We start from the raw sequence: 55405 nt of genomic DNA on the forward strand, positions 1-55405 counted from the left end.
CCGTCTAACAAACCTGGGTCAGTTCACAGGCAGGGGCCCAAGTTCGTTGCGCCGCCACACGCGCAAACTTGGGTCCCGGCCTTCGCCGGGACGACGTACTAGCGTTGCCGAATCAATGGTCTCAACTGTCTGCAAACAGCCAGACATGCCCTAACGCAACGCACGCCTGCGCAGGGGCGACGGCTCATCTGTCGGCGGCCACCCCCGTCGTCGCAAACCGCTCCCGGTACAAGGTCGGCGCAATCCCCATCCGTTTCTGGAACGCGCGCCGCATCTGCGCCTCCCCATTGAAGCCCGCGCGCGCCGCCACCGTCTTGAGCGGCAGCCCCACGTCTGCCAGCAGCTGGCGCGCCCGTTCGAAGCGGCAGGCCGCGATGAATTCCTGGGTGCTCAGGCCTACCTCCTGCAGGAACAGGCGGGCGAAGTGGCGTTCGCTCATCATCGCCTTTTGCGCCAGCTGGGCCACGGACAGGCGCTCGTGCAGGTTATCGAGGATCCACTTCTGGATGGCGCGGATGCCGGGCCGCGCCGTGCGCTCGCTCAGCAGGTGGGCGCTGAACTGCGATTGCCCGCCGGGACGCTTCAGGTACACGACCATGTCGGTGGCCACCTGCAGCGCCAGCTCCTTGCCGAAATCCTCCTCGACGAGGGCCAGCGCCAGGTCGATGCCCGCCGTCACGCCGGCCGAGGTCCACAGATTCCCGGCACGCACGAAAATGGCGTCGGCATCGACGGCAATGTCCGGATGGTCGCGCTGCAGGCGCTCGGCCACGCTCCAGTGCGTCGTCGCGGCCTTGCCGTCGAGGACGCCGGCGGCGCCGAGGAAGAAGGCGCCCGAGCACAGGGCGGCCAGGCGCGGCAGGCGCGGCGCCGCGCGCGCCACCCAGTCGACGATGGCGCCGCCCTCGGCCAGCGCGCCGTGGATGTCGCGCGCGCCGACGACGATGGCCGTGTGCGGCAGCGCCAGCGGGTCCAGCGCCTTGGTCGCATGCAGGCTCATCAGGGTATCGGACGGCACGTGGCCCGTCCGCATGGCGGCGATGCGCACGTCGTAGCCGTCGGGCTTGCCGTCGCGGCGCAGGTGCACGTTGGCGTATTCGAAGACGGACATCGGCCCGATCGCTTCCATCGCCTTGAAGCCGGGATACACGATGATGTCGATGGCCGTCGCGGGACGGGGGGAGGTGGTTGCTGCTGACATATCCAGTCATTATCACACCAATTCCGGACATGGAGCGAAGCGCCCCTTGGCCGCGACCGGGCTTGTGCGGATAATGGCGGGATTGCACAACCAGTCAGGAAGATTCCACATGAAAACCAAGGCAGCGATTGCGTGGGCAGCGGGTAAGCCGCTGACGATCGAAGAAGTCGAACTCGAAGGTCCGAAGGCGGGCGAGGTGTTGATCGAGGTCAAGGCCACCGGCATCTGCCACACCGATTACTACACGCTGTCCGGCGCCGATCCGGAAGGCATCTTTCCGGCGATCCTGGGCCACGAGGGCGCCGGCGTCGTCGTCGACGTGGGCCCGGGCGTGACGAGCCTGCGCAAGGACGACCATGTGATCCCCCTGTACACGCCGGAATGCCGCCAGTGCAAATTCTGCCTGTCGCAGAAGACCAACCTGTGCCAGGCGATCCGCTCGACGCAGGGCCGCGGCCTGATGCCCGATGCGACTTCCCGTTTTTCGCTGGACGGCAAGCCGATCTACCACTACATGGGCACGTCGACCTTCTCGAACTACATCGTGGTGCCGGAAATCGCCGTGGCGAAGGTGCGCAGCGACGCGCCGTTCGACAAGATCTGCTACATCGGCTGCGGCGTGACCACCGGCATCGGCGCCGTGATCTTCACGGCCAAGGTGGAAGCGGGCGCCAACGTGGTCGTGTTCGGCCTGGGCGGCATCGGCCTGAACGTGATCCAGGCGGCCAGGATGGTCGGCGCCGACAAGATCATCGGCGTGGACATCAACCCGGAGCGCGAAGCCATGGCGCGCAAGTTCGGCATGACCCACTTCGTCAATCCGAAGGACGTCGGCAACGTGGTCGACGCGATCGTCCAGCTGACCGACGGCGGCGCCGACTACTCGTTCGAGTGCATCGGCAACACCACCACCATGCGCCAGGCGCTGGAGTGCTGCCACAAGGGCTGGGGCCAGTCGATCATCATCGGCGTGGCGGAAGCGGGCGCGGAAATCTCGACCCGTCCGTTCCAGCTGGTGACGGGCCGCGAATGGAAGGGTTCCGCATTCGGCGGCGCCCGCGGCCGCACCGACGTGCCGAAGATCGTCGACTGGTACATGGAAAACAAGATCAATATCGACGACCTGATCACCCACCATCTGCCGCTCGATCGCATCAACGAAGGCTTCGACCTGATGAAGTCGGGCGAATCGATCCGTTCCGTCGTGGTGTACTGATCCTTCTTGCGCGACCGGCCGCCCGGCCGGTCGCTCCGCTGCCGCCTGTATGCATGGCGGCAGTCCTTCCCCCGCTTCTTCCCCCGATTTTTCCGCCTGTTCCGCCGATCCCGCAGTTCGTCGCAGCCAGCTGGCCGCGCGAGTGACGCACGTCCATGATGGTCCTGTCCTTACAACCCACGACGCAGGAGGAACCCATGGTCCAGCAGACATCGAACGCGCGCCGCCGCGCCGCACCGCTCAACCGCATCCTGGCCGGCCTGTACCTGGGCCTGGCGCTGGTGGGGAGCACCCATGCGGCCCAAGCCGTCCAGCAGCCTGGCGCGGTGGACAGCTATGCGCTGGTCGGCGCGAACGAGCGCGGCATGACGATCACGGGCGAAGCCGACGACTGGCGCAGGCTGAAGGCGGTGCGCAAGCAGATGGGCGACCGGGAATTCCTGTGGGTGCGCGAGGGCGGCAAGGCCTGGGTGATCCAGGACGAGGCGACGCTGGCGAACGTGCGCGCGGCCTGGGAACCGGTCGAGCGCCTGGGCAAGCAGATGGATACGTATGGCCGGGAAATGGACCGCCACGGCAAGGCGATGGATGCGCTGGGCCGGGAAATGGACCGGACCGCCGGCAAGGTGCGGCCGGACGAGCGCCGCATCCGGGACATCGAACGGCGCATGTCCAGGGTCGGCCGCGAAATGGAGCAGGTGGGCCGCGACATGGCGCGTGCCGACGCCGGCGAGCGGGTGCGCCTGCAGGGCCGCATGGCCGAGCTGCAGGGCGACATGTCCCGGCTCGGCGCGGAGATCGGCGCCGCCGCGCAATCCGACGCCCAGCGCGACGCCGAACGGTCGATGCGCCAGGTCAGCCTGCGCATGGACGAGGCGGGCAAGCCGATGGACGAGCTCGGCAAACGGATGGGTGCGCTGGGCAAGCAGATGGACCAGGAAAGCAAGCGCGCCGACAAGGCGGTGCGCGCCCTGATCCGCGATGCCATGGCCAGGGGGCTGGCAATGCCTGCGCCGCAGGGCTGAGCGATTTTATTTTTCCATCGAAAGGGACATGCGGATCGTCGCAGGTCCCTTTTGTTTTTATCGTCCGATGGGGTCGGATTATATGCACATATTAAATGCGGATCCTTATCCGAAAACGTATACAAAAAAGCACACGATTGCACCAGTGTCGTGCAAATTCAAAATCGATCTTGTATAATCCGCGCCGGTAATTGAAAACGCCTTTTTCAATTATTTATAAAAATAGATTAACCACAGATCGGAATACCATGTTCAAGAAAATCGCAGCAGCAGCGGCACTGACCCTGCTGGCATCCTCCTCGTTCGCAGCAGCCCCGACCGCCTTCTACGCCGGTATCGACGGCGGTGCCACCAAGATCGACGACCTGGACACCAAGGGCAGCTTCGGCGGCTTCATCGGCTACGGCTTCAACCAGTACGTCGCCATCGAAGCCGGCTACCGCCAGCTGGGCAAGTACGACGTCGATTTCTACGGCGGCGCCTCGGTCGACCTGAAGGCCAAGCAGACCCACGTGTCGGTCCTGGGCTTCTACCCGCTGAACCCGCAGCTGGACATCTACGGCCGCCTGGGCTGGAACAAGCTGCGCGCCGAAGCATCGTACGGTAACTACTCGTACGGCGAAGACACCGACAAGGTCCTGTACGGTATCGGCCTGAACTACAACTTCACCCCGGCCATCTCGGGCCGTGTCGAAGTGCAGAAACCGGCAAGCGATACCACCAACTATAGCGTCGGCGTCGTCTTCAAGTTCTAAGCGCAGATTATCTCGCGATCATGCGCGCTTGAATCTCCGGATGGTGCGCAGGTGATTGCCGGATGCCGAATGCGGCATGTATTCCTCGATAAGGAAATACATGCCGCATTTTTTATTTTTAATTAATTTTTTAATTCGTGATAATTGGATAGAATTAATCGGCAATAAATATTGCCGCGTAATTCGAAGTATGAGAGCATGGCCGCCCGCACCTTGCGTGCTTGATAACCTTTTCCTGGAATTCCTGCGATGCGCCCAGTCCGCCTAGCACTTCTCCTCGCACTCCTCCCGACCTTCGCCGCCGCCCCGGCATCCGCCCAGGACGCCGCCCCCGCTTCCGCTGCGGCCGAGCGTCCGGCCACGTCGTTCCCGTACACGCCCGGCCTGGACGTGAACGCGATGGACCGCACGGCCGACCCGTGCGTCGACTTCTACCAGTACGCCTGCGGCGGCTGGATGAAGAACAACCCGATCCCGGCCGACCAGGCGCGCTGGTCCGTGTACGGCAAGCTGGCCCAGGAAAACCGCCGCTACCTGTGGGGCATCCTGGAAGACCTGTCCCAGCGCCAGGACGGCCGCAGCGCCAACCAGCAGAAGATCGGCGACTACTTCGGCGCCTGCATGGACGAGCGCACCATCGAGGCGCGCGGCGCCGCGCCGCTGAAACCGTATCTCGACCGCATCGCCGCGATCCGCTCGCAGCGCGACCTGCCGCAGGCGCTGGCCAGCCTGCACCTGGCGCTGGCCGACGGCGGCCTGTTCTTCGGCTTCTCGTCGAGCCAGGACTTCGCCGATTCCTCGAAGGTGATCGCGTTCGCCTTCGCCGGCGGCCTGGGCCTGCCGGACCGCGAGTCCTACTTCAAGACGGACGCCAAATCGAAGGAGGTGCGCGCCAAGTACGTGGCCCACATCGCCAACACCTTCAAGCTGCTGGGCGACGCCCCGGCCCAGGCGCAGAAGAACGCCGCGCGCGTGATGGCGATGGAGACGGCGCTGGCCAAGGCCTCGCTGTCGACCGTCGACAAGCGCGATCCGTACAAACTGTTCCACAAGGTCGATGCCAAGGGCTTGCAAGCGCTGACCCCGGGCTTCGACTGGAACGCCTACCTGGACGGCATCGGCCAGGGAGGCCAGGCCAGCTTCAACGTCACCGAGCCGGCCTTCTTCAAGGCGCTGGCCAAGCTGTGGAAGACGAGCGACATCGACGCCACCCGCACCTACCTGCGCTGGCACGTGGCGCGCAATATGTCCTCGCGCCTGTCGTCGAATTTCGACCAGGAGCACTTCGACTTCTACAGCAAGACGCTGCGCGGCGTGCAGCAGCAGCAACCGCGCTGGAAGCGCTGCGTGGCGCTGGTCGACCAGCAGCTGGGCGAGGCGCTGGGCCAGGAATTCGTCGGCCGCGCGTTCTCGCCGCAGTTGAAGGAAAAGGCGCTGCACATGACGCGCCAGATCGAGGAGGCGATGAAGAAGGACATCGACGAACTCGACTGGATGAGCGCCGAGACCAAGGCCAAGGCCCAGGAAAAGCTGGCCGCCATCGTCAACAAGATCGGCTATCCGGACAAGTGGCGCGATTATTCCAGCTATACCGTCAAGCCGGGCGACTTCGCCGGCAACGTCGAGCGCGGCAACCAGTTCGAGATGCGCCGCGACCTGGCCAAGATCGGCAAGCCGCTCGACCGCAGCGAATGGGGCATGACGCCGCCGACGGTGAACGCCTACTTCAATCCGCAGATGAACGACATCAACTTCCCGGCCGGCGTGCTGCAGCCGCCGCTGTTCGATCCGAAGATGGACGATGCGCCCAACTACGGCAACACGGGCGGCACCATCGGCCACGAGCTGACCCACGCCTTCGACGACGAAGGCCGCCAGTTCGACGCCAACGGGAATTTGAAGGACTGGTGGACCAGGAAGGACGCGAAAGCCTTCGAGGAACGGGCCCAGTGCATCGTCGACCAGTACGCCCAGTACACGGTGGTGGACGACATCAAGATCAACAGCAAGCTGACGCTGGGCGAGGACGTCGCCGACCTGGGCGGCCTGATCCTGGGCTGGATGGCGTGGCAGAACGAAATGGCCAGCATGCCGCAGAAGGCGCAGCCGGCACTGCGCGACGGCTTGACGCCGGAGCAGCGCTTCTTCGTCGGCAATGCGCAGTGGGCCTGCGAAAACGACCGTCCGGAAAACCTGCGTGTGAGCGCGCTGACGGATCCGCACTCGCCGGGACGCTACCGCGTGAATGGCCTGGTGGTGAACATGCCGCAGTTCCAGCAGGCGTTCCAGTGCAAGCCGGGGCAGCCGATGGTGAAGGAGAAGGCGAAGCAGTGCAGGGTGTGGTAATTCGGTGAACTACCGTCGTCCCTGCGAAGGCAGGGAGCCATACTGAACATCAGAATTCGGTAACCAGGAAAGACTGTTGGATGTTCCAACGTACTGACTTCGGTGAATCAGCATGGGTCCCTGCCTTCGCAGGGACGACGTCGATCGGCGTCAGTGACGATTCATGCGATCGCTGCGCCGCGCCTGCATGTGCACCAGGTTCGCCTCGAACGAGCGCATCTCCAGCCCGATCGGCGCCAGGTCCAGCGCCGCGTGGCGCAGCATCGGGAACAGCTGGGTTTCCTCGTCGCGCATGTGGTTCAGCACGGCGTCGATCAGCTCGCGCAGCAGCGGCGCGGCGCGCGCGTCGTCCAGCGCCATGCCGCTCAAGGCGGCCAGCACGTCGTCGACGTCCAGGCTTTCCTCTTCCAGGTGGGCGACCAGGTTCGGCGCGACGCGCCGCACGGCCGGGTAGAACACGGTTTCCTTCAGCCGTTCCAGGTTGTGCACGGCCTGCACCAGCTGGGTGGCGGCTTGTTTCCTGGCGCCCTCGCTATGGTCGTTCAGGTAGTGGTCGGCGAGCTTGCGCACCAGGTTGTGGTCGCGCAGCAAAGTCTTGACCGGGTGCTCGTCCGAAAACGCGTCTTGCGTCATCCGGCGAGTCGGATCGGTGTTCGTGGGCATGGGATTCTCCAGGGAATGTGGCCGGCACATCCGCGATATGCCGCCAATCCATGCTACTCCCAGCGCCGAGGCCGCTTCTGTTAGTTCGGTGACGGAAGTGCCGACCCCGGCCAAAATATCCGCCGCCATACAACAAAAAACGCCGCACGTGGCGGCGTTCCTGCGAGACCGGCGATCTCAGTGCTGCGAGATGCTGCCGCGCCAGCCGCCCGTTTCCTTGCCGCGCGCTTCGAGCATGTCCTTGAACTTCTGCAGGTTGCCGCGCGTTTCCAGGCGGACGGCGCCGAAGGCGTCGCCGATCTGTTCCAGCGCGCCTTCCGGCTGGTAATCCATCTGCAGGACCACCCGCGTGACGTTGTCGGCGATCTTGTGGAAGGTCACCACGCCGCCGTTCGGCACGCCGCTGGTGCTGCGCCAGGCGATGCGCTCGTCCGGGATCTGCTCGGTGATTTCGACGTCCCATTCCTTGTCTTCGCCGGCGACGTTTGCTTTCCAGTGCAAATGCTTGTCGTCCAGCTGGCGGATTTCCTTCACGCTGGCCATGAACTGCGGGAAGTCCTCGAACTGGGTCCATTGGTTGTACGCGGTACGCACCGGCACATTGACCTCGATGGCTTCGATGATGCCCGAGTCCATGCCCGACGCCTTGTTCTTGAATTTTTTCGACAGCATCATGCCGCCGACGGCCAGAGCGGCCACGGTCACTACGCGATTCAGCATGCTTTTCTCCTGTTGGTGGATCTGCACCTAAATTACGTCAATTGTCTTTTTCATGTCGCCACCATGCCTTATTTTCCGCGTTGGAATAATTTATTGAACACGCACGCGGCTGTTGCGATACTGTATAGATAAACAGTAAAATTGCTCCCGGGTGCCTGTTGCGCGCCGCCCCCGACGGTATAATGGCCAGATGAATCTCCTCGACAACCTGAATCCCGAACAGCTTGCGGCCGTCACGCTGCCGTCCCAGAGTGCCCTGATCCTGGCCGGTGCCGGATCCGGCAAGACCCGCGTCCTGACGACCCGCATCGCCTGGCTGATCCAGACGGGACAGGTGTCCCCGGCTGGCATCATGGCCGTGACGTTCACTAACAAGGCGGCCAAGGAAATGCTGGCCCGCCTGTCGACGATGCTGCCGATCAATACGCGCGCGATGTGGATCGGCACCTTCCACGGCCTGTGCAACCGCCTGCTGCGCACGCACCACCGCGACGCCGCGCTGCCGGCCTCGTTCCAGATCATGGATTCGCAGGACCAGTTGTCGATGATCAAGCGCATGCTGAAGGCGCTGAACGTCGATACGGAAAAGTTCCCGGCGAAGGACCTGATGTATTTCATCAACAACGCCAAGGACAACGGCCAGCGCGCCCACGACGTGGAAGCCTACGACCACGTGCAGAAGCGCATGGTCGAGCTGTACGAGCAGTACGACCAGCAATGCCAGCGCGAAGGCGTCGTCGATTTCGCGGAACTGCTGCTGCGCGCCTACGAGCTGCTGCAGCGCAACCACCCGCTGCGCCAGCATTACCAGATGCGCTTCCGCCACATCCTCGTCGACGAGTTCCAGGATACCAACGACCTGCAGTACAACCTGCTCAAGCTGCTGGCCGGCTACAACGAGCCGGCCGGCGGCGCCATCTTCGCCGTGGGCGACGACGACCAGAGCATCTATGCCTTCCGCGGCGCCAACGTGGGCAATATGCAGGCCTTCGAGCACGACTTCGAAGTCAAGAACCTGATCAAGCTGGAGCAGAACTACCGCTCGCACGGCCACATCCTCGACAGCGCCAACGTCCTCATTTCCAACAATGCCAAGCGCCTCGGCAAGAACCTGCGCACGGATGCGGGCCAGGGCGAGCAGGTGCGCGTGTACGAAGCCTCGTCCGACCTGGAAGAGGCGCAGTGGATCGTCGACGAAGCCAAGAGCCTGATGGCCGAGGGCATGCCGCGCAGCGAGATCGCCGTGCTGTACCGCTCCAATGCCCAGAGCCGCGTGCTGGAGCACGCGCTGTTCGCGGCCGGCCTGCCGTACACCGTGTACGGCGGCCTGCGCTACTTCCAGCGCGCCGAGGTCAAGCACGCCATCGCCTACCTGCAGCTGATGGACAACCCGCACAACGACTCGGCATTCCTGCGCGTGGTGAACTTCCCCACCCGCGGCATCGGCGCGCGCTCGCTCGAGCAGTTGCAGATGGCGGCCGAGAGCTACCGCGTGTCGCTGTACGCGGCCGTCCCGCACATGACGGGCAAGGCCGGTTCCTCGCTCGGCAATTTCGTGAAACTGATCGAAAGCGCGCGCTTCGAGACCCAGCAGCTGCCGCTGCCGGAAATGGTGCGCGTGGTGCTGGAACGCAGCGGCCTGCTGGCGCACTACGAGACCGAGAAGGAAGGCCAGGAGCGCATCGAGAACTTGCAGCAGATGGTCGGCGCCGCCACCCAGTTCGTGCAGGAAGAGGGCTTCGGCGTGAATACGCCGGCGCACCTGGGCCCGCAGGCAGCCGCGACCAGCGGCGAGGCCATCGTGATGGCGGACGGCGTCGAACTGCTGGATGCGGATGCGCCGCTGTCCACCGTGATGTCGCCGCTGTCGGCTTTCCTGTCGCACGCTTCATTGGAAGCGGGCGATGCCCAGGCCCAGGCCGGCCAGGACGCGATGCAGCTCATGACGGTGCACTCGGCCAAGGGCCTGGAATTCGACGCCGTGTTCATCACGGGCCTGGAAGAGGGCCTGTTCCCGCACGAGAGCAGCTCGCGCGAGATGGATGGCGTGGACGAGGAACGCCGGCTGATGTACGTCGCGATCACGCGCGCGCGCAAGCGCCTGTACATGAGCTTTACCCAGCAGCGCATGCTGCACGGCCAGACCCGCTTCAACATGAAGTCGCGCTTCTTCGACGAGCTGCCGGAAGAAGCGCTGAAGTGGCTGACCCCGCGCGTGCAGACCAACTGGTTCGCCGGCCGCAAGTCGACCACGGCCTGGGACGACGCCAATTTCCGCGAAGGCGGCGTCGACAACCAGATCGCCAAGCAGATCACGCAGAAGTCCAGCAATGCCAACGGCACCGGCTGGCGTATCGGCGAGTCGGTCAGCCATGCCCGCTTCGGCGAGGGCGTGATCGTGAATATCGAGGGCGGCGGTACCAATGCGCGCGCCCAGATCAATTTCGGGGCGGCGGGGATGAAGGTGCTCGATCTGTCCGTGGCCAAATTGGAGCGGGTGGGGCGATAGTTGGACGCGTGGACGGCGAGCCGTCCACCCTACCTGTAACGCATCCGTAGGGTGGACAGCTTGCTGTCCACGCGTTCAAGCTGCTCCGATCAGGCCGCGACGGGACCTTTGTCGAGCGGCTTGCCGAAGATGGTCGTGTATCCCGCGTACATCGCGCACTGCAGCAGCAGCACGAACAGGAAGATCAGCCACATGATCACCGCGCGGCCGGCTGCCGCGTCGCCGAAGATCAGGGCCACGACGATCAGCACGCCGAAGAAGATGGCGAACCACGAGGCCAGCATCACGATGAACGGCCCGGCCGCGCGCAGCACGGCGAAGAAGCTGTAGAAGGTGGCCTTGCCCGGCCCCATGTGCTTCCAGTAGGTCAGCGGCGCCACGAAGCACAGCGTCACCAGCACCACCGTATTGAGCAGGAAGGTGCCGAGGATGCGCAGCAGGTGCGACAGCTCGACCTGGGGCGGCGCCTTGCCCGCGGCCGTGGCGGCGGCCATCTGCTGCAGGAATTCGCTCGGTATCGTGAAGCGCATCACCACCATCAGCACCAGCGACACGGCCAGGTAGACCAGGCCCGCCTTGCACAGCGGCGCCAGCACCGGCCGGCGGAAGCCCGTCAGCAGCACGTCCGGCGTGACCCGGTCGCCGTTCTCGATCATCAGGCAGGCCCGCATGAAGGCCATCGAGAACGAGGGGATCAGGACGATCGCCAGCACGGGGCCCAGGATCGGCAGGGCGGACATGCCGATGCTGAACAGGATGTTGGCGAAAAGCAGGATGGTCAGTGCCAGGGGCTGCTTGCGGAACAGGGCGCCGCCTTGTTTCAGCCATTCCCAGCCGGTGCTTGCGGGCAAATTGTTCATGCGGTCAGGTCGGGTGCGGGGACAGCGATGCGTTCGCGCAACACCCGTTCGAAGTGGGTCGGATCGTGCGGCGTCAGGAGTTCGGCGGCACGCGGTCGATACAGATCGTACAGGCGCGAGAGCCAGAAGCGCAATGCCGCCGCGCGCAACATGGGCTGCCAGGCAACACGTTCGCCGTCCGTGAAGGGACGCACGGCGTGGTAGGCACGCGTCAACGCCTGCACGCGCGCCGTGTCCAGGCGGCCCGTGTCCAGGTCGATGCACCAGTCGTTGACGGTGACGGCCAGGTCGAACAGCCAGGCATCCCAGCCGGCGAAATAGAAGTCGAAGCAGCCGCTCAGGTGCTCGCCGACGAACATCACGTTATTGCGGAACAAGTCGGCATGCACGGGGCCGCGGGCCAGGTCCGCATAGGTGGTGCCGGCCGCGAAGTCGCGCTGGAAGGCCAGTTCCGATTGCAGCAGGGCGCCGGTGGCCGCATCCATCGACGGCAGGACCTTGGGAACGGTCTCGATCCACCAGTCCAGGCCGCGCAGGTTCGGCTGGCGCAGGGCGAAGTCCTGGCCGGCCAGGTGCATCCTGGCCAGCATCGTGCCGACCTCCGCGCAGTGCACGGGCTGCGGATCCATCTGCGAGCTGCCGTCGAGCTTGCTGACAATGGCGGCCGGCTTGCCGTGCAGGGCGACCACGAGCTCGCCCGCGTCGTTCGGCACGGGCGCCGGCACGGGGATGCCGCGCTCGGCCAGGTGGCGCATCAGCTGCACGTAGAACGGCAGCTGCTCGAAGTCGAGGTTTTCGAAGATGGTGAGGACGAACTCGCCGCGTTCCGTCGTGAGGAAGAAATTGCTGTTTTCGATGCCGCTCGAGATGCCGTCGAGTGCGAGGGCGCGGCCCAGGGGGAACTGCTTGATCCACTGGGACAGGTCGTCCAGTGTGACCGAAGTAAATACTGCCATCGTGGTAGGAAGAAAGGGTCGCTGTCGCGGCCGCGCGCGGCGGCCGCCCGGTTGACGGTTTACTTCTCTCCGGACCCGGTGGTGGCGGGCATGGGAGGAGGAGGCGGCACGTCGGCCGGGGCCGGGGTGGCGCTGTCGTTCGTGGCTTTGCGCTTGCCCGAGAGGTCGAATTCGCCCACTTTCCACTGCGGCGCGCGGATCGAGTTGGTCTGCGCGTTGCCTGGCTGGGTATTCGGTTTCATGTAGTAGTGGCTGCCGCCGGCAGTCACTTCGACTTCGGTGACCTGGCCACCGTCGCGGGTTTCCTTGATCTCCGTGCCGCGTTTCGGCGGGATCGTGGTCGCCGGCACGTCGCTGCCCGGCTCGATGCGGTCGAGTCGCGGCGGCGCCTGGTTCGGCACGGATTGCGTACCGGATTGCTGGGCCGCGGCCAAACCGGCCAGCGAGGCCAGCGACAGCGCGAGGAGGGCGGAACGGGAGATTGGTCGCAGCATGGTGGTCACCTTTGTCGTTTAGTTCATTGTAACAAACAGCGTCGCTGTCCTGTGAAAAGTGTCGATGCGTCCCCATCTTAGGTGCAAGGTCGGCACGAGGCCGTTGCCGTGCTTTTCCCCTCTTCGATTCTGCGATAATGGCGCACCATATTTGCACCCACGGCGTGCACCCACGGCGTGCCGTTTTCCGCCACGGTGGTGGTGGCGCTCCAACCAACAACAAGTTTCCTCCATGGACAATACCCTGCTTCTCGTCGACGGTTCCAGCTATCTCTATCGCGCCTTCCATGCGCTGCCCGACCTGCGCAGCCCGGACGGCTATCCGACCGGCGCGATGCACGGCATGGTCAACATGCTGCGCCGCCTGCGCAACGACTTCCCGGCCGCCTACATCGCCTGCGTGTTCGATGCCAAGGGCAAGACCTTCCGCGACCACATGTACCCGGACTACAAGGCCACGCGCGCCTCGATGCCGGAAGACCTGGCCAAGCAGATCGAGCCGATCCACGAGGTGGTGCGCCACCTGGGCTGGCCGATCCTGATGGTCGAGGGCGTCGAGGCCGACGACGTGATCGGCACGCTGGCCGTGCAGGCCACCGCGCGCGGCATGAACACGGTCGTCTCGACCGGCGACAAGGACCTGGCCCAGCTCGTGAACGACAAGGTCATGCTGATCAATACGATGAGCAACGAAAAGCTCGACGAGGCGGGCGTGCTGGCCAAGTTCGGCGTGCCGCCGAACCGCATCATCGACTACCTGACCCTGATCGGCGATACCGTCGACAACATCCCGGGCGTGTCCAAGTGCGGCCCGAAGACCGCGGTCAAGTGGCTGACGCTGCACGGTTCGCTGGACGGCGTCATCGAGAACGCCGCGTCGATCGGCGGCGCCGTCGGCGCCAACCTGCAGGCCGCCCTCGAGTGGCTGCCGAAGGGCCGCGAACTGATCACGGTGAAGACCGACTGCGACCTGGCCGCCCACGTGGTGTCGTTCGAGGAAACGCTGATCGGCCGTCCGGAAGACCGGGACGCGCTGCGCGACTTCTTCCAGCGCTACGGGTTCAAGACCATGCTCAAGGACCTGGGCCCGGGCAATGCCGCCAAGTACGGCATGCCGGGCGCACCGGCTGCCGCGCCGGTCGCGCTGAATTCGCCGGAAGGCGCGGGCGACACGCAGGAAGGCATGCCGATCATCAAGGGCGAGTACGAGACCGTCACCACGATGGAAGGGCTGGAAAAATGGCTGGCGCTGATCGACGCGGCGGCGCTGACCTCGGTCGACACCGAGACCACCTCGCTCGATCCGATGACGGCGGAAATGGTCGGCATCTCGCTGTCCGTGGAAGCGGGCAAGGGCGCCTACATCCCGCTGGCGCACCGCTATGCCGGCGTGCCCGAGCAGCTCGACCGCGAGATGGTCCTCGAGCGCATGAAGCCGTGGCTGGAAAACCCGGACAAGCCCAAGCTGGGCCAGAACCTGAAGTACGACAGCCACATCTTCGAGAACCACGGCGTCAAACTGCGCGGCATCGTCCACGACACGCTGCTGCAATCCTATGTGTTCGAGTCGCACAAGCCGCACGACATGGACACGATGGCGCTGCGCCACCTGGGCTACACGACCATCCCGTTCGTCGACGTGTGCGGCAAGGGCGTCAACCAGATCTGCTTCGACCAGGTGGAGCTGGGGCGTGCGACCGAGTACGCGGCCGAGGATTCGGACATCACGCTGCGCCTGCACCAGAAGATGATCGGCTACGTCGAAGGCGACAAGGGCCTGGACTACATCTACCGCAATATCGAGCTGCCGACCTCCGTCGTGCTGCAGAAGATCGAGCGCAACGGCGTGCTGATCGACGCCGACCTGCTGGCCGTGCAATCGAACGAGCTGGCCGAGCGCATCATGGCGCTGGAGCAGCAGGCCTATGAAATCGCCGGCGGTCCGTTCAACCTCGGTTCGCCGAAACAGATCGGCGAGATCTTCTTCGGCAAGCTGCAGCTGCCCGTCATCAAGAAGACGGCGACCGGCGCCCCGTCCACGGACGAAGAGGTGCTGCAGAAGCTGGCGGAAGACTATCCGCTGCCGAAGGTGCTGCTGGAGCACCGCGGCCTGTCCAAGCTGAAGTCGACCTACACGGACAAGCTGCCGAAGATGGTCAACCCGAAGACGGGCCGCGTGCACACCAACTATGCGCAGGCCGTGGCCATCACGGGCCGCCTGGCGTCGAGCGATCCGAACCTGCAGAACATCCCCGTGCGCAATGCCGAAGGACGCCGCATCCGCGAAGCCTTCGTCGCCGCGCCGGGCAACGTGATCGTGTCGGCCGACTACTCCCAGATCGAGCTGCGCATCATGGCCCACATCTCGGGCGACGAGGCGATGCTGCGCGCCTTCGCGGCTGGCGAGGACATCCACCGCGCCACCGCCGCCGAGATCTTCAACGTGGCACCCGACGAGGTGCAGAGCGAGCAGCGCCGCTACGCCAAGGTGATCAACTTCGGCCTGATCTACGGCATGTCCGCCTTCGGCCTGGCCCAGAACCTGGGCATCGAGCGCGGCGCGGCCGGCAACTACATCGAGCGCTACTTCCAGCGCTTCGCCGGCGTGAAGCGCTACATGGACGAGACCCGTCTCGCGGCCAAGGAGCGCGGCTTCGTCGAGACGGTGTTCGGCCGCCGCCTGTGGCTACCGGAGATCAACTCGCCGAACGGCCCGCGCCGCGCCGGCGCCGAACGCGCCGCGATCAACGCGCCGATGCAGGGCACGGCCGCCGACCTGATCAAGCTGGCGATGATCGCCGTGCAGGGTTGGATCGAGCAGGAAAACCTGGGCACGCGCATGGTGATGCAGGTGCACGACGAACTGGTGCTCGAAGTGCCGGAGGCGGAACTCGATCTGGTGAAGGCGAAGCTGCCGGAGCTGATGGCGGGCGTGGCGACGCTGAAGGTGCCGCTGGTCGCGGAGACGGGCGTGGGTCGCAACTGGGAAGAGGCGCACTGATGGTTGGCGCCCGTTGAACGCGTGGACAGCGAGCTGTCCACCCTACCGTGAGGCTTGCACCAGGGTAGGGTGGACGGCTGCGCCGTCCACGCGTCCAACGAACTGTCGACTCAACCGATCCGGCGCCGCCGTCCCACCAGCGCCAGCAGGCCGAGACCACCGAGCAGCATGCCGTAGGTCGCCGGCTCCGGCACCGGCGCCGCATGCGATTCGGCCACCGCATAGGCATCCAGCGCGAGATAGCCGTTCACCCATTCTCCTTGCGACGACGCCGATACGGTCAGCGTGTCGTGCAGCGTGCCGTCCGTCAGCCTGAGGCTTTGCATGAAGCGTTCGCCGTCGTTGTAGCCGGGCAGCGAGCCGTACAGCTCGGCCAGCGCGTTCGGCCAGGAGACGCCCGGCGCCTCCGGCGTCGCCCACATGTCGGCGTCGGCATAAAAATGCACCTGGGTGTTCGGCGACAGGATGAAGCGGAAGCTGCGGTTGGCGCTCACGTAGCCGTAGCCGCTATGGACCGTCAGCAGCACGTTGGCCGCATCCGGCTGCGCGTTCGCCTGCATGCTGGCGTAGCCGTTGTCGAAGCCGGTCGTGCCGTAGCGGTCGATGCGCACACCGTCGATCTCGTTGCCTTCCTGGTCGTAGACGCTGGCATACGACTGGGTCGCATAGCTGTTCATGCCGATCCAGGGGGTGATGCCGTCGTCCGGCGTCAGGTCGACCAATTCCCAGCGCAACTGGCCGACGGCCACGCCGGCCAGTTGCTGCGCACCGGCCGTGCCGGCGATGCCGATGCCGCCGGCGAGGAGGGCTGCCGCCAGGATGTGCTTCATGTTCATGTCGATGCTCATGTTCTCTCCAGGTTGTGGGTGAGACACGCACTCTAGGAGATGGAGCGGACCCGGCCTTATGTGGCATCAATACGCGCCGGGCATGGACGCGGCGCCCACGCCGGCGTCAAGCGAGCGCTGCTAAAATAGCAAGCCTTCGTCGATTCCCGCAGGCCGGAAACGCCGCGGCGCCCTGCCTGGGGCGGCACGACCTTGCACGATTGCACGAGCTCACGCCGGGGAAGGTACAATGCCCGGTTTGCGCCGCTATCCCGGCGTGCCTGCATCACGCATAAGAAGAGGCTTCACATCGACCCGATTCTCATTTCCATCCTGCTGGCCACCGGCCTGGCCGGCGTCGTCAGCATCACGGCCGCCGCGGTGTTCTCGTTTACCCTGCTGTCGAAGGTCGTCGAGCGCATGGTCAGCCTGTCGGTGGGCATCATGCTCTCGACGTCGCTGCTGCATGCGCTGCCGGAAGCGTTCGAGTCGAAGGCCGACCCGCACAAGCTGTTCGCCACGCTGCTGGGCGGCCTGCTGGCCTTCTTCCTGCTGGAGAAGGTGGCGCTGCTGCGCCATTCGCACTGCCACGAGGGCGACGGCCACCGCCACGCCCATGGCCACGACGCGCTGCAGGCGGGCAAGGCAGGCTGGATGATCCTGATCGGCGACGGCATGCACAACTTCACGGACGGCATCCTGATCGCCGCGGCGTTTCTCGCCAATCCGGAACTGGGCATCGTCACGGGCGTGGCCATCATCGCCCACGAGATTCCGCAGGAGATCGGCGACTTCATCGTGCTGCTCAACGCCGGCTTCTCGCGCGTGCGCGCCTATGTGTTCAACCTGCTGTGCAGCATGCTGGCCGTGGCCGGCGGCCTGCTCGGCTACTACACGCTGGACAAGGCCAGCGACCTGATTCCGTACGTGCTGGTGTTCGCGTCCTCGGGCTTCATCTACATCGCCGTGAGCGACCTGATGCCGCAGATGCAGCGCCGTGCCACCGTGCGCGAATCGATCCCGCAGGTACTCCTGATCGCCGTCGGCGTGGGCGTCGTGCTGTTCCTGACGCACGGACACTGAGGCTCGGCGCCTGTCGGGCCGGCGTTGCGTGGCTGTTGTGCCACAGGATTGACAAGTTTATTGGTTGCAACCTATGCTGGGGCCGTTACCTAGACGGAGGCAAGCATGGACGGGCTGGTCGATCGAGTGGTTGGGGCGTTGCGGCAGAAACCGATGCGTTTCGGTTACGTATTGGCGTTCCTGCTGGTGTCCGTGGTGCTGTTCTCGCTGGCGGACTTCCTGCCGGCGCCGTATGCGATCAGTCGCTGACTGAATAAACGCACGTCGTCCCTGCGAAGGCAGGGACCCAAGTTTGTTCGCATACCGGAAATTAGGCCCCTGCCTCCGCAGGGGCGACGGTTACTCCGCGCCGGTCTTCACCGCGCGCGCCGGGTCGGCGCTCCACTCGCTCCACGAACCCGGATACAGGCTGGCGCCCCGCATGCCGGCCACTTCCAGCGCCAGCAGGTTGTGGCAGGCCGTCACGCCCGAGCCGCACTGCATGATGGCATCCTTCGGATCGCCGACCACTGCACGCAATTCCGTCCTCAGCTGCTCCGGCGTCTTGAAGCGGCCGTCCGCCTGCAGGTTGTCCTTGAAGAAGCGGTTCTTCGCGCCCGGGATGTGGCCGCCGACCGGGTCGATGGTCTCGTTCTCGCCGCGGAAACGGTCCGGGGCGCGCGCATCGACGATCGTCCGGCCGCCGCGGTCGACATTGTGCAGGATGTCGTTCACGTCCACGGTCGTCACCAATGGATCGCGCAGCGCAATCCGGCCGCGCGGGCGCGGCGGCGAGGCTTCCATCACCAGCGGCTGTCCCGCCGCCTGCCAGGCCGGCAGGCCGCCGTCCAGCACGGTCACGGCTTCGTGGCCGACCCAGCGCAGCATCCACCACAGGCGCGCGGCGAACATGCCGCCGTGGGCATCGTAGGCCACGACCTGGCTGTCGTCGTCCACGCCCAGGCCGCGCAGCAGGTCGATGAAGGCTTCTTTTTCCGGCAGCGGGTGGCGGCCGCGGAAGGCGCCGTCGGCGCCGCGCTTGGCGCCCGAGAGCTGGGTCTCGATGTCGACGAAGGCGGCGTGCGGGATGTGGCCGGCGTCGTAGGCGGCGCGGCCGGCGGCGAGGTTGACGAGGTCGTGGCGGCAGTCGACGATCACCCACTTCGGATCGTCGATGTGGGCGGCCAGGGCCGCGGCTTCGATCAGGGTCGTATACATGCTGGGGGGCTCCTCAGGCTTCGCTGGCGATGGGATCGGTATCCTTGACGACGGCGCCGCGCGCCGTGCGCCTCGTATTGTAGAACGTCGCCGCCATCCCCGAGCACAGGATCACGGCCATGCCCGTCCACACGTGCCAGTCGAAGCGGTCGTCCCACAGGAACATGCTCCACAGGCTGGAGAAGACGATGCCCGTGTACTGCAGGTTGGCGACGACGAGGACCTTGCCGACGCGGTAGGCGCGCGTCATCGCGATCTGCGCCAGCAGGGCGGGAATGCCGATCGCCAGCAGCAGGGCGGCGCCCTTCGGGGTCACGGCGTGGAACGGCGTCGCGACGCCGTTCTCGAACGGCGCGCCGATCAGGCCGGCCACCGCCATCGTCGCGGAAAAATAGAACACCACGCGGTATTCCGGCTCGCCCATCTGGCCGAGCCGGCGCACCTGCATATAGGCCATCGCGGCGACCACCGACGAGGCGATGGCGACGACGCCGCCCAGCCACTGGTTGGTCGCCACGGCCGGCTGCAGCACCAGCGTGACCCCGACGAAGCTCATCGCCACCGCCAGCACGAGCGGCCATTCGGGAATGTCCTTGCCCTTCCACCAGCCGGACACCAGCATCCAGGCGGACAGCCAGATCGGCGCCATGTAGTTGAGGGTGACGGCGGTCGCCAGCGGCAGGGCGGAGATGGCGTAGAACCACAGCCACAGCGAGACGACGCCGACGATGCTGCGCCACAGGTGTTCCTTGGGGAAGGGAGTGCGGAGGGTGCCGCCCTGCAGGCGGATGGCGGGCAACAGCAGCAGCGTGCCGATGATCCCCCGGTACATCACGATCTCGGAGGTCGAGAAGAGGGAGGATGCCAGCTTCACGCCCGCGCCCATGGCGGCGAACATGAAGCTGGCGAACAGCATCCAGAGCGCGGGCATCAGGCTCCCGGCGGAATGTCGCCGAACTTGCCGCGGTACCACTCGTGGAAGTGCTGCATGCCGTCTTCCATCGGCGACTGGTAGGGGCCCGCCTCGGTCACGCCGCGCTCCATCAGGATCTTGCGGCCGGCATCCATGCGCAGGCCGATCTCGTCGTCCTCGACGCAGGTCTCCATATAGGCCGCGCGCTCGGCTTCGACGAATTCGCGTTCGAATAGCACGATCTCTTCCGGATAGTAGAACTCGACCACGTTGCGGGTCTTCTGCGGACCCAGGGGCCACAGCGTCGACACCACCAGCACGTTCGGATACCACTCGACCATGATGTTCGGATACAGCGTCAGCCAGATGGCGCCGTACTTCGGCGCCTGGCCGTTGTTGAACTTCAGGACCGCTTCCTGCCACTTCTTGTACGCCGGCGAGCCGGACTTCTGCAGGCCGCGGTGCACGCCCACGGTCTGGACGCTGTAGTCCGGACCGAACTCCCAGCGCAGGTCGTCGCAGCTGACGAAGTTGCCCAGGCCCGGGTGGAAGGGCTCGACGTGGTAGTCCTCCAGGTAGACCTCGATGAAGGTCTTCCAGTTGTAGTCGCAGTCGTGCACCTCGACGTGGTCGAACATATAGCCCGAGAAGTCCAGGTCCTTCGTCACCGACAAGGTGCGCAGCTTGTCCATCACGTTGTAGCCGTTCTGTTCGAACAGCAGGCCGTTCCAGCTTTGCAGCGGGGTCTTGGACAGGTTCAGGCAGGGCGTGTCCGCGAAGTGCGGCGCGCCGATCAGTTGGCCCTTCAGGTCGTAGGTCCAGCGGTGCAGCGGGCACACGATGTTGTTGCTGTTGCCGCGGCCATTGAACATCAGGGCCTGGCGGTGGCGGCAGACGTTGGACAGCAGTTCGATGCCTTGCGCGTTGCGCACCAGCATGCGACCTTCGTTCTCCGATTTCAAGGTGGCGAAATCGCCCTTTTCGGGCACCATCAGCTCATGGCCGACGTAGCGGGGCCCCTTGAGAAACAGTTGCTGCATTTCGCGCTGCAGCAGCGCTTCGTCGAAGTAGACATTTACCGGAAGCTGCGCGTGCGAACGCGCCAGCTTGGCGTGGGTAGCCAGATCGGACATCCCAACCCCCCTTTAATCACATTCACCAAAAGAAGAGAAAGAATCCGAGAACCAATATTTAGGGCATCGATCAACCTACTGCGCGTTGCATTATCACCCTGCGATGCTCGTCGTACTCAGGTACGACTGCGCTTCTCGGATGATACTGCGGCCGCTCGCTACGGTTGCTCGACGCCCTTCGTGAGATAAGAATACGGTCTTTCGGAGACAGAACCGGAGATTATAGCCCGTAAAGGGTACGCTAGTCTCGGGCCCGCTCGAGATTGTGGTGCCGGCGCGCGCAAAAATTGTTCGAATGGCATGGTTTGAGGAGGGCGCTCGGCGCTTTGCGATAAAATGTGTCCTTGCTTGCAAGTTGATGGCGTGACGTGCGCCGTCATGCGGGGGTGGGTTGTTTTACAATAAGCGGTTAGACTGGCATGTGGCGCACCGGTTGCAAGCGCACTGCCATGCCCCCGAATCAATCAAAAACATTATGCCAAAGAAAACAAACGCGGAGAGCACCGACGCGGCTGCGAATCCGCCGGAAAACTTCGAGCAGGCGATGGCCGAACTGGCCCAACTCGTCACCCAGATGGAAGGTGGGCAATTGCCATTGGAAGCTTCCGTCGCCGCGTATGCGCGCGGTTCCGAACTGGTGCGCTACTGCGCGGCCCAGCTCGAGAAAGTCGAGGCGCAAGTGAAGGTGCTGGAAGGCGAGATGCTCAAGCCCTTCAGCACGGAAGGGGGCGAGGAATGAACGCCTCCCTGCCTTTCGCGGACTGGATGAAGGCCGTGCAGGCCGATACCGAGGCGGCGCTGGACCGTTTCCTGCCGGCCGCCACGCAGGAACCGGCCAAGCTGCACGACGCCATGCGCTACACGACGCTGGGCGGCGGCAAGCGCGTGCGCCCGCTGCTGGCGCATGCGAGCGGCGAATTGTTCGGCGCCCCGGCGGATGCGGTCGCGCGCGCCGCCTGCGCCGTCGAGATGATCCACGTGTATTCGCTCGTGCACGACGACATGCCGTGCATGGACGACGACGCACTGCGCCGCGGCAAGCCCACGGTGCACGTCGCCTACGACGAAGCGACCGCGCTGCTGGTCGGCGACGCGCTGCAGGCGCGCGCCTTCGACGTGCTGGCCGGCGCCACGGACGTGCCGCCGGCGCGCCTGGTGACGATGCTGCGCCTGCTGGCCGAAGCGGCCGGTTCGGCCGGCATGTGCGGCGGCCAGGCGATCGACCTGGACAGCGTGGGCGTCGCGCTGACGCTGGACCAGCTCGAGCGCATGCACCAGCTCAAGACGGGCGCCATGCTGCGCGTGTCGGTGCTGCTGGGCGCCCTGGCGGGCAGCGACCTGGGTCCGGCCCAGCTGGAAGCCCTGGGCGCCTACGCGAAAGCCATCGGCCTCGCGTTCCAGGTCGTCGACGACGTGCTCGACGCGACCGCGGACTCGGCCACGCTGGGCAAGACGGCGGGCAAGGACGCGGCGGCGAACAAGCCGACCTATGTGTCGATCCTGGGCCTGGAGCCCTCGAAGGCACTGGCGGAACAACTGCGGCGGCAGGCGCACGAAGCGCTGGCCCCGTTCGGAGAACAAGCACTGCGGCTGCGCGAACTGGCCGACCTGATCGTGCAGCGGAAGGCATAAATGAACCTGCTAGAGACCATCAACGACCCGGCCGACTTGCGCAAGCTGCCGCGTACCCAGCTCACCCCGCTGGCCCACGAACTGCGCAGCTACCTGCTCGACTCGGTATCCAAGACCGGCGGCCACCTGTCGTCCAACCTCGGCACCGTCGAGCTGACGATCGCGCTGCACTACGTGTTCGACACCCCGTACGACCGCATCGTCTGGGACGTCGGCCACCAGACCTACTCGCACAAGATCCTCACGGGCCGGCGCGAGCGCATGCCCACGCTGCGCCAGCACAGCGGCCTGTCCGGCTTCCCCAAGCGCGACGAGAGCGAGTACGACACCTTCGGCACCGCCCATTCGTCGACCTCGATCTCGGCGGCGCTGGGCATGGCGCAGGCGGCCCGGATCAAGGGCGAGAAGCGCAAGGCGATCGCCGTCATCGGCGACGGCTCCATGACGGCCGGCATGGCCTTCGAGGCGCTGAACAATGCGGGCGTCGAGGACGATTGCGACCTGCTCGTGGTCCTGAACGACAACGACATGTCCATTTCGCCGCCGGTGGGCGCGTTGAACCGCTACCTCGCGCGCCTGATGTCGGGCCAGTTCTACGCGGCCGCCAAGAACGTCGGCAAGTCCGTGCTGCCGGCCCCCATGCTGGAACTGGCGAAGAAGCTGGAAGAACACGCGAAGGGCATGGTGGTCCCGGCCACGATGTTCGAGGAATTCGGCTTCAACTACATCGGCCCGATCGACGGCCACGACCTCGATTCGCTGATCCCGACGCTGGAAAACATCAAGAAGCTCAAGGGTCCGCAATTCCTGCACGTGGTCACCAAGAAGGGCCAGGGCTACAAGCTGGCCGAGGCCGAGCCGATCCTGTACCACGGCACCGGCAAGTTCAACCCGAGCGAAGGCATCAAGCCGGCCAAGGCGTCCAAGATCACCTACACCGAGGTGTTCGGCAACTGGCTGTGCGACATGGCGGCCGCCGACAAGCGCCTGGTCGGCATCACGCCGGCGATGCGCGAGGGTTCCGGCATGGTGCGCTTCCACCAGGAGTACCCGGAGCGCTACTTCGACGTCGGCATCGCCGAGCAGCATTCGGTGACCTTCGGCGCCGGCCTCGCCACCGAGGGCATGAAGCCCGTCGTGGCCATTTATTCGACCTTCCTGCAGCGCGGCTACGACCAGCTGATCCACGACGTGGCGCTGCAGAACCTGGACGTGACCTTCGCGCTGGACCGCGCCGGCATCGTCGGCGCCGACGGCGCCACCCACGCCGGCAACTACGACCTGGCCTACCTGCGCTGCATCCCGAACATGGTCGTGATGGCGCCGTCGGACGAGAACGAGTGCCGCACCATGCTGACCACGGCCTACCACTACCCGGGCCCGGCCGCCGTGCGCTACCCGCGCGGCGCCGGCGTCGGCGCGGCCATGGAGACGGCGCTGAACACCGTGGAGATCGGCAAGGGCGTCGTCAAGCGCGAAGGCAAGGGCGTCGCGATCCTGGCCTTCGGCTCGATGGTGGCGCCGAGCCTGGCCGCCGCCGGCGAGCTGGATGCCAGCGTGGCCGACATGCGCTTCGTGAAGCCGCTTGACGTGGAACTGGTCAAGCGCCTGGCGCAGGAGCACGACTACCTGGTGACGGTGGAAGAGGGCTGCACGATGGGCGGTGCCGGTTCGGCCGTGGCCGAGGCGCTGGCCGCCGAAGGCATCGTCAAGCCGCTCTTGATCCTGGGCCTGCCGGACCGCTTCATCGACCATGGCGATCCGGCGCTGCTGCTGGCCTCCGTGGGCCTGGATGCGCCAGGGATCGCCAAGTCCATCCGCGAACGCTTCGGCATCAAGGGCGCGCGGCTGGTGGTGAACAACACCTGACGGGAACCCGATCGCTCACTTCCGGACGTCGACGCCAACGATGCTTTCGCCAGCCCTGTTCGAGTCGGTCTTCAACAGCTCTCCGAACGGCAACTACCTGTTGTCGCCGACGCCGGAAGCGATCATCCTCGCGGTCAACGACACCTTCCTGAAGGCGTCGGCGCGCACCCGCGAGGAACTGGTGGGCACCAGCCTGTTCGTGGCCTTCCCGGGCAATCCCGAGGACACGGGGGACACCGGCGAAGCCAAGCTGCGCCGCTCCCTGGCCCGCGTCGTGCAGACGGGGCGGCCGGATACGCTGCCGGCCCAGCGCTATCCGATCCCGGTGACGCTGCCGAGCGGCGAGGTCGTCTTCGAGGAGCGTTTCTGGGATGCGACCAGCACGCCGGTATTCGGTGCCGACGGCCGAATAGCCTGCATCCTGCACACCAACGAGGACGTCACGGAGCGGGTGCGCTCGACCACCGCGCTGCGCGAAAGCGAAGCCCGCCTGCGCGCGTTGACGGAAGCCACCGCCGACGTCATCTACCGCATGAGTCCCGACTGGAGCCAACTGCGCACGCTCGAAGGGCGCGGCTTCCTGCGCGACACCCTCGACCCGAACCACTTCTGGCTGGACGACTACATCCCCGCCGAAGACCAGGGCGTCCTGCATGCCGCCATCGCCAAGGCGATTCGCGAGAAATCGATGTTCGAGCTCGAGCACCGCGTGCGCCGCATCGACGGCGGCCATGGCTGGACGCTGTCGCGCGCCGTGCCCATGCTGGACAAGGACGGCGAGATCGCGGAATGGATCGGTACCGCCAGCGACATCACCGAACGCAAGCTGGCCGAGGAAAAGCTGAAGGAGTCGGACCGCCGCAAGGACGAGTTCCTGGCGATGCTCGCGCACGAGCTGCGCAACCCGCTGGCGCCGATCGGCGCGGCGGCGCAGCTGCTGCAGCGCGGCCAGCTCGACGAAGCGATGGTGCGCAAGACCAGCCGCATCGTTGGCCGCCAGGTGGCGCACATGACGGGCCTGATCGACGACCTGCTGGACGTGTCGCGCGTCACGCGCGGCCTGGTGGAGCTGGAGTGCGACACGCTCGACGTGCGCGACATCGTGGCCGACGCGGTCGAGCAGGTGACGCCGCTGGTGCAGGCGCGGCACCAGCACCTGTCGCTACAGGTGCCGCAGCAGGCCGTCTTCCTGCAGGGCGACGGCAAGCGCCTGGTGCAGGTCGTCGCGAACATCCTCAACAACGCCGCCAAGTACACGCAGGAGCGGGGCGACATCGCCCTGTACGCCTCTGCGTGCGACGGCGAGGTGACGATCGAGGTACGCGACAACGGCATCGGCATGGCGCCGGAGCTGGTGGCGCGCGCCTTCGACCTGTTCGCGCAGGCCGAGCGCACGTCGGACCGCGCCTCGGGCGGCCTGGGCCTGGGCCTGGCGCTCGTCCGGAGCCTGGTCGAGCTGCATGGCGGCCGGGTGGCCTGCGACAGCGCGGGCCTCGGCAAGGGCAGCCGCTTCACGGTGGCCCTGCCGTGCCTGCCGGCGGCGCCGCACGGCACCGGCGCGCCTGGTGCGGAAGGCGCCGCGGCGCACGGCGGCGGCACGCGCATCCTGGTCGTCGACGACAACGTCGACGCGGCCGCCACACTGGCCATGCTGCTGGAGGCGTCCGGCCACGAGGTCGGCATCGAGCACGACCCGTACCGTGCGCTCGAGCACGCGCGCGCCGACCGCCCGGCGGTATGCCTGCTCGACATCGGCCTGCCCGGCATGGACGGCATCGAGCTGGCGCGGCGCCTGCGCGCCCAGCCGGCAACCCGCGACGCCCTGCTGGTGGCCATCACCGGGTATGGCCAGGACAGCGACCGCCGGCGCGCCCTGGACGCCGGCTTCGACCATTACCTCGTCAAGCCGGTCGACCTGGACGTCCTGCGCGGCCTGCTGGCCCGAGCCTCGACGTAACGCGAACATGTCGTGCGCACGTGGTCTACGTGCGCGTTTGCCCCGGCACGTGCAGCGAGCGTGCCAGCAGGTGCCCCGCCAGCCAGCCGCCGGCCAGGCCGCCCAGGTGGGCGGCGTTGTCCGTGTGCGGATACAGGAAGCCCGCCGTCAGGTTGAACAGCAGGAAGGGCAGGATCGAGCCGCGCAGGTCGGCCACGACGGTGGGCGGCACGCCGCTGTTCTCGCGCCGGATGAAGGCCAGCAGGCCGCCGATGATGCCGAAGATGGCGCCCGACGCGCCCACGCTGTTGGCGTGCGGGTTCCACAGCACGCTGGCCATGCTGCCCGCCAGGCCCGCCAGCAGGTAGAGGCAGGCGAAGCGCAGGCTGCCGAAGATCCGCTCGACCAGGCGGCCGACCTGCCACAGCGCGAACATATTGAAGGCCAGGTGCAGCAGGCCGCCGTGCAGGAACATCGACGTGAACAGGCGCCAGGGCTGGCCGTGCAGCGTCAGGCGGCCCACGTTCGACCCCCACTCGACCAGCTGGAACGAACGCAGCATCGCATCGACCTGCGAGCCCCAGCCCAGCACCGTGCGCATGCTGAACGCGCCGGGGCCGTGGCGCTGCAGCCACATCAGGAAGAAGATGCCGATGTTCGCCGCCAGCAGCCCCCAGATCACGGGCGTCGACGGGCTCCAGTAATCGATGCGGTCGTGGAAGACGGCGCGCTCCTGGTAGGCGACCTCGAATTCCGGCGTCCAGCGCGCCGGCAGGCGCTTGGCGATGGCCCGGGCCGCGTCGGCGTCGGCCGCACTGAATCCCACTTCCTGCATGCCTTCCACGCCAACCACGTCGAACAGCACGTCCGGTCCTTCGGTGCGCACGTTGACGATGTCGACCTTGCGCACGCGCTCCTCGGCGCGCGCCGGGAAACGGAACGAGCGGTGGCTGCTGCCGCGCAGGACGAGGAAGTCGGGTTCGACGACGAGCTGGCCCGGCCCCTGGAACAGGAAGGGGTTCGAGGGCCAGTTCTGGCTGCCGCGGTGGAAACGGACGTCGAAGACGTCGCTGCCGTCTTCCGCCATCAGCCGCGCTTGCGCTCGTGCTGCCACAGCACGTCGCTGCCGCCGGCGAAGCGGTTCAGCACGCGCGCCAGCACGAACATCAGGTCGGACAGGCGGTTCACGTACTGGCGCGGCTGCGGGTTGATCGTCTCGCCCGCCGACAGCGCCACGATGCTGCGCTCGGCGCGCCGGCACACGGTGCGGCAGACGTGGGCGAGCGAGGCCGCGCGCGAGCCGGCCGGCAGGATGAATTCCTTCAGCATCGGCAGGTCGGCGTTGTATTGCTCGACGAGGCCGTCCAGGCGCGCCACGTGGTCGTCCTTGATCATCTGGTAGCCGGGAATGCAGAGCTCGCCACCCAGGTCGAACAGGTCGTGCTGGATCGAGACGAGCTGTTCGCGCATGGCCGGCGGCATGTCCTCGCACAGCAGCAGGCCGACGAAGGAATTGAGCTCGTCGACGTCGCCGAGGGCGTGGATGCGCAGGCTGTCCTTGCCGGTGCGGCTGCCGTCGCCCAGGCCGGTGGTGCCGTCGTCGCCCGTGCGGGTCGAGATCTTCGAGAGTCGATTACCCATGGTTGTACCTGCCTTACGAAAAAAGATAGGCGGAGGATACGCCAAATCGATGCAATTGTGCTTACAATCGGTTCATGGTTCCCTCGATTTCAGTCGACCCGACACGCCGGCGCCAGGTCGCCCAGGCCCTGCTTGCCGTGCTGCCCGAGCGCTGCGTGCTGCTCGATCCGGAAGATACGCGCCCCTACGAGTGCGACGGGCTCGCCGCCTACCGCCAGCTGCCGATGATCGTCACGCTGCCGGACAGCGAGGCGCAGGTGCTGGCCATTTTGCGCGTGTGCCGCGAGCTGCAGGTGCCGATCGTGCCGCGCGGCGCGGGCACGGGCCTGTCCGGCGGCGCCCAGCCGATGGCCGACGGCGTCGTGATTTCCACTGCGCGCCTGAACCGCATCCTGCGCGTGGAGCCGTATGCGCGCACGGCCACCGTACAGCCGGGCGTGCGCAACCTCGCGATTTCCGAGGCGGCGGCGCCGTTCGACCTGTACTACGCCCCCGATCCTTCGTCCCAGATCGCCTGCACGATCGGCGGCAACGTCGCCGAGAACTCGGGCGGCGTGCACTGCCTGAAATACGGCCTCACCGTGCACAACGTGCTGCGCGTGCGCGTGTGCACGATCGACGGCGAGGTCGTGGAGCTGGGCGGCGAAGCGCTCGACGCGCCGGGCCTGGACCTGCTGGCCGTGTTCATCGGCTCCGAGGGCATGCTGGGCATCGTCACCGAAGTCACCGTCAAACTGGTGCCCAAGCCGGCGCTGGCCCAGGTCATCATGGCCTCGTTCGACGACGTCGCGGCCGGCGGCGACGCCGTGGCCAGCGTGATCGCGGCGGGCATCATCCCGGCCGGCCTGGAGATGATGGACCGGACGTCCTCGCGCATGGTCGAACCGTTCGTGAAGGCCGGCTACGACCTCGAGGCGGCGGCGATCCTGCTGTGCGAGGCCGACGGCACGGCGCTCGAAGTGGCCGAGGAAATCGAGCGCATGGCGGCCGTGCTGCGCGCGGCCGGCGCCAGCGCCATCACCGTGTCCCAGGACGAGGGCGAGCGCCAGCGTTTCTGGTCCGGCCGCAAGAACGCCTTTCCGGCCGCCGGCCGCATCTCTCCCGACTACTACTGCATGGACGGCACCATCCCGCGCAAGCACCTGGCCCACGTGCTGGAACGCATCGCGCAGATGGAGACGACCTACGGGCTGCGCTGCGCCAACGTGTTCCACGCGGGCGACGGCAATATGCATCCCCTGATCCTGTTCGACGCCAACCAGCCGGGCGAATTCGAACGGGCGGAAGCCTTCGGCGCCGCCATCCTGGCGCTGTGCGTGGAAGTGGGCGGCACCATCACCGGAGAGCACGGGGTGGGCGTGGAAAAGATCGATTCGATGTGCGTGCAGTTCGCGGCCAAGGAGCTGGAGGCCTTCTTCGCCGTCAAGCGCGCCTTCGACCCGGCCATGCTGCTGAACCCGAACAAGGCGATTCCGACGCCGCACCGCTGCGCGGAACTGGGGCGCATGCACGTCCATGGCGGGGCGCTGCCGTTCGCGCACCTGCCGCGCTTCTGAATCGATAAAAAAATGATGGAGACACCATGGTTGAACACTTCCGGGAGCAGGTGCTCGCGGCGGTACACGAGCGCCGCCTGCTGCGCATCCGCGGCGGCGGCAGCAAGGACTGGTATGGCGGCCCGCTCGAGGGCGACGTCCTCGACACGCGCGCGCATGCCGGCATCGTCGACTACGAACCCACCGAACTGGTGATCACGGCGCGCTGCGGCACGCCCCTGGCCGAGGTCGAGGCGGCGCTGGCCGAGCGCGGCCAGATGCTCGCCTTCGAACCGCCGCACTTCGGCGCGCACGCGACCATCGGCGGCGTGGTGGCGAGTGGCCTGTCCGGCCCGCGCCGCGCCAATGCGGGCGCCGTGCGCGACTTCGTGCTGGGCGCGCAGCTCCTCGACGGCAAGGGCGACATATTGAACTTCGGCGGCCGCGTGATGAAGAACGTGGCCGGCTACGACATCCCGCGCCTACTGGCCGGCTCGCTCGGCACGCTTGGCGTGCTGCTGGAGGTGTCGGTGAAGGTATTGCCGCGCACCGTCAGCGAAACCACGCTGCGCTTTGCCATGGACGAGGCGCAAGCCATCCGCAAGCTGAACGAATGGGGAGGCCGGCCCTTGCCGATTTCCGCCAGCTGCTGGCACGACGGCATGCTGTCGCTGCGCCTGTCCGGCGCGCGCGCCGCCGTCGAGGATGCGCGCCGTACGCTGGGGGGCGCGGTTGTGCCGGATTGCGCGCCGTTCTGGGCGGGCCTGCGCGAGCAGCGCCACGCATTCTTCGACGGCGACATGCCCGTGTGGCGCTTGTCGCTGCCGACCACCGCCGCGGCGCTCGACCTGGGCGCAGGACAGCTGATCGAGTGGGGCGGGGCGCAGCGCTGGCTGCGGGCGCCGGGCGATGCCGGCACGGCGCAGCGCATCCGCAGCGCCGCGGTGACCGCGGGCGGCCATGCCACGCTGTTCCGCGGCGGCGACAAGGCCGTGGGCGTGTTCCAGCCGCTGGCGCCCGCCGTCGCCCGCATCCACGAACGCCTGAAGGCGGGGTTCGACCCGGCCGGTATCTTCAACCGGGGGAGGATGGCCTGACATGCAAACCAATCTCGCCGACTTCATCAAGGACACTCCGGAGGGCATCGAGGCCGACGCGATCCTGCGCGCCTGCGTGCACTGCGGCTTCTGCACCGCCACCTGCCCGACCTACCAATTGCTGGGCGACGAGCTGGATGGCCCGCGCGGCAGGATCTACCTGATCAAGCAGGTGCTGGAAGGGGCGGCGCCCACGCGCAAGACCCAGCTGCACCTGGACCGCTGCCTCACCTGCCGCAACTGCGAGACGACGTGTCCGTCCGGAGTGCGCTACGGCCGCCTGGTCGATATCGGCCGCAAGGTGGTCGAGGCGCGCGTGCCGCGTCCCGCGGGTGAACGCCTCAAGCGCGCGACGCTGAAGGAATTCCTGCCGCGGACCAGCCTGTTCAAGCCCGCGTTCTGGGCCGGACAACTGGCGCGGCCCGTGCTGCCCGCAACCTTGCGCGGCAAGCTGCAGCCGGCGCCCGCCGCCGGCCACTGGCCCACGCGCGCGCATGCGCGCAAGATGCTGGTACTGGAAGGCTGCGTGCAGCCGGCGATGGCACCCAACGTCAATGCCGCCACGGCGCGCGTGCTCGATGCGCTCGGCGTGCAATTGCTGGCGGCGCCGCGTGCCGGCTGCTGCGGCGCCGTGCGCTTCCACATGAACGACCAGGACGGCGGCCTGGCCGACATGCGCCGCAACGTCGATGCCTGGTGGCCGTACGTGGAGCAGGGCATCGAGGCGATCGTGATGACGGCGTCCGGCTGCGGCGTGACGGTCAAGGACTACGGCCACCTGCTGGCCCACGATCCGGCCTATGCGGACAAGGCCGCGCGCATCGCCGCGCTGACGAAGGACTTGTCCGAGATCGTGTGCGACTTCGAAGGCGAGATCGCCGCACGCCTGGCCGGCCGCATCCACGAGCGCGTCGCCTTCCACCCGCCGTGCACGCTGCAGCACGGCCAGCGCATCCGCGGCAAGGTCGAGGGCGTGCTGCGCGCGGCCGGCGTCGACGTCGTGCTGTGCGCGGAAAGCCACCTGTGCTGCGGCTCGGCCGGCACCTATTCCGTGCTGCACCCCGAGCTGGCGCAGCAGCTGCGCGACCGCAAGCTGGCCAACCTGGAAGCGACCGGGGCGCGGGAAATCGTGTCCGCCAATGTCGGTTGCATCGGACATCTGCAGTCGGGGACGGCGACGCCCGTGTCGCATTGGATCGAGTTTGTTGACAGGGCAATGGCGAGGGCACAGGCCTGAAGAGGGCGCCGACGCGAAAACCGGCACCGTGGTAGCATCGGCGCCCGGATTTTTGCAATTGGAGGCTTCCGTGAGTTTCGTGTTTCGGCTGATTTCCCAGGACGAGGATGCGGCGCCGTCGGTCGCGTTCCAGGACAGCATCAGTCCCGGCTACGTGCCCTTGTGGGAAGAGGTCGGCGTCTACGATGCGCTGTACAACAGCGACGGCCGCGAGGCGCGCGAGATCTCGCGTGCGATCGCCTACGGCGTGGACAAGCTGGTCGACGACGAGTCGCTGGGGCGGCTGCTGCCGCGTTCGTGCAGGCTGGAGGAGGCGATCCGCTTCCTCGAGAATGTGCACCGCGGCTGTACGATTCATTCGTCGGCGCGGGTCGAGACCCGGTAGCCCGCTCCCCGTCGCCCCTGCGAAGGCAGGTGCCCAATTTTTGTCGAGGCTGCGGTAGCGCGTGCAGAAATTGGGTCCCTGCCTTCGCAGGGACGACGGTCAGTCATTCCGACCACCTTCGCTTCATGACCAAATCCACCACGACCCTCACCGGCGAGACGATCTCGCGCCCACGCATCGAAGCCCTGCTGGCCGACGACCAGCTCATCATGCTCGACGAGTGCGACCTCTCCGGCGCCGATCTGTCGCGCCTGGACCTGCAGGATTGCAGCTTCCGTAATTGCGCGCTCGCCGAAGCGTCGTTCTACGCCGCGAAGCTCGGCCGCACGCGCTGGCAGCGCTGCCGCGGCGGCCATGCCGATTTCGAGTCGGCCGACCTGGTCGACGCCCGCTTCGAATCCTGCGACCTGAACAACGCCAGCTGGCGCCGCGCCAAGCTGGCTTCCGCGCGCTACCGCGGCTGCAAGCTGACAGGGTCCCAATTCGAGGAGGTCGGCCAGCTCGGCCTCACCTTCGAGGATTGCCTGCTGGTCGGCGCCGACCTGCGCCGCATGTCCTTCCGCAAGGCCACGCTGAACTGCCTGGATTTCTCGGATGCCGATTTGTCCGGCTGCGATTTCCGCGACGCCGTGTTCGAGAACGCCAGCCTGCGCGACGCCCACATCAAGGACACACGCTTCGACGGCGCCGACCTGCGCGAGGCGGATCTCGGCGGCCTGAAGTTGTCCAACGCGAAGCAGTTCGCCGGCGCGACCATCTCCCCGCGCCAGGCGGCGGAGCTGGTGCGCACGATGGGCCTGAATGTCGTATGAAGCGCGTCGCGTGATCGGATCGCTGTAGTAATATTACACTCCCATAACATTGCCGGATCGTCAGCGAATCCGGCTGGACAGGAGTGAGACAGATGCGTATCCGATTGCTTGCCGTGGCTGCGGTGTTTACAAGTTACATGGCTGCTTCCGCCGCCTGGGCCCAACAGGTCGTCGCCAGCGCGACCTCGCCGAACGGCGCGTTGAGCGTGGACGTGCAGCTCGACCCGATGGGCAAGCTCGGCTACGACGTCAAGCGCAAGGGCAAGGAAGTCATCGGCCTGTCGCGCCTGGGCTTCAACCTGGCCAACACCCATAAGCTGGACGGCGGCTTCAGCGTGCGCGACAGCCGCACCAGCGAGCATGACGACACTTGGGAGCAACCGTGGGGCGAGCGCCGCTACGTGCGCAACCACTACCGCGAGCTGCGCGTCGAGGTCGAGCAGAAGAACCGCGACAAGCGCGGCCTCGTTGTCGTCTTCCGCATCTACGACGACGGCGTCGGCTTCCGCTACGAATTCCCGTCGCAGCCGCAATTGAAGGACGTCGAGATCACCGACGAGTTGACCGAATTCGTCGTCGCCCAGCCCGCCACCGCCTGGTGGATCCCCGCCGGCGAGCTGCCCGGCCTGGAAGAGCTGGTGCAGAAGGCGCCGCTGAAGGAAATCGGCACCGCCAACACCCCGCTGACCGTGCGCCTGGACGACGGCACCCACATCGCCTTCCACGAGGCGGCGCTGGTCGACTACGCGTCGATGTGGGTGCGCAAGGTCGAGGGGCAGAAGCTGCGTGCCCAGCTCGTGCCGTCGTCCATGGGGCCCGCCGTCGTGCGCCACGGCGCCTTCACGACGCCGTGGCGCACGATGCGCATCGCCGACGACGCGGCCGGCCTGTACATGTCGGACCTGGAACTCAACCTGAACGAGCCGAACAAGCTGGGCGACGTCTCGTGGGTCAAGCCGTCGAAATTCGTCGGCGTGTGGTGGGGCATGCACCTGCAGCAGACGACCTGGAACGCGGGACCGAAGCACGGCGCCACCACCGACAACACGAAAAAATACATCGACTTCGCCGCGCAGAACGGCTTCCGCGGCGTGCTGGTCGAGGGCTGGAACCAGGGCTGGGAAAGCGACTGGGGACACGGCGGCGCCGACTTCAGCTTCACGAAGGCGTACCCGGACTTCGACCTGCCGGTCTTGTCCGCGTATGCGAAGCAGAAGGGCGTGCGCCTGATCGGCCACCACGAGACGGGCGGCAACCTCGTCGCCTACGAAAAGCAGATGGACGATGCGTATAAACTGTATGCCAAGTACGGCGTGGACAGCGTCAAGTCCGGCTATGTGCACGAGGCGGGTACCATGCTGTTCCCGGGGGCGGACGGCAAGCCGCACTATGGCAACTACGATTCGCAGGAGGGCGTGCGCCACTTCCTGAAGGCCGTGACGGAAGCGGCGCGCTACAAGATCGCCGTCGACACCCATGAGCCGATCAAGGACACGGGCCTGCGCCGCACCTATCCGAACTGGCTGTCGCGCGAAGGCGCGCGCGGCGTCGAATACAACGCCTGGGGCAACCCGCCGAACCCCGTCGACCACGAGGCCAAGCTGGTGTTCACGCGCATGCTGAGCGGCCCGATGGACTATACGCCGGGCGTCCTGAGCCTCGTCGGCGCCGACAACAAGGTGTTCAATTCGACGCAGGCCAAGCAACTCGCCAACTTCGTCGTGATCTATTCCCCCATCGTGATGGCGGCCGATATCCCGGAAAACTACGCCAAATACCCGAAGGCCTTCAAGTTCATCAAGGACGTGCCGACCGACTGGGCCGACACGCGCGTGATCAACGGCGCCGTGGGCGAGTACGTGACGATGGCGCGCAAGGACCGCAAGTCCGACGACTGGTACGTCGGCGCCGTCACCGACGCCAATGCGCGCACCCTGGCGCTGCCGCTGGCCTTCCTCGACAAGGATAAACAGTATGTGGCGGAGATCTACCGCGACGGCGATGCCGCCGACTACCGCAACGCGCACCGCTTCGACCTCGTGGTCGAGACGAAGGCAGTGACGGCGAAGGACACGCTGCAACTGAAGCTGGCGCCGGGCGGCGGGCAGGCGATCAGGATCGTGCCGAAGAAGTAAGCGCACCCGCTCGTCGTTGCCGCCCGCGCGCACTGCTGTCCGGAATATCGTTCGCGAAAAAATGCACCGTCATTCCCGCGCAGGCGGGAATCCATACTGAGCAACCGGATTCCGTATGTTGAATACGCCCCGGCGTTTACAAGGACCGACTTTGGCGCCTCAGCATGGATTCCCGCCTGCGCGGGAACGACGAGCTACTGCTGCAACGCCTTCTCGATATCCCCCGCAATGTCTTCCGGCTTCGTGGTCGGCGCATACCGGTGCAGCACGCGCCCGTCGCGCCCGACGAGGAACTTGGTGAAGTTCCACTTGATCGCCTCGGTGCCCAGCACGCCCGGGGCGCTTTCCTTCAAATGCTTCCACAGCGGATGCGCGCCGTCGCCGTTGACGTCGACCTTGGCGAATATGGGAAAGCTCACGCCGTAGTTCTTTTCGCAGAAGGCGCCGATCTCGGCCTCGTCGCCGGGTTCCTGGTGGCCGAACTGGTTGCAGGGGAAGCCCAGGATCTCCAGGCCGCGCGCGTGCAGTTCACGGTAGACCTTTTCCAGCCCCTGGTATTGCGGCGTGAAGCCGCATTTGCTGGCCGTGTTTACGACCAGCAGCACCTTGCCGCGGTACTGAGCCAGGTCCACCGGTTTGCCGTCGAGGGAGGTGGCCTGGAAATCGAATACGTTCATCGTCGTCTCCTGCTTCGAGTTGATTCAAAGGCAAGAGTGTACGTCAAAGCGGGGCACCCGTTGTGGGGCGTGCCGACCACGCGATCAAACGATGCCGAGATGCTCCGTCCCCGCCGAGAAATCGCGGTTCTTCGCGTGCTTGCTGTTGAGCTTGATGTTCAGGCGCAGGTCGTTGACGGAGTCGGCGTTGCGCAGCGCGTCCTCGTAGCTGATCTTGTCCGCCTCGTACAGGTCGAACAGCGCCTGGTCGAAGGTCTGCATGCCGAGTTCGCGCGACTTCTTCATGATCTCCTTGATCTCGTGGACTTCGCCCTTGAAGATCAGGTCGGAGATCAGCGGGGAGTTCAGCAGGATCTCGATGGCGACCACGCGGCCCTTGGCTTCCTTTTTCGGGATCAGGCGCTGCGAGACGAGGCCCTTCAGGTTCAGCGACAGGTCCATCAGCAGTTGCTGGCGCCGTTCCTCGGGGAAGAAGTTGATAATGCGGTCGAGCGCCTGGTTGGCGCTGTTGGCATGCAGCGTGGCCAGGCACAAATGGCCCGTCTCGGCGAAGGCGATCGCGTGTTCCATCGTTTCGCGGTCGCGGATCTCGCCGATCTGGATCACGTCCGGGGCCTGGCGCAGCGAGTTCTTCAGCGCGGCCTCGAAGCTGTCCGTGTCGACGCCCACTTCGCGCTGCGTGATCACGCAGTTGCGGTGCGGGTGCACGAATTCGACGGGGTCCTCGATCGTGATGATGTGGCCGTAGCTGTTTTCGTTGCGGTAGCCGACCATCGCCGCCAGCGTCGTCGACTTGCCCGAGCCCGTGGCGCCGACCATGATGACGAGGCCGCGCTTGGTCATGACGACGTCCTTCAGCACATCCGGCAGTTCCAGGTCCTCGAACTTCGGGATCGTGGTGGTGATCACGCGCAGCACCATGCCCACGGCGCCCATCTGCATGAATGCGGAGACGCGGAAGCGTCCCAGGTCGCCGGGGCTGATGGCGAAGTTGGCTTCCTTGGTCAGCTCGAAGCCGGCAGCCTGCTTGTCGTTCATGATGGCGCGCGCCAGGTCGGCCGTGTGCGAGGCCGACAGGGACTGGCTCGACACGGGCGTCATGCGGCCGTCGACCTTGATCGCGGGCGGGAAGCCGGACGTGATGAACAGGTCCGAGCCGCCTTTCGCCACCATCAGGCGCAGCAGGTCGAACATGAATTTGGCGGCCTGGTCGCGTTCCATGTCAGTCCTTAACCCGGGAAGTTCTCGGGGATCTTGGCGGCGGCGCGCGCGGCGCTCGATGAGATCACGTTGCGGCGCACGAGGTCCGTCAGGTTCTGGTCCAGCGTCTGCATGCCCACGTTCGAGCCGGTCTGGATCGCCGAATACATCTGCGCGATCTTCGCTTCGCGGATCAGGTTGCGGATGGCCGGCGTGCCGATCATGATCTCGTGCGCGGCCACGCGGCCGGAGCCGTCCTTGGTCTTGAGCAGCGTCTGCGAGATCACGGCCTGCAGCGACTCCGACAGCATCGCGCGCACCATTTCCTTTTCCTCGGCCGGGAACACGTCGACGATGCGGTCGATGGTCTTGGCGGCGGACGAGGTGTGCAGCGTGCCGAACACCAGGTGGCCCGTCTCGGCGGCCGACAGCGCCAGGCGGATCGTCTCCAGGTCGCGCAGCTCGCCGACCAGGATCGCGTCCGGGTCTTCGCGCAGGGCCGAGCGCAGCGCGTTGTTGAAGGACAGCGTGTGCGGGCCCACTTCGCGCTGGTTGATCAGGCACTTCTTCGATTCGTGCACGAACTCGATCGGGTCCTCGATGGTGAGGATGTGGCCGTACTCGTTTTCGTTCATGTGGTTGACCATGGCGGCCAGCGTCGTCGACTTGCCCGAGCCGGTAGGGCCCGTCACCAGCACGAGACCGCGCGGCTTCAGCGCCAGCTCGGCGAAGATCTTCGGCGCGTTCAATTCTTCCAGCGACAGGATCTTGGACGGAATCGTGCGCATGACGGCCGAGGCGCCCCGTTCCTGGTTGTAGGCGTTCACGCGGAAGCGGGCCAGGCCCGGAATGGCGAACGAGAAATCGCACTCCAGCATCTCTTCGTACTGCTTGCGCTGGCCGTCGTTCATGATGTCGTAGATCATGCCGTGCACGTCCTTGTGCTCCAGCGGCGGCAGGTTGATGCGGCGCACGTCGCCATGCACGCGGATCATCGGCGGCAGGCCGGCCGACAGGTGCAGGTCCGACGCCTTGTTTTTAACGGAGAAGGCAAGCAGTTCCGAGATGTCCATTCGCTATAATCCTTGTGCCCTTGGATAGCCTGTCCGACAAGGGCGCGTGTAACCGAAAAATATTTCCTACAGAAAACCATTATGTCCACAATCGCCGCCAACTTGCAAGCTGTCGAAGCGACAATCGAGGCCGCCTGCCAGGCCGCCGGAAGGGCGCGTTCGACGGTGCGTTTGCTGGCCGTCTCGAAGACCTTCCCTGCGGAAGCGGTGCTCGAGGCGCTCGCCACGGGGCAGCGCGCCTTCGGCGAAAACTATGTGCAGGAAGGCGTCGACAAGATCGCCGCTGTCGCAAAAGCGCGACCCGAGCTGGTGCTCGAATGGCATTTCATCGGTCCGATCCAGAGCAACAAGACCCGTCCCATCGCGGCGAACTTCGACTGGGTGCACACGGTCGACCGTCTCAAGATCGCCCAGCGCCTGTCGGAGCAGCGTCCGCCCGAGCGCGGCCCGCTCGACATCTGCCTGCAGGTGAACATCAGCGGCGAAGCGAGCAAGAGCGGCGTGGCCGCCGACGAGCTGCCTGCGCTGGCCCGGGCCGTGGTGGCGCTGCCCAATCTGCGCCTGCGCGGCCTGATGGCGATCCCGGAGCCGCAGGCCGACCCGGCGCTGCAGCGCGCGCCGTTCGCCCGCCTGCGCGCGCTGGCCGATGAACTCGCGGCCGCCGGCATCCCCGTCGACACGCTGTCGATGGGCATGTCGGGCGACATGGGCGCGGCCATCATGGAAGGCGCGACCATCGTGCGCGTGGGCAGCGCCATCTTCGGCGCGCGCCATTACGAATAGCATCGGCAACAGCCATCAGCGAACAGGAGCACCATGAAGATCAGTTTCATCGGCGGCGGCAACATGGCCACCGCCCTCATCGCGGGCCTCGCCGGCGCCGTCGCGCAGGCACAGGACATCCACGTGGTCGATCCGAACCCGGAAGCGCTGGAGCGCCTGCGCGCGAGCTATGGCGTGACGACGGCGCCCGACATCGGCGCCGGGGTCGCGGCCAGCGACGTGATCGTGCTGGCGGTGAAGCCGCAGCAGATGCGCGACGTCGCGCTCCACTTGCAGTCGCAGCTGGGCAACCGTCCGCTGCTGCTGTCGATCGCCGCCGGCATCCGCGGCGCCGACCTGTCGCGCTGGCTGAACGGCTACGGCGCCATCGTGCGCACGATGCCGAACACGCCGGCGCTGATCGGCCAGGGCGTCACGGGCATGGTCGCGATGGCCGGCGTGAGCGCGGCACAGAAGGAAGCCGCCGACAGCGTCATGCGCGCCGTCGGCCGCACCGTGTGGCTGGACGAGGAAAGCCTGATCGATCCGGTGACGGCGGTGTCGGGCAGCGGCCCGGCCTATGTGTTCTACTTCCTCGAGGCGATGCAGCAGGCGGCCGTCGAGATGGGCCTGTCGGCCGAGCAGGGCAAGGCGCTGGCGCTGGCCACCTTCACGGGCGCGGCCCAGCTGGCGGCGCAGTCGGACGACAGCGTGGAAGTGCTGCGCCAGCGCGTCACGTCCAAGGGCGGGACGACGCATGCGGCCATCACGAGCATGGAAGCGGCGGGCGTGAAGGAGGCGATCGTCGCGGCCATGAAGGCGGCGGCGGCGCGGGGCAGAGAGTTGGGTGAGGAATTGGGTAACGCCAACTGAAGCGTTGGCTTTAAAACCGTCGTCCCTGCGCAGGCAGGGACCCAATGTAGCGCTGACGCTACTCGAAATTGGGTCCCTGCCTGCGCAGGGACGACGTTGTTTCAGGGCGCGTGTTTGCGTCTAGCGCCGGAACTGCCGCACGACCCCCAGCACGTTGCGGGCCATGCTCATGCCCGTCATGACGGTGCCGGCCAGCGCCGCGATGGTCTTGCGCCGCGCCAGCATCACGCCCAGCATGGCGGCGGCCGAGGCCAGCACCGCCTTCTTGTGGCCGACGACGAAGCCGGCCACCGGATGGCCGAGGGCGTTCGACGGGCGCAGCGCCAAAACGGCGTCGGCCAGTTCGGCGCGTTCCTCGGCGCAGCGCGAGATCAGTTCCAGGCGGCGTTGGGCGAGCGATGGCTTATTCATGGACGGCTCCCGGCACGGTCGGTGCGTGGGCTGCGGCATTCGCAGCGGCATTCGCTTCGGCATGCGCCTCGGCATCGCGGATGGCCGCGGCCTGGCGCACGTAGTCGACGTCCTTGCGCAGTTCGGCCAGCGTGGCCGCCAGCAGCGGCGGCTTCGCGTTCAGGGACGAGCGCACCTTCAGCAGCATCAGCAGGGCCACCACGACGAACAGGATCGCCATGCCGGCCGTGGCCTGCAGCGGGTAGGTGTCCCAGAACAGCAGGATCACGAAGAAGGCGCCGAGCATGAAGCCGGCTGCCAGCAGGAACACGGCCAGCACGGCCAGGGCGACGTGGCCCAGCATGCGGCGCGCGTCTTCCTGGAACTCGACCGCGGCCAGTTCGAGGCGCGTGCCGACCATGGTTGCCAGCGTCGAGGCTGCGCGGCCCGCGGCCGCGAAGATCGCCATTATTTACGGGCGATCAGCATGCCCAGCACGACACCGATCGCGGTGCCCAGGCCGACGGCCTTCCACGGATTTTCCTTGACGTATTCGTCGGTGGCCTTGGCGGCGACCTTGGTCTTCTCGACCACGGCTTCTTCCAGGTGGATGATGTTTTCCTTGGCCGACACGAGGGTGCGCTCGAACTTGGCCTTGGCCGCCTTGAACTCCTCGCCCGTCAGGTGGCCGCTGTGGCGCAGCCAGGCTTCGGCGTCGTGGACGACGTTCTTCAGGTCGGACAGCAACTGGTCGCGCGTGCCGGTCTGGGTGGGGATTTTTTCCATCATGGGTGGGCCTCTCTGTTGGCTATGGTGTATTGGACAATATTATCCTAAAGCATAGTCTAGCGCGACACCGAAGAATAGTGCGGCACCCAACCAATTGTTATGGCGGAAAGCCTTGAAGCACAGCATGCGGTCGCGTCCGCGGATCAGCGTGTAGTGGTAGAGGGCCATCGCCGCCGCCACGGCCACGCCGGCCACGAACCACCAGCGCAGGCCCAGCATCCAGCCGCAGGCGAGGTCGATGCCCAGCGCCGCCGCATAGCACAGCATGATGGCGGCCACGTCGTAGCGGCCGAAGGTGATGGCGGACGTGCGGATGCCGATCTTGAGGTCGTCGTCGCGGTCGACCATCGCATATTCCGTGTCGTAGGCCACCGACCAGAACACGTTCGCCGCCAGCAGCCACCAGGCCACGGCCGGCACCTGGCCCTGCACGGCGGCGAAGGCCATCGGGATGCCGAAGCCGAACGCGATGCCGAGGTAGGCCTGGGGGATCGCGAAGAAGCGCTTGAAATAGGGATAGCTGCCGGCGACGATCACGGCCACCACGGACAGCTGCTTGGTCAGCGCGTTCAGCGGCAGGATCAGCAGGAAGGAGACGATGGCCAGCACGGCCGCCACCATCAGCGCTTCCCAGCCCTTGATCCGGCCGCTGGTCAGCGGGCGGTCGACGGTGCGCTTGACGTGGCGGTCGAAGTCGCGGTCGGCGTAATCGTTGATGGCGCAGCCGGCCGAGCGCATCAGCGCCGTGCCCAGCACGAAGATGGTGAGGATCACGGGATCGGGATGGCCATCGGAAGCCATCCACAGTGCCCACAGCGTGGGCCACAACAGCAGCAGGATGCCGATGGGCTTGTCGGCCCGGACGAGGCGGAAGTACAGCGCCAGCTTGTTCATGAGGGAATTCGGAGTGAAGATCTGCAAATCCGAATTGTAGCGTGTGCCGCTCGCGACTCGACACTCAGCCGTCATCCCCGCGGAGGCGGCGATCCATGCTGAGGCGCCAAAGTCGGTATCCTGAGCAGATTCGGGTATCTCACATGGTCCGGCTTCTGATGCTGGGCATGGGTTCCCGCCTGCGCGGGAACGACGGGTGGAGGCTTCAGGCCGCAGCTTGCAGCTGCACCATCTCCACGCCCGGCAGATTGCACTCCGCCACCGCATTGACCACCGCGTCGATGGCCGCGCGGCGCGTGAAGCTCTTGCGCCAGACGATGACCACGCGGCGCGACGGCGCCGGCTCCTGGAAGGGGACGAAGGTCAGCATGCCGTTCGGGTCCTTCATGTCCGGCACCGAGGCGCGCGGCAGCACGGTCAGGCCGATGCCGCTCGCGACCATGTGGCGGATCGTCTCCAGCGACGAGCCTTCGAAGGTGCGCTGCATGCCGTTGCCGGGGTTCGACGAGAAGCGTGCCATTTCCGGGCACACTTCCAGCACCTGGTCGCGGAAGCAGTGGCCCGTACCCAGCAGCAGCATGGTTTCGCTCTTGAGATCCTCGGCCGAGATCTCCTTGCGCTTGGCCCAGGCGTGGTCCTTGGGCATGGCCACGACGAAGGGCTCGTCGTACAGCGCCTGCACGGCCATGCCGTGTTCCGGCAGCGGCAGCGCCATGATGGCGGCGTCCAGCTCGCCCTGGCGCAGCAGGTCCAGCAGCTTGACCGTGAAATTCTCCTGCAGCACCAGCGGCATCTGCGGCACGTTCTCGATCAGGTTCTTCACCAGCGGCGGCAGCAGGTAGGGGCCGACGGTATAGATGACGCCCAGGCGCAGCGGGCCGGACAGCGGGTCCTTGTTCTGCTTGGCCAGCTCCTTGATGGCGGCCGTCTGTTCCAGCACGCGTTCGGCCTGGGCCACGATCTGGGCGCCCAGCGGCGTCACGGAGACTTCCGAGCCGCCGCGCTCGAACAGGGTGACGCCCAGCTCGTCCTCCAGCTTCTTGATGGCGACGGACAGCGTGGGCTGGGCAACGAAACAGGCTTCCGCCGCGTGCCCGAAATGGCGTGCGCGGGCGACGGCGACGATGTACTTCAGTTCGGTCAGGGTCATGGTCGAAATCAGGGATGCGAGCCGTGTCTCGATGAACACGTTTGCCGCAGATTTAGGCAGATGCGCACTATTTTACCGTCAAAGCTGCCGATATAATGGACTGGCCTGGCAATGTTGCCATGTATTAATAGAGAATCCACGATGTCCTCGACCTTCGGCCCGGAACAAGCCCAGGCCTATATGCACAAGCTGCTGGCCGTCATGCACCAGCAGGGCGGTTCCGACCTGTTCATCTCGGCCGACTTCCCGCCCAGCATGAAGCACCAGGGCGCGATGAAGCCGCTGAGCGGCCAGCGCCTGACGGGCGAGGTGACGCGCGCGCTGGCGCTGGCCCTGATGAACGAGCGCCAGCGCGCCGAGTTCGAGGCCGAGATGGAGTGCAATTTCGCCATCTCGCTGCCGGGCGTGTGCCGCTTCCGCGTCAATGTCTTCGTGCAGCAGCAGAGCGTGGGCATGGTGGTGCGCACGATCGCCTCCGAGATCCCGACCTTCGAGAAGCTCGACCTGCCCGAGGTGCTGAAGGACGTCGTGATGACCAAGCGCGGCCTCGTGCTGGTCGTGGGCGGCACCGGCTCCGGCAAGTCGACCACGCTGGCGGCGATGATCGACTACCGCAACAGCCATTCCGCCGGCCACATCATCACGGTCGAGGATCCGGTCGAATACGTCCACAAGAACAAGAACTGCCTCGTCACGCACCGCGAGGTCGGCGTCGACACGCTGTCCTGGCACAACGCGCTGAAGAACACGCTGCGCCAGGCGCCGGACGTGATCCTGATCGGCGAGATCCGCGACACCGAGACGATGGAACACGCGATCGCCTTCGCCGAGACGGGCCACCTGTGCCTGGGCACGCTGCACGCGAACAATGCCAACCAGACGATGGACCGCATCGTCAACTTCTTCCCCGAGGAACGCCGCCCGCAGCTGCTGATGGACCTGTCCGCGAACCTGCGCGCCATCGTCTCGCAGCGCCTGGTGCGCACCGAGGACGGCAAGGGCCGCAAGGCCGCCATCGAGATCCTGCTGAACACGCCGACCATCGGCGAGATGATCCTGAAGGGGAACTTCCACAGCATCAAGGAGATCATGCAGAAGTCGCGCGAACTCGGCATGTGCACGTTCGACCAGGCCCTGTACGACCTCTACAACGCGGGCTTCATCGGCTACGACGAGGCGATCCGCAACGCCGACTCCGCCAACGGCCTGCGCCTGCAGATCAAGCTGTCGGGCGAACGGCAAGCCCCCGGAGAGGGCGCCGCCAGGCCGGCCGAGCTCTCGATGCTGATGGACGAGCCGGACGACGAGGCACCCAAGGCAACCTAACCTACGTCGTCCCTGCGAAGGCAGGGACCCAATTTCGCGCGCCGAAGCCGTACCGCCCAAGCCGCCACGACACCAACCATGCCCACTTTCGAACAAAAAATCACCACCCGCGCCGACCTCCCCGCGCGCATCGCCCAACTCCCGCAACCCGTCGTGCTGACCAACGGCGTGTTCGACATCCTGCACCGCGGCCATGTGACCTACCTGGCGCAGGCGCGCGAACTGGGCGCCTCGCTCGTCGTCGCCGTCAACACGGACGCGTCCGTGAAACGCCTGGGCAAGGGCGACGACCGCCCGCTGAACACGATGGCCGACCGCATGGCCGTGCTGGCCGCGCTGGAATCGGTGAGCCTGGTCGTCGACTTCGACGAGGACACGGCGCTGCAGGTGGTGCAGGAAGCGCGTCCCGGCATCTACGCCAAGGGCGGCGACTACGTGATGGACCAGATCCCGGAAGGGAAGGAAGTGATCGCCCAGGGCGGCAAGGCCGTCGCGATCGATTTCGCGCACGACCGCTCGACCACCAGGCTGGTGGCGAAGATCCGCCAGTTCGGCGGCTGAGCGCTCGCGCCGGAACCGCGCGGCGGGCGCGCGGTCGAACGGAGGCGCCCCGTCGAGCCGGCGCTGAAAGGATGCCGCATGAAGTTCCTTGTCGTACTGCTCGCCGGTGCATTGGCTGCCTGCCAGGCATGGCAAGCGAATGCGCCGGCACATCAAGGTGCCGAAACCGGCGCTGGAATGGGTGCCGGATCAAGTACCGGATCGAGCGGCGCGGCCGGTTCGGCAACGGCGTCGGGCGAGGGGGAGCATGCAGCCATGAGCGGCCACCACGCGATGTGCACGTTCAACCAGCGCCTCCAGCGTGCGCGCACACCCGAAGAGCGCCAGGCCATCCTGGCCCAGGCCATGCCGGACATGCTGCCGGAAGAGCGCGAGCAGCACCTCCTGACGATGCAGCGCCAGTGCCGATGAGCCGGAGCGTCAGCCGCCGCCCGCATAGCCGTTCTGGCGCCACGCTTCGTAGACGACCACGGCGACCGTGTTCGACAGGTTGAGGCTGCGGTTCCCCGGCATCATCGGCAGGCGGATGCGCTGCGCCGGCGGGAACGACTCGCGCAGCGCCGGGTCGAGTCCGCGCGATTCGGCGCCGAACACGAACACGTCGCCCGGCTGGAAGGCGACATCGGCGAACGGGGCCGAGCCGTGCGTGGTCATCGCGAACATGCGGCTGGCGTCCGGCTTGGCGTCGGCCAGGAACGCATCCCAGTTCTTGTGCACCTTCATGGTGGCGTAATCGTGGTAATCGAGGCCGGCGCGGCGCATCTTGGCATCGTCGAGCGGGAAGCCGAGCGGTTCGATCAGGTGCAGCTGGGCGCCCGTGTTGGCGCACAGGCGGATGACGTTGCCCGTGTTGGGCGGGATTTCTGGTTCGACCAGGACTACGTGAAACACAATTTCTCCTTCTTCCTTCAATCATGAGGCGGCGTACGCGCGAACACGAGGTTCGTCACGCGCGCCGCGCCGAATCGCTTGAGCGTCGCCGCCAGTTCGCCCAGCGTGTGGCCGCTCGTCATGACGTCGTCGACGAGGCCGACGTGGCGGCCCGCCACCAGGTCCGGGTCCGTCACGGCGAACGCGCCGCGTACGTTGCGTCCGCGCTGGGCCGGTGCGACGCCGGACTGCGCGACCGTCTCCAGCGTGCGCGCCGCCAGCCGCGGATGCAATGCTACCCCGAGCGCCCCGGCCAGCGGGCGCGCGATTTCCAGCGCCTGGTTGAAGCCGCGCCCGGCCAGCCGCTCCGCGCCCAGCGGCACGGGACACAGCAGGTCGGGCAGGACCAGGTCGCCACGGGCCAGCACGGCATCCCTCAGCATGCGCGCGCACCACGGTGCCAGCGCGAGGCGGGCGCCGAATTTCAACTGCAGCACGAGCTGGTCGAGCGGGGCCGCGTAGTCGGCGGCGGCGACCGTGGCGTCGAAGGCGGGCGTGTCCGATAGACATGCGCCGCATATACCGTCGTCCCGGCGCAGGCCGGGACCCAAGTCTGCATGCGCCACTGGCGACGCAAGATTGGGTCCCGGCCTGCGCCGGGACGACGGGGTGTCCGGCAGCGGATTCGCGCAGCGCGCGCAGCGTACCCGCGGCAACACGTACGCCGCCTGGCATCCCGCGCACACGACCCCGTCGCAGCCGCCTCCGCACAAGGCGCATACCGACGGCAGCAGCGCGTTCAGCAGCGCCCGCGGCCAGCGGCGCCGGCGCACGGAAGCGGGCAGGGACAGTCGGTCGCTCATCGGCTTAATTACTGACAACCATGTACACTGCCGCCATTATCCCATTTGACAGCCGTTGACCATGGTTTCGCCCCAAGCCTCTTCCAAATTGAGCGCGCCCATCGACCTGATGCGCGTGCGCCAGATGTTCAACGATCCGGCCCGGACCGCCCGCTCGGACTTCCTGCGCCGCGAGGTCGCCAGCCGCATGTTCGACCGGCTCGCGCTCGTGAAGACGGCGCCGCGCCACGTGCTCGACGCCGGCTGCGGCAGCGGCGCCGACATCGCCCAGCTGCAGAAGATGTATCCGGCGGCCCAGGTGCTCGGGCTGGATTCGGCGCCGGCCGCGCTGGCCGAGGCGGCGCGCGCCACCCAGGCGCCCCGTTCGCTGCTCAGCCGCCTGCTGCCGGCCAAGGCGGGCGTCGACCTCGTCTGCGGCGACTTCGGCCAGCTGCCGTTCGGGGCGAATTCGCTCGACCTGGTGTGGTCGAACCTGGCGCTGCACTGGCATCCGCAGCCGGACCGCGTGTTCGCCGAATGGCGCCGCGCACTGCGCGTGGAGGGCCTGCTGATGTTCTCCACTTTCGGGCCGGACACCTTCCGCGAGCTGCGCAGTGCGTTCGCTGCGATGGACGCGGCGCCGCACACGCTGCCCTTCGTCGACATGCACGACTTCGGCGACCAGCTGGTGGAAGTCGGCTTCACCACGCCCGTCATGGACATGGAACAGATCACCGTCACCTACGACACGGCGGAAGCGCTGCTGGCCGACGTGCGCGCCTTCGGCGGCAATCCGCTCGACACGCGCGGCCGCGGCCTCGCCGGACGGGCGGCCTGGCGGCGCATGCTGGACGCGCTGGAAGCGCAGCGGCGCCCCGACGGCAAGCTCGGCTTGACCTTCGAGGTGATCTACGGCCACGCATTCCGGCCCGCGCCCAAGACGACGGCGGCGGGAGAATCCATCGTGCGCTTCCAGCCGCGTACCCCGCCAAAAGAGCGATGATGCGGCGGAGATTTTCCTTGAATAAAAATTAGCCATTTCAGTATAATCAATGACACTTTTTTCGCGCGGAGCCGTAAAAAAGCACAAAAAATAGGCAGCTCCAGCAGCTTGCAGTCAACCTGTTGCAGCAACATCAAGTCAGCAAAAAAGCCGCCGCCATCGCATGGTGCCCCACGAGGACCGGAGGGCGGAGGAGATAAGGATTTCGGAGCGGCAGCAGTTCGTTCATGGAATTGCCGACCGTTTAAGAAAATTCACTTTTTTTGGGTGGTTGGGGACAACATGACTTATGCAAAGCGATTGAAAGCGTCGGTGGCAGTGCTCGCGTCGTCGGTCGCGGTGCCTGTGCTGGCGGCGGATCCCGTCGTCACCGGGCGGCCGCTGGAGCACCAGTTGAACATGCAGGCGCCCGTCACGGGCATCGGGGCCTATATCTACAGCCTGCACAACTGGATGATGATCGTCTGCCTGGTCATCTTCATCGGCGTGTTCGGCGTCATGTTCTATTCGGTGTTCAAGCACCGCAAATCCCTGGGCCACAAGCCCGCCACCTTCCATGAATCCACCGCCGTCGAAATCGCCTGGACGGTCGTTCCGTTCCTGATCGTGATCGGCATGGCGCTGCCCGCCACCCACGCCGTGGTGGCGATGAAGGACACGTCGAATCCCGACCTCACCATCAAGGTCACGGGCATGCAGTGGAAATGGGGCTACGACTACCTGAAGGGGGAGGGCGAGGGCATTTCCTTCCTGTCGAACCTGGCCACCCCGCGCACGCAGGTCGGCGAGCCGGGCATCGCGCCGACCGCCGCCCGCACCGAGAACTACCTGCTGGAAGTCGACAATCCGGTGGTCGTCCCCGTCAACAAGAAGGTGCGCCTGGTGCTGACGGCCAACGACGTGATCCACTCCTGGACGATTCCCGCCTTCGCCGTCAAGCAGGATGCGATCCCCGGCTTCGTGCGCGACACCTGGTTCCGCGCCGAGCAGATCGGCACCTACCGCGGCAACTGCGTCGAGCTGTGCGGCAAGGAGCACGCCTTCATGCCGATCGTCGTGAAGGTCGTCTCCGCCGAGGATTACTCGGCCTGGGTCGCCGGCGAGAAGAAGAAGATGGCGGCGCTGGCCGACGACCCGAACAAGGTCTGGACCATCGACGAACTCAAGACCAAGGGCGAGAAGGTCTATGCGACCAATTGCGTGGCCTGCCACCAGGCCAGCGGCCAGGGCGTGCCGAACGCGTTCGCCTCGCTGGTCGGCTCGCCCGTCGTGACGGGACCGAAGGCAGAGCAGATCGCCGTCCTCCTGCACGGCAAGCACAGCGGCAAGTACCCGAGCGCGATGCCGCCGTGGCCGCAGCTGTCGGATACCGACATCGCCTCGGTGATCACCTACACGCGCAACAACTGGACGAACAAGGCCGAGGAGAATATCGTACAACCGGCCGACGTCCTCGCCGCGCGCGGAAAATGACAGCGCCTGCAAGATAGAACGTCGTCCCTGCGCAGGCAGGGACCCAAGTTTTACGGATTCACGGAGACCGGGCCGCCAGCCGCATCGGCGACCCACGAAGCAGTCCAGCTCGAACAGGAAACCGCCATGACTTCCAGCACCATCGACCAGGCTCACGAACACGGCCACGCCCACGACGACCATGCCCACGACCACCCGCACGGGTGGCGCCGCTGGCTGTTCGCCACCAATCACAAGGACATCGGCACCCTGTACCTGTGGTTCGCCTTCACCATGCTGCTGTCGGGCGGCGTGCTGGCGCTGATGATCCGCACCGAGTTGTTCCAGCCCGGCCTGCAGTTCTTCCGTCCCGAATTCTTCAACCAGCTGACCACGATGCACGGCGTCGTGATGGTGTTCGGCGCGATCATGCCGGCCTTCGTCGGCTTCGCCAACTGGATGATCCCGCTGCAGATCGGCGCCTCCGACATGGCGTTCGCGCGCATGAACAACTTCTCGTTCTGGCTGCTGCCGCCGGCCGCGATCCTGCTGGCCGGCTCCTTCTTCGTGCCGGGCGGCGCCACCGCGGCCGGCTGGACGCTGTACGCGCCGCTGTCCACGCAGATGGGGCCGGGCATGGACATGGCCATCTTCGCGCTGCACATCATGGGCGCCTCGTCGATCATGGGCTCGATCAACATCATCGTCACCATCCTGAACATGCGCGCGCCGGGCCTGACGCTCATGAAGATGCCGATGTTCTGCTGGACCTGGCTGATCACGGCCTATCTGCTGATCGCCGTGATGCCCGTGCTGGCCGGCGCCATCACGATGACCCTCACCGACCGCCACTTCGGCACCTCGTTCTTCAACGCGGCCGGCGGCGGCGACCCCGTCATGTACCAGCACATCTTCTGGTTCTTCGGCCACCCCGAGGTCTACATCATGATCCTGCCGGCCTTCGGCATCATCTCGCAGATCATCCCGGCCTTCGCCCGCAAACCCCTGTTCGGCTATGCCTCGATGGTGTACGCGACCGCGTCGATCGCGATCCTGTCCTTCATCGTCTGGGCCCACCACATGTTCACCACCGGCATGCCCGTGACGAGCCAGCTGTTCTTCATGTACGCGACGATGCTGATCGCCGTGCCCACCGGCGTGAAGGTGTTCAACTGGGTCGCGACGATGTGGAAGGGTTCGATGACCTTCGAGACCCCGATGCTGTTCGCCGTCGGCTTCATCTTCGTGTTCACGATGGGCGGCTTCACGGGCCTGATCCTGGCCGTGACCCCGATCGACATCCAGGTGCAGGACACCTATTACGTCGTTGCCCACTTCCACTACGTGCTGGTGGCCGGCTCGCTGTTCGCGCTGTTCGCCGGCTTCTACTACTGGGGACCGAAGTGGACGGGCCATATGTACCCGGAACTGCGCGGCAAGATCCACTTCTGGCTGTCGCTGATCACCTTCAACGTCACCTTCTTCCCGATGCACTTCCTGGGCCTGGCCGGCATGCCGCGCCGCTACGCCGACTATGCCGTGCAGTTCACCGACTTCAACATGATCGTGTCGATCGGCGCCTTCGGCTTCGGCCTGTCCCAGGTGTACTTCCTGTTCTTCGTCGTGCTGCCCACGATCCGCGGCGGTGTCCAGGCCGAGGCCAAGCCGTGGGAAGGGGCGGAAGGGCTGGAGTGGACCGTGCCGAGCCCGGCGCCGTTCCACACCTTCGAGAACCCGCCGCTGGTGAAGTAAACCGATGAGTGAGCACATGAGCGAGGACGCCATGGCACGACAAAAGCCGAACAACCTGCGCACGGCCCTGTGGGTCGGCGCGCTGGCGCTGTTCTTCTTCGTGGCGCTGTTCGTCAAGCGCCTCTGGATGAGCTGACATGCAGGCGAACGCGCACCAGGTCGAACAGAGCGGCCGCCTGCGGCTGAACCGCGTCACGCTGGTCAAGCTGGTGGTGGTCGCGTGCGTGATGTTCGGCTTCGGCTATGCGCTGGTGCCCGTCTACCGCCAGGTCTGCGAAGTCCTGGGCATCAACGTGCTGACGCAGAAGGACGGCACGGTGGAGCGCCCAGCCAATACGCAGGTCGACCTGGCAAGGACCGTCACCATCGAACTGGACGGCAATGCGCAGGGGCCGTGGCGCTTCCGCCCGACCCAGCGCAGCATCGACGTGCATCCGGGCGAGATGGCGACCGTGGTCTACGAGGTCGTGAACACGCAGGCGAGGACGGTGAAGGCGCAGGCGATTCCCAGCTACGCGCCGCAATCGGCCACGCCGCATTTCAAGAAGGTGGAATGCTTCTGCTTCCAGGAGCAGGTACTGAAACCGAACGAGGCGCGCCAGATGCCCGTCGTGTTCTTCATCGACCCGGCGCTGCCGCGCGAGGTGAAGAACATCACGCTGTCGTACACTTTCTTCGAGATCGGCGGCGCGGTCGCCGCGAAGGGGGGATGATGGAACCGCACGAACGACCCCAGGATCGCCCGGCCTCGTTCGGCGCCACGATGAAGGCCGTGTTCTGGTCCTTCTTCGGGATCCGCAAGGGCAAGGACTACGAGCGCGATGCCGCCAGCCTGAACCCGCTGTACGTCATCGCGGGCGCGTTGCTCGGCGTCGCGATCTTCATTGGCGTGCTGCTGTTGCTGGTGCGGTTCGCCGTCACGCATGGTTGAACGAAGAGAGGAGATAAAGAGAATGGGTACGCCACATACCGCGCCGTATTACTTCATCCCCGGGCCGTCGCGCTGGCCGCTGGCCGCCGGCGCCTCGATGCTGGTCACGATGGCCGGGGCCTCCGGCTGGGTCAACGGCGCAGCCTGGGGCATGGGCGTGTGCCTGGCCGGCATCGTCGCGATGCTGGTCGTGCTGTACGGCTGGTTCGGCGACGCCATCCGCGAATCGGAATCGGGCGTGTACGGCCCGCGCATCGACGCGTCCTACCGCTGGTCGATGAGCTGGTTCATCTTCTCGGAAGTGATGTTCTTCGGCGCCTTCTTCGGCGCGCTGTTCTATGCCCGCGCAATCTCCATGCCCTGGCTGGCGGACCTCGACCACAAGGTGATCTGGCCCGACTTCGCCGGCCACTGGGGCAATACGGGGCCGGCCGGCACCGTCGAGCAGTTCAACACGATGGGACCGTTCCCGATCCCGACCATCAACACGGCGCTGCTCCTGACCTCGGGCGTGACGCTGACCATCGCCCACCACGCGCTGCGCGCCGGCCACCGCTCGAAGACGGCGTTCTGGCTGTTCCTGACGATCCTGCTGGGCGCCGTCTTCATGGGCTTCCAGGCCTACGAATACCACCACGCGTATTCGGAACTGAACCTCAAGCTGACCTCGGGCATCTACGGCTCGACCTTCTTCATGCTGACGGGCTTCCACGGCTTCCACGTGACGATGGGGGCGATCATGCTGTCGGTGGTGCTGTACCGGGTGCTCAAAGGGCACTTCACGCCGGAACACCATTTCGCCTTCGAAGGGGCCGCGTGGTACTGGCACTTCGTGGACGTGGTGTGGCTGGGGTTGTACGTGGTGGTGTACTGGCTTTGACAAGCATCGCGGCTTCAAAACCGTCGTCCCTGCGAAGGGGTTGCTAGTGCAACCCCGTCGGCTGTATCCACCCCATCTTGTACGAAAACAGCACCAGCAGGAACAGCGTGATCGACAAGCCGACCCGCAGCGCCAGCGCCTGCACGGTGCGGTTGCTGCGCCCCTTGTCGCGCATCAGGAAGAACAAGGCCGACGCCAGGCTGCCGAGGATGAGGACGAAGGCGATGGCGACGACGATTTTCATGGCGGACCCTGGCAAAGGAAGCGTGAGGAAAATGCAACGATCAGGATCCCATTGTAATGCGATTGCGCTTCCGTTTTAGCATCGTTCCCTTCATCGCGACGGTCGCGCTGGTGGTCCTGGGCATCGTCCTCGGCAACTGGCAGGCCAGGCGCGCCGAGGAAAAGACGGCGCTGCAGGCGCACCTGCTGGAGCGCGGCAGCGCGCCGCCGCTGCGGCTGGGCCACGTGGCCATCGACCCCGCGGCCGTCGAATACCGCCGCGTCGTCGCCACCGGCCGCTTCGTGCGCGACTGGCCCGTCTACCTCGACAACCGGCCCCTGGGTGGCCATGAGGGCCGCAGCGGGTTCGTTTTGCTGATGCCGTTTAAAATAGCGGCTGCGGACAATACCTATGTGCTGGTGGCGCGCGGCTGGTTTCCCCGCGATCCGGGCGCGCACGACCGCATCCCGGCGCTGCCCGTGCCGGAAGGCGAGCAGACCATCGAAGGCATCGCCGTGCCGCGTCCGGCGCGCGTCATGCAGCTCGGGACGGCACCGCCGCTGGCCCCGCATGCCATCGTGCAGAACCTGGAAGTGGCCGACGTCGCCCGGGCGAGCGGCCTTGCCATGCTGCCCTTCCTGGTCGAGCAGACCGGGAATCCCGCGTATGCGCCGGACGGACTGGTACGCCAATGGCCCGCGCCCGCGCTGGACGTGGACCGCCACCGCGGCTACGCCTTCCAGTGGTATGCGCTGGCGGCGATGGCGTGCGTGTTTTTTGTGATGACAGGATTTCGACGTGGAAGACAAACTGCCGGCTGAGGCATCGATCATCGCACCGGAGCAGGGAAGCCCGACAGCAAAGCGGCGCGGCCGCCGCATGCTGTGGCTGGTGCTGCTCGTGTGCGCGTCGCCGCTGATCGCGTCCTATTTCACCTATTACGTGATCAAGCCCGAGCAGCGCAACAACTACGGCACCCTGGTCGACCAGCGCGCCCATCCGGTTCCGGCCAGCCTGGCCACGGCCACGCTCGACGGCCGTCCGCAGCCGCTCGCCGGCTTCAAGGGCAAGTGGGTGATGCTGATGGTGGCCCCGGCGGCCTGCGGCGACGCCTGCCGGAAGCAGCTGTTCGCCATGCGCCAGCTGCGCCTCATGCAGGGCAAGGAGATGGACCGCATCGAGCGCGTCTGGCTGATCACGGACCGCGAACCGCTGGACACGATCGTCATCCGCGAATACGACGGCACCCACATGCTGCGCGCCGATTCCGCGGCGGTGCGACAATGGCTGCCGGCGGCCCCCGGCACGACGGCCGGCGACCACATCTACATGATCGACCCGCTGGGCCACCTCATGATGCGCTTCCCGAAGGACCCGGAACCGCGCAAGGTGTACAAGGATATCTACAAACTGCTGAAGGCGTCGTCCATCGGCTGAACCCTGATTCATATGCAAGCATCGCATCTCGCACAACTGTTGATCCATGGCCTGCTCGTGGCCTGCATTCCCCTCTCGATGGTCTGGATGTCGGCCGACCCGTTCAAGTACCGCAAGCTGGTCTGGATCATCGCCTTCTTCACCTTCGACCTGATCGTGTTCGGCGGCTTCACCCGCCTGACCGACTCCGGCCTGGGCTGCCCGGACTGGCCGGGCTGCTACGGCCTGGCCAACCCGTTCCTGGCGCACGAACACATCGCCGCCGCCGAGGAACTGATGCCGACCGGCCCCGTCACCGTGGCCAAGGCCTGGATCGAGATGATCCACCGCTACCTGGCGATGGGTATCGGCGTGCTGATCATGGCCCTCATGATCACGTCCTGGGTCCAGTGGCGCCGCACCGGCCTGCGCGCCTTCCAGCCGCTGCTGCCGACCGTGCTGTTCCTGTGGGTGTGCGTGCAGGGCGCGTTCGGGGCCTGGACCGTGACCCTGAAGCTGCAGCCCGTGATCGTCACGCTGCACCTGCTGTTCGGCGTGACGCTGCTGGCCCTCGTCGTCTGGCTGGGCGGGCGCGAGGACAATCTGTTGAAGCCGCAGCCGCCGCTGGGCGACACGGCCGTGCTGCGGCGCCTGCGTCCGCTGGCCTGGCTCTCGGCCGCCGTCCTGCTGCTGCAGCTGGCGCTGGGCGGCTGGGTGAGCACCAACTACGCGACCCTCGCATGCAGCGATTTCCCCTTGTGTAACGGGCAAGTCTTCCCCGAGATGGACTTCGAACACGGCTTCACGCTGTGGCGCGAACTGGGCAAGACGGCGGCCGGCCACTACCTGCCGTTCTCGGCGCTGACGGCGATCCACTGGGTGCACCGCAATTTCGCCGCCGTCGTCGTGCTGGTGCTGGGCTATACGGCGTGGCGCGCCTGGCGCGTGCCGGGCCTGCACAAGACGGCGCGCAACCTGGTGCTGGTGCTGGCCGCCCAGGCCATCACGGGCATCGCCACCGTGTTCTTCAGCTTCCCGCTGGCGCTGGCGGTATTGCACAACGCGGGGGCGGCGGGCCTCGTCCTGCTGGTGACCATGTTAAACTACAAGGTACAGTACCAACTCGACCCGGTCCCGCAGGGCGCGCGACGCTCCCCGGTGCC

General features: G+C 66.2%; 55 protein-coding genes (1 of these 55 cut by a window edge). 32 read left to right on the forward strand and 23 right to left on the reverse strand.

Annotated features, from left to right (window positions below):
- Window positions 1-184: 184 nt before the first annotated feature.
- On the reverse strand, window positions 185-1201 hold the full coding sequence (locus tag QPK32_RS09015) for a GlxA family transcriptional regulator (protein WP_290412469.1): 1017 nt from the start codon (window positions 1199-1201) through the stop codon (window positions 185-187).
- Between the two features lie 109 nt (window positions 1202-1310).
- Between QPK32_RS09015 and QPK32_RS09020 the strand changes: the two genes are divergently transcribed.
- From QPK32_RS09020 to QPK32_RS09035, 4 genes are all read left to right on the forward strand, one after another.
- Window positions 1311-2417: an S-(hydroxymethyl)glutathione dehydrogenase/class III alcohol dehydrogenase gene (locus QPK32_RS09020; protein WP_290412470.1), complete on the forward strand. Its 1107-nt coding sequence runs from the start codon at window positions 1311-1313 to the stop codon at window positions 2415-2417.
- Between the two features lie 197 nt (window positions 2418-2614).
- Window positions 2615-3442 (forward strand): hypothetical protein, encoded by an 828-nt coding sequence (locus QPK32_RS09025; RefSeq protein WP_290412471.1) that lies wholly within the window; start codon window positions 2615-2617, stop codon window positions 3440-3442.
- Window positions 3443-3690: 248 nt separating this feature from the next.
- Window positions 3691-4197 carry a porin family protein gene (locus QPK32_RS09030; protein ID WP_290412472.1) on the forward strand — a complete coding sequence of 169 codons (507 nt, stop codon included), beginning with the start codon at window positions 3691-3693 and terminating at the stop codon, window positions 4195-4197.
- Window positions 4198-4446: 249 nt separating this feature from the next.
- Window positions 4447-6543: a M13 family metallopeptidase gene (locus QPK32_RS09035; protein WP_290412473.1), complete on the forward strand. Its 2097-nt coding sequence runs from the start codon at window positions 4447-4449 to the stop codon at window positions 6541-6543.
- A 150-nt stretch (window positions 6544-6693) separates the two neighbouring features.
- Here the strand turns inward: QPK32_RS09035 and QPK32_RS09040 are convergent, their stop codons facing one another.
- Window positions 6694-7206 (reverse strand): hemerythrin domain-containing protein, encoded by a 513-nt coding sequence (locus QPK32_RS09040; protein ID WP_290412474.1) that lies wholly within the window; start codon window positions 7204-7206, stop codon window positions 6694-6696.
- Between the two features lie 177 nt (window positions 7207-7383).
- Complete coding sequence (locus tag QPK32_RS09045) at window positions 7384-7926, reverse strand: SRPBCC family protein (protein ID WP_290412475.1); 543 nt, start codon at window positions 7924-7926, stop codon at window positions 7384-7386.
- 190 nt (window positions 7927-8116) lie between these two features.
- Between QPK32_RS09045 and QPK32_RS09050 the strand changes: the two genes are divergently transcribed.
- On the forward strand, window positions 8117-10435 hold the full coding sequence (locus QPK32_RS09050) for a UvrD-helicase domain-containing protein (RefSeq protein ID WP_290412476.1): 2319 nt from the start codon (window positions 8117-8119) through the stop codon (window positions 10433-10435).
- An 89-nt stretch (window positions 10436-10524) separates the two neighbouring features.
- On the opposite strand, the gene QPK32_RS09055 is transcribed toward QPK32_RS09050, so the two are convergent.
- Genes QPK32_RS09055 through QPK32_RS09065 form a run of 3 tightly spaced genes read right to left on the reverse strand, consistent with a single transcriptional unit; the run spans window position 10525 to window position 12745 of the window.
- A complete protein-coding gene (locus tag QPK32_RS09055) occupies window positions 10525-11295 on the reverse strand; it encodes a BPSS1780 family membrane protein (protein ID WP_290412477.1) in 771 nt (256 codons plus the stop codon).
- Window positions 11292-12251: a homoserine kinase gene (locus QPK32_RS09060; protein ID WP_290412478.1), complete on the reverse strand. Its 960-nt coding sequence runs from the start codon at window positions 12249-12251 to the stop codon at window positions 11292-11294. The genes QPK32_RS09055 and QPK32_RS09060 overlap by 4 nt, the downstream gene beginning before the upstream one ends.
- Window positions 12252-12310: 59 nt before the next feature.
- Entirely contained in the window at window positions 12311-12745 is a 435-nt protein-coding gene (locus QPK32_RS09065) for a hypothetical protein (RefSeq protein WP_290412479.1), read from the reverse strand.
- A gap of 232 nt (window positions 12746-12977) precedes the next feature.
- On the opposite strand from QPK32_RS09065, the gene polA reads away from it, so the two are divergent.
- Window positions 12978-15746, forward strand: a complete 2769-nt coding sequence (polA, locus tag QPK32_RS09070; protein ID WP_290412480.1) for a DNA polymerase I — start codon at window positions 12978-12980, stop codon at window positions 15744-15746.
- 110 nt (window positions 15747-15856) lie between these two features.
- On the opposite strand, the gene QPK32_RS09075 is transcribed toward polA, so the two are convergent.
- Window positions 15857-16594, reverse strand: a complete 738-nt coding sequence (locus tag QPK32_RS09075; RefSeq protein ID WP_290412481.1) for a PEP-CTERM sorting domain-containing protein — start codon at window positions 16592-16594, stop codon at window positions 15857-15859.
- Between the two features lie 360 nt (window positions 16595-16954).
- Here QPK32_RS09075 and QPK32_RS09080 point away from each other — a divergent pair, with 360 nt between their 5' ends.
- The gene (locus QPK32_RS09080) at window positions 16955-17656 is read left to right on the forward strand and encodes a ZIP family metal transporter (RefSeq protein ID WP_290412482.1); all 702 of its coding nucleotides are present in this window, start codon (window positions 16955-16957) and stop codon (window positions 17654-17656) included.
- A 105-nt stretch (window positions 17657-17761) separates the two neighbouring features.
- A complete protein-coding gene (locus tag QPK32_RS09085) occupies window positions 17762-17905 on the forward strand; it encodes a hypothetical protein (protein ID WP_290412483.1) in 144 nt (47 codons plus the stop codon).
- A 90-nt stretch (window positions 17906-17995) separates the two neighbouring features.
- On the opposite strand, the gene QPK32_RS09090 is transcribed toward QPK32_RS09085, so the two are convergent.
- Genes QPK32_RS09090 through QPK32_RS09100 form a run of 3 tightly spaced genes read right to left on the reverse strand, consistent with a single transcriptional unit; the run spans window position 17996 to window position 20899 of the window.
- A complete protein-coding gene (locus QPK32_RS09090; RefSeq protein WP_290412484.1) occupies window positions 17996-18853 on the reverse strand; it encodes a sulfurtransferase in 858 nt (285 codons plus the stop codon).
- Between the two features lie 13 nt (window positions 18854-18866).
- Entirely contained in the window at window positions 18867-19784 is a 918-nt protein-coding gene (locus QPK32_RS09095) for a DMT family transporter (RefSeq protein WP_290412485.1), read from the reverse strand.
- On the reverse strand, window positions 19784-20899 hold the full coding sequence (locus QPK32_RS09100; protein ID WP_290412486.1) for an aromatic ring-hydroxylating dioxygenase subunit alpha: 1116 nt from the start codon (window positions 20897-20899) through the stop codon (window positions 19784-19786). The genes QPK32_RS09095 and QPK32_RS09100 overlap by 1 nt, the downstream gene beginning before the upstream one ends.
- Window positions 20900-21374: 475 nt before the next feature.
- On the opposite strand from QPK32_RS09100, the gene QPK32_RS09105 reads away from it, so the two are divergent.
- The 4 genes from QPK32_RS09105 to QPK32_RS09120 are packed head-to-tail and all read left to right on the forward strand — an operon-like array spanning window position 21375 to window position 26357.
- Window positions 21375-21638, forward strand: coding sequence for an exodeoxyribonuclease VII small subunit (locus tag QPK32_RS09105; RefSeq protein ID WP_290412487.1), 264 nt, complete (start codon window positions 21375-21377; stop codon window positions 21636-21638).
- Complete coding sequence (locus QPK32_RS09110; RefSeq protein WP_290412488.1) at window positions 21635-22531, forward strand: polyprenyl synthetase family protein; 897 nt, start codon at window positions 21635-21637, stop codon at window positions 22529-22531. Before QPK32_RS09105 ends, QPK32_RS09110 begins: the two co-directional genes overlap by 4 nt.
- Window positions 22532-24400 carry a 1-deoxy-D-xylulose-5-phosphate synthase gene (dxs, locus tag QPK32_RS09115; protein WP_290412489.1) on the forward strand — a complete coding sequence of 623 codons (1869 nt, stop codon included), beginning with the start codon at window positions 22532-22534 and terminating at the stop codon, window positions 24398-24400.
- 40 nt (window positions 24401-24440) lie between these two features.
- Entirely contained in the window at window positions 24441-26357 is a 1917-nt protein-coding gene (locus QPK32_RS09120; protein ID WP_290412490.1) for an ATP-binding protein, read from the forward strand.
- Window positions 26358-26382: 25 nt separating this feature from the next.
- Here QPK32_RS09120 and QPK32_RS09125 read toward each other — a convergent pair whose 3' ends face one another.
- Together QPK32_RS09125 and QPK32_RS09130 are read right to left on the reverse strand one after the other, a co-directional pair.
- Complete coding sequence (locus tag QPK32_RS09125) at window positions 26383-27423, reverse strand: rhomboid family intramembrane serine protease (RefSeq protein WP_290412491.1); 1041 nt, start codon at window positions 27421-27423, stop codon at window positions 26383-26385.
- Window positions 27423-27977 (reverse strand): cob(I)yrinic acid a,c-diamide adenosyltransferase, encoded by a 555-nt coding sequence (locus QPK32_RS09130; protein WP_290412492.1) that lies wholly within the window; start codon window positions 27975-27977, stop codon window positions 27423-27425. The genes QPK32_RS09125 and QPK32_RS09130 overlap by 1 nt, the downstream gene beginning before the upstream one ends.
- A gap of 74 nt (window positions 27978-28051) precedes the next feature.
- Between QPK32_RS09130 and QPK32_RS09135 the strand changes: the two genes are divergently transcribed.
- The 6 genes from QPK32_RS09135 (at window position 28052) to QPK32_RS09160 (ending at window position 35178) form a co-directional block, all read left to right on the forward strand.
- Window positions 28052-29533 carry an FAD-linked oxidase C-terminal domain-containing protein gene (locus QPK32_RS09135; RefSeq protein ID WP_290412493.1) on the forward strand — a complete coding sequence of 494 codons (1482 nt, stop codon included), beginning with the start codon at window positions 28052-28054 and terminating at the stop codon, window positions 29531-29533.
- Between the two features lie 26 nt (window positions 29534-29559).
- Entirely contained in the window at window positions 29560-30609 is a 1050-nt protein-coding gene (gene glcE / locus QPK32_RS09140) for a glycolate oxidase subunit GlcE (protein ID WP_290412494.1), read from the forward strand.
- Between the two features lies 1 nt (window position 30610).
- Entirely contained in the window at window positions 30611-31846 is a 1236-nt protein-coding gene (gene glcF / locus QPK32_RS09145; RefSeq protein ID WP_290412495.1) for a glycolate oxidase subunit GlcF, read from the forward strand.
- Between the two features lie 70 nt (window positions 31847-31916).
- Complete coding sequence (locus QPK32_RS09150; protein ID WP_290412496.1) at window positions 31917-32231, forward strand: hypothetical protein; 315 nt, start codon at window positions 31917-31919, stop codon at window positions 32229-32231.
- A 125-nt stretch (window positions 32232-32356) separates the two neighbouring features.
- Window positions 32357-33043 carry a pentapeptide repeat-containing protein gene (locus QPK32_RS09155; RefSeq protein ID WP_290412497.1) on the forward strand — a complete coding sequence of 229 codons (687 nt, stop codon included), beginning with the start codon at window positions 32357-32359 and terminating at the stop codon, window positions 33041-33043.
- Window positions 33044-33180: 137 nt separating this feature from the next.
- The gene (locus QPK32_RS09160; protein WP_290412498.1) at window positions 33181-35178 is read left to right on the forward strand and encodes a glycoside hydrolase family 97 protein; all 1998 of its coding nucleotides are present in this window, start codon (window positions 33181-33183) and stop codon (window positions 35176-35178) included.
- A gap of 194 nt (window positions 35179-35372) precedes the next feature.
- On the opposite strand, the gene QPK32_RS09165 is transcribed toward QPK32_RS09160, so the two are convergent.
- The 3 genes from QPK32_RS09165 to QPK32_RS09175 form a co-directional block, all read right to left on the reverse strand.
- Window positions 35373-35855 carry a glutathione peroxidase gene (locus tag QPK32_RS09165; protein WP_290412499.1) on the reverse strand — a complete coding sequence of 161 codons (483 nt, stop codon included), beginning with the start codon at window positions 35853-35855 and terminating at the stop codon, window positions 35373-35375.
- 84 nt (window positions 35856-35939) lie between these two features.
- Complete coding sequence (locus QPK32_RS09170) at window positions 35940-37076, reverse strand: PilT/PilU family type 4a pilus ATPase (protein ID WP_290412500.1); 1137 nt, start codon at window positions 37074-37076, stop codon at window positions 35940-35942.
- An 8-nt stretch (window positions 37077-37084) separates the two neighbouring features.
- Window positions 37085-38128 (reverse strand): type IV pilus twitching motility protein PilT, encoded by a 1044-nt coding sequence (locus QPK32_RS09175; protein WP_290412501.1) that lies wholly within the window; start codon window positions 38126-38128, stop codon window positions 37085-37087.
- 81 nt (window positions 38129-38209) lie between these two features.
- On the opposite strand from QPK32_RS09175, the gene QPK32_RS09180 reads away from it, so the two are divergent.
- Window positions 38210-38911 (forward strand): YggS family pyridoxal phosphate-dependent enzyme, encoded by a 702-nt coding sequence (locus QPK32_RS09180; protein WP_290412502.1) that lies wholly within the window; start codon window positions 38210-38212, stop codon window positions 38909-38911.
- A gap of 33 nt (window positions 38912-38944) precedes the next feature.
- Complete coding sequence (gene proC, locus QPK32_RS09185; RefSeq protein ID WP_290412503.1) at window positions 38945-39763, forward strand: pyrroline-5-carboxylate reductase; 819 nt, start codon at window positions 38945-38947, stop codon at window positions 39761-39763.
- A gap of 120 nt (window positions 39764-39883) precedes the next feature.
- Here proC and QPK32_RS09190 read toward each other — a convergent pair whose 3' ends face one another.
- The 5 genes from QPK32_RS09190 to QPK32_RS09210 form a co-directional block, all read right to left on the reverse strand.
- Window positions 39884-40174 (reverse strand): hypothetical protein, encoded by a 291-nt coding sequence (locus QPK32_RS09190; protein WP_290412504.1) that lies wholly within the window; start codon window positions 40172-40174, stop codon window positions 39884-39886.
- Window positions 40167-40622, reverse strand: a complete 456-nt coding sequence (locus QPK32_RS09195; RefSeq protein WP_290412505.1) for a phage holin family protein — start codon at window positions 40620-40622, stop codon at window positions 40167-40169. Before QPK32_RS09195 ends, QPK32_RS09190 begins: the two co-directional genes overlap by 8 nt.
- Window positions 40622-40942 (reverse strand): YqjD family protein, encoded by a 321-nt coding sequence (locus tag QPK32_RS09200; RefSeq protein ID WP_290412506.1) that lies wholly within the window; start codon window positions 40940-40942, stop codon window positions 40622-40624. The genes QPK32_RS09195 and QPK32_RS09200 overlap by 1 nt, the downstream gene beginning before the upstream one ends.
- 39 nt (window positions 40943-40981) lie before the next feature.
- Complete coding sequence (ubiA, locus tag QPK32_RS09205) at window positions 40982-41836, reverse strand: 4-hydroxybenzoate octaprenyltransferase (protein ID WP_290412507.1); 855 nt, start codon at window positions 41834-41836, stop codon at window positions 40982-40984.
- Window positions 41837-42041: 205 nt separating this feature from the next.
- The gene (locus tag QPK32_RS09210) at window positions 42042-42986 is read right to left on the reverse strand and encodes a hydrogen peroxide-inducible genes activator (protein WP_290412508.1); all 945 of its coding nucleotides are present in this window, start codon (window positions 42984-42986) and stop codon (window positions 42042-42044) included.
- Between the two features lie 141 nt (window positions 42987-43127).
- On the opposite strand from QPK32_RS09210, the gene QPK32_RS09215 reads away from it, so the two are divergent.
- From QPK32_RS09215 to QPK32_RS09225, 3 genes are all read left to right on the forward strand, one after another.
- Window positions 43128-44312, forward strand: coding sequence for a PilT/PilU family type 4a pilus ATPase (locus QPK32_RS09215; protein ID WP_290412509.1), 1185 nt, complete (start codon window positions 43128-43130; stop codon window positions 44310-44312).
- A 78-nt stretch (window positions 44313-44390) separates the two neighbouring features.
- Window positions 44391-44873, forward strand: coding sequence for a D-glycero-beta-D-manno-heptose 1-phosphate adenylyltransferase (rfaE2, locus tag QPK32_RS09220; protein ID WP_290412510.1), 483 nt, complete (start codon window positions 44391-44393; stop codon window positions 44871-44873).
- Between the two features lie 78 nt (window positions 44874-44951).
- Window positions 44952-45284, forward strand: a complete 333-nt coding sequence (locus QPK32_RS09225; RefSeq protein WP_290412511.1) for a hypothetical protein — start codon at window positions 44952-44954, stop codon at window positions 45282-45284.
- 9 nt (window positions 45285-45293) lie between these two features.
- On the opposite strand, the gene trmL is transcribed toward QPK32_RS09225, so the two are convergent.
- Window positions 45294-45764: a tRNA (uridine(34)/cytosine(34)/5-carboxymethylaminomethyluridine(34)-2'-O)-methyltransferase TrmL gene (trmL, locus tag QPK32_RS09230; RefSeq protein WP_290412512.1), complete on the reverse strand. Its 471-nt coding sequence runs from the start codon at window positions 45762-45764 to the stop codon at window positions 45294-45296.
- A 17-nt stretch (window positions 45765-45781) separates the two neighbouring features.
- Window positions 45782-46606: a ComF family protein gene (locus tag QPK32_RS09235; RefSeq protein WP_290412513.1), complete on the reverse strand. Its 825-nt coding sequence runs from the start codon at window positions 46604-46606 to the stop codon at window positions 45782-45784.
- Window positions 46607-46667: 61 nt separating this feature from the next.
- On the opposite strand from QPK32_RS09235, the gene QPK32_RS09240 reads away from it, so the two are divergent.
- From QPK32_RS09240 to QPK32_RS09265, 6 genes are all read left to right on the forward strand, one after another.
- Complete coding sequence (locus QPK32_RS09240; RefSeq protein WP_290412514.1) at window positions 46668-47588, forward strand: methyltransferase domain-containing protein; 921 nt, start codon at window positions 46668-46670, stop codon at window positions 47586-47588.
- A gap of 282 nt (window positions 47589-47870) precedes the next feature.
- Complete coding sequence (coxB, locus tag QPK32_RS09245; protein WP_290412515.1) at window positions 47871-49061, forward strand: cytochrome c oxidase subunit II; 1191 nt, start codon at window positions 47871-47873, stop codon at window positions 49059-49061.
- A 126-nt stretch (window positions 49062-49187) separates the two neighbouring features.
- Window positions 49188-50792, forward strand: a complete 1605-nt coding sequence (gene ctaD / locus QPK32_RS09250; RefSeq protein ID WP_290412516.1) for a cytochrome c oxidase subunit I — start codon at window positions 49188-49190, stop codon at window positions 50790-50792.
- Window positions 50793-50929: 137 nt separating this feature from the next.
- The gene (locus QPK32_RS09255) at window positions 50930-51505 is read left to right on the forward strand and encodes a cytochrome c oxidase assembly protein (protein WP_290412517.1); all 576 of its coding nucleotides are present in this window, start codon (window positions 50930-50932) and stop codon (window positions 51503-51505) included.
- Window positions 51502-51723, forward strand: a complete 222-nt coding sequence (locus QPK32_RS09260) for a DUF2970 domain-containing protein (protein WP_374046718.1) — start codon at window positions 51502-51504, stop codon at window positions 51721-51723. The genes QPK32_RS09255 and QPK32_RS09260 overlap by 4 nt, the downstream gene beginning before the upstream one ends.
- A gap of 22 nt (window positions 51724-51745) precedes the next feature.
- Window positions 51746-52603 carry a cytochrome c oxidase subunit 3 gene (locus QPK32_RS09265; RefSeq protein ID WP_290412518.1) on the forward strand — a complete coding sequence of 286 codons (858 nt, stop codon included), beginning with the start codon at window positions 51746-51748 and terminating at the stop codon, window positions 52601-52603.
- A gap of 43 nt (window positions 52604-52646) precedes the next feature.
- Here the strand turns inward: QPK32_RS09265 and QPK32_RS09270 are convergent, their stop codons facing one another.
- Window positions 52647-52847, reverse strand: a complete 201-nt coding sequence (locus QPK32_RS09270; RefSeq protein WP_290412519.1) for a twin transmembrane helix small protein — start codon at window positions 52845-52847, stop codon at window positions 52647-52649.
- Between the two features lie 56 nt (window positions 52848-52903).
- Between QPK32_RS09270 and QPK32_RS09275 the strand changes: the two genes are divergently transcribed.
- The 3 genes in view from QPK32_RS09275 to QPK32_RS09285 are tightly spaced (at most 58 nt apart) and all read left to right on the forward strand, a layout consistent with a single transcriptional unit that may run on beyond the window.
- Complete coding sequence (locus tag QPK32_RS09275) at window positions 52904-53647, forward strand: SURF1 family protein (RefSeq protein ID WP_290412520.1); 744 nt, start codon at window positions 52904-52906, stop codon at window positions 53645-53647.
- A gap of 58 nt (window positions 53648-53705) precedes the next feature.
- A complete protein-coding gene (locus tag QPK32_RS09280) occupies window positions 53706-54263 on the forward strand; it encodes a cytochrome C oxidase subunit I (protein WP_290412714.1) in 558 nt (185 codons plus the stop codon).
- 12 nt (window positions 54264-54275) lie between these two features.
- On the forward strand, window positions 54276-55405 hold the 5' portion of the coding sequence (locus QPK32_RS09285; RefSeq protein ID WP_290412521.1) for a heme A synthase. 16 nt of this gene lie beyond the right edge of the window; only the first 1130 of its 1146 coding nucleotides appear in the window; the start codon lies at window positions 54276-54278; its stop codon lies off the right edge, out of view.

It is taken from the genome of Massilia sp. YIM B02763 (assembly GCF_030412015.1).
Lineage (GTDB): Bacteria > Pseudomonadota > Gammaproteobacteria > Burkholderiales > Burkholderiaceae_D > Telluria.

Bases quoted from the DNA above. Each gene is read 5' to 3' on its own strand.
- QPK32_RS09040 (WP_290412474.1), bottom strand. From the start codon at position 7,206: ATGCCCACGAACACCGATCCGACTCGCCGGATGACGCAAGACGCGTTT.
- QPK32_RS09100 (WP_290412486.1), bottom strand. From the start codon at position 20,899: ATGTCCGATCTGGCTACCCACGCCAAGCTGGCGCGTTCGCACGCGCAG.
- QPK32_RS09050 (WP_290412476.1), top strand. From the start codon at position 8,117: ATGAATCTCCTCGACAACCTGAATCCCGAACAGCTTGCGGCCGTCACG.
- QPK32_RS09130 (WP_290412492.1), bottom strand. From the start codon at position 27,977: ATGGGTAATCGACTCTCGAAGATCTCGACCCGCACGGGCGACGACGGC.
- rfaE2 (WP_290412510.1), top strand. From the start codon at position 44,391: ATGCCCACTTTCGAACAAAAAATCACCACCCGCGCCGACCTCCCCGCG.
- QPK32_RS09085 (WP_290412483.1), top strand. From the start codon at position 17,762: ATGGACGGGCTGGTCGATCGAGTGGTTGGGGCGTTGCGGCAGAAACCG.
- QPK32_RS09160 (WP_290412498.1), top strand. From the start codon at position 33,181: ATGGCTGCTTCCGCCGCCTGGGCCCAACAGGTCGTCGCCAGCGCGACC.
- QPK32_RS09265 (WP_290412518.1), top strand. From the start codon at position 51,746: ATGGGTACGCCACATACCGCGCCGTATTACTTCATCCCCGGGCCGTCG.
- QPK32_RS09280 (WP_290412714.1), top strand. From the start codon at position 53,706: ATGCTGTGGCTGGTGCTGCTCGTGTGCGCGTCGCCGCTGATCGCGTCC.
- QPK32_RS09060 (WP_290412478.1), bottom strand. From the start codon at position 12,251: ATGGCAGTATTTACTTCGGTCACACTGGACGACCTGTCCCAGTGGATC.
- ctaD (WP_290412516.1), top strand. From the start codon at position 49,188: ATGACTTCCAGCACCATCGACCAGGCTCACGAACACGGCCACGCCCAC.
- QPK32_RS09270 (WP_290412519.1), bottom strand. From the start codon at position 52,847: ATGAAAATCGTCGTCGCCATCGCCTTCGTCCTCATCCTCGGCAGCCTG.
- QPK32_RS09240 (WP_290412514.1), top strand. From the start codon at position 46,668: ATGGTTTCGCCCCAAGCCTCTTCCAAATTGAGCGCGCCCATCGACCTG.
- QPK32_RS09190 (WP_290412504.1), bottom strand. From the start codon at position 40,174: ATGAATAAGCCATCGCTCGCCCAACGCCGCCTGGAACTGATCTCGCGC.
- QPK32_RS09195 (WP_290412505.1), bottom strand. From the start codon at position 40,622: ATGGCGATCTTCGCGGCCGCGGGCCGCGCAGCCTCGACGCTGGCAACC.
- QPK32_RS09125 (WP_290412491.1), bottom strand. From the start codon at position 27,423: ATGGCGGAAGACGGCAGCGACGTCTTCGACGTCCGTTTCCACCGCGGC.
- ubiA (WP_290412507.1), bottom strand. From the start codon at position 41,836: ATGAACAAGCTGGCGCTGTACTTCCGCCTCGTCCGGGCCGACAAGCCC.
- QPK32_RS09020 (WP_290412470.1), top strand. From the start codon at position 1,311: ATGAAAACCAAGGCAGCGATTGCGTGGGCAGCGGGTAAGCCGCTGACG.
- QPK32_RS09155 (WP_290412497.1), top strand. From the start codon at position 32,357: ATGACCAAATCCACCACGACCCTCACCGGCGAGACGATCTCGCGCCCA.
- QPK32_RS09075 (WP_290412481.1), bottom strand. From the start codon at position 16,594: ATGAGCATCGACATGAACATGAAGCACATCCTGGCGGCAGCCCTCCTC.
- QPK32_RS09110 (WP_290412488.1), top strand. From the start codon at position 21,635: ATGAACGCCTCCCTGCCTTTCGCGGACTGGATGAAGGCCGTGCAGGCC.
- glcE (WP_290412494.1), top strand. From the start codon at position 29,560: ATGGTTGAACACTTCCGGGAGCAGGTGCTCGCGGCGGTACACGAGCGC.
- QPK32_RS09095 (WP_290412485.1), bottom strand. From the start codon at position 19,784: ATGCCCGCGCTCTGGATGCTGTTCGCCAGCTTCATGTTCGCCGCCATG.
- polA (WP_290412480.1), top strand. From the start codon at position 12,978: ATGGACAATACCCTGCTTCTCGTCGACGGTTCCAGCTATCTCTATCGC.
- QPK32_RS09210 (WP_290412508.1), bottom strand. From the start codon at position 42,986: ATGACCCTGACCGAACTGAAGTACATCGTCGCCGTCGCCCGCGCACGC.
- QPK32_RS09135 (WP_290412493.1), top strand. From the start codon at position 28,052: ATGGTTCCCTCGATTTCAGTCGACCCGACACGCCGGCGCCAGGTCGCC.
- QPK32_RS09180 (WP_290412502.1), top strand. From the start codon at position 38,210: ATGTCCACAATCGCCGCCAACTTGCAAGCTGTCGAAGCGACAATCGAG.
- QPK32_RS09105 (WP_290412487.1), top strand. From the start codon at position 21,375: ATGCCAAAGAAAACAAACGCGGAGAGCACCGACGCGGCTGCGAATCCG.
- coxB (WP_290412515.1), top strand. From the start codon at position 47,871: ATGACTTATGCAAAGCGATTGAAAGCGTCGGTGGCAGTGCTCGCGTCG.
- QPK32_RS09225 (WP_290412511.1), top strand. From the start codon at position 44,952: ATGAAGTTCCTTGTCGTACTGCTCGCCGGTGCATTGGCTGCCTGCCAG.
- QPK32_RS09235 (WP_290412513.1), bottom strand. From the start codon at position 46,606: ATGAGCGACCGACTGTCCCTGCCCGCTTCCGTGCGCCGGCGCCGCTGG.
- QPK32_RS09030 (WP_290412472.1), top strand. From the start codon at position 3,691: ATGTTCAAGAAAATCGCAGCAGCAGCGGCACTGACCCTGCTGGCATCC.
- glcF (WP_290412495.1), top strand. From the start codon at position 30,611: ATGCAAACCAATCTCGCCGACTTCATCAAGGACACTCCGGAGGGCATC.
- QPK32_RS09055 (WP_290412477.1), bottom strand. From the start codon at position 11,295: ATGAACAATTTGCCCGCAAGCACCGGCTGGGAATGGCTGAAACAAGGC.
- QPK32_RS09275 (WP_290412520.1), top strand. From the start codon at position 52,904: ATGCGATTGCGCTTCCGTTTTAGCATCGTTCCCTTCATCGCGACGGTC.
- QPK32_RS09035 (WP_290412473.1), top strand. From the start codon at position 4,447: ATGCGCCCAGTCCGCCTAGCACTTCTCCTCGCACTCCTCCCGACCTTC.
- QPK32_RS09260 (WP_374046718.1), top strand. From the start codon at position 51,502: ATGATGGAACCGCACGAACGACCCCAGGATCGCCCGGCCTCGTTCGGC.
- QPK32_RS09045 (WP_290412475.1), bottom strand. From the start codon at position 7,926: ATGCTGAATCGCGTAGTGACCGTGGCCGCTCTGGCCGTCGGCGGCATG.
- dxs (WP_290412489.1), top strand. From the start codon at position 22,532: ATGAACCTGCTAGAGACCATCAACGACCCGGCCGACTTGCGCAAGCTG.
- proC (WP_290412503.1), top strand. From the start codon at position 38,945: ATGAAGATCAGTTTCATCGGCGGCGGCAACATGGCCACCGCCCTCATC.
- QPK32_RS09065 (WP_290412479.1), bottom strand. From the start codon at position 12,745: ATGCTGCGACCAATCTCCCGTTCCGCCCTCCTCGCGCTGTCGCTGGCC.
- QPK32_RS09025 (WP_290412471.1), top strand. From the start codon at position 2,615: ATGGTCCAGCAGACATCGAACGCGCGCCGCCGCGCCGCACCGCTCAAC.
- QPK32_RS09175 (WP_290412501.1), bottom strand. From the start codon at position 38,128: ATGGACATCTCGGAACTGCTTGCCTTCTCCGTTAAAAACAAGGCGTCG.
- QPK32_RS09170 (WP_290412500.1), bottom strand. From the start codon at position 37,076: ATGGAACGCGACCAGGCCGCCAAATTCATGTTCGACCTGCTGCGCCTG.
- QPK32_RS09165 (WP_290412499.1), bottom strand. From the start codon at position 35,855: ATGAACGTATTCGATTTCCAGGCCACCTCCCTCGACGGCAAACCGGTG.
- QPK32_RS09120 (WP_290412490.1), top strand. From the start codon at position 24,441: ATGCTTTCGCCAGCCCTGTTCGAGTCGGTCTTCAACAGCTCTCCGAAC.
- QPK32_RS09090 (WP_290412484.1), bottom strand. From the start codon at position 18,853: ATGTATACGACCCTGATCGAAGCCGCGGCCCTGGCCGCCCACATCGAC.
- QPK32_RS09200 (WP_290412506.1), bottom strand. From the start codon at position 40,942: ATGATGGAAAAAATCCCCACCCAGACCGGCACGCGCGACCAGTTGCTG.
- QPK32_RS09255 (WP_290412517.1), top strand. From the start codon at position 50,930: ATGCAGGCGAACGCGCACCAGGTCGAACAGAGCGGCCGCCTGCGGCTG.
- QPK32_RS09015 (WP_290412469.1), bottom strand. From the start codon at position 1,201: ATGTCAGCAGCAACCACCTCCCCCCGTCCCGCGACGGCCATCGACATC.
- QPK32_RS09215 (WP_290412509.1), top strand. From the start codon at position 43,128: ATGTCCTCGACCTTCGGCCCGGAACAAGCCCAGGCCTATATGCACAAG.